Below are 56,468 nucleotides of genomic sequence, written 5' to 3' on the forward strand. Positions count from 1 at the left end.
CCCGGACGACCGGGGGCGCGCCGCTGTCGTACGAGGCGTGAGGTGGCTCAGGCCGTCGGCCCCGCGGGCGGGACGTCGTCGGCGCTGCCGCCCTTCTCCTTCTCGCGGCGCTCGATCTCGGCCTCCCGGCGGCGCAGATCGGCCTCGCGCCGCTCCAGTTCGGCCAGCGCGTCCGCGGTCTTCGCGGTGTTCGCGTGGTCCGGGCGATCCGCGTGGTCCGCGGCCGGCGTCTCTTCCTTCTTCTCGCCGTCCTGAGCCGCCGCGTCCTTCGTGCCGTCCTTCTTGCCGTCCTTCTCAAGGGACTTGAGGAAGTCGGGGTTGTCGTCCGGCGCGACCCAGCCGCCCCGGCGGCCGCCCGCCGAGCCGATGCCGGCCGTGGGCTTCTTGCCCGCGATCAGCCAGGCGATCGAGCCGACCAGCGGGAAGAGCAGCACCAGAATGGCCCAGATGGGCTTGGGGATATGGCGGATGTCCTTCTCGTCGGTGGTGATGCAGTCGATGAAGGCATAGATGCTGAGAGCCAGCGGCACCAGAATCATCAGCACCCGAAGCATGGCGCCCCCTGGGAATGGAGATCGATTACGGGGCGGTGGCCCCGGTTACAGGTCCAGGGTAGCGAGTAGCAGATACTGGACGGCATGGCTTACGACGATCTTCGCTCTCTGCTCCGGGCGCTGGAGCGCGACGGCGACCTCAAGCGCATCAAGGCGGAGGTCGATCCGTATCTGGAAGTCGGCGAGATCGTCGACCGGGTGAACAAGGCCGGCGGGCCCGCGCTTCTCTTCGAGAACGTCAAGGGCTCCGACATGCCCCTGGCGATGAACGTGTACGGGACGGACCGCCGGCTCCTCAAGGCGCTCGGCCTCAAGTCGTACACGGACATCAGCGACAAGATCGGCGGGCTGCTCAAGCCCGAACTGCCGCAGGGTTTCGTGGGGGTGCGCGAGGCGTTCGGGAAGCTCGGCACCATGACGCATGTGCCGCCGAAGAAGGTGAAGCCCGGCAGCGCGCCCGTGCAGGAGGTCGTCCTCACCGGTGACGACGTGGATCTGGACCGGCTGCCCGCGCTGTTCACCTGGCCCGAGGACGGCGGATCCTTCTTCAACCTCGGTCTGACACACACCAAGCACCCGGAGACCGGCGTCCGTAACCTCGGGCTCTACCGGCTCCAGCGCCACGACAAGCGCACCATCGGCATGCACTGGCAGATCCACAAGGACAGCGCGAACCACTACCAGGTCGCCGCCAGGCGCGGTGAGCGGCTGCCCGTCGCGATCGCGTTCGGCTGTCCGCCCGCCGTGACGTACGCCTCCACCGCCCCGCTGCCCGGTGACATCGACGAGTACCTCTTCGCCGGCTTCGTACAGGGCAAGCGGATCGAGATGGTCGACTGCCGTACGGTGCCGCTCCAGGTGCCGGCCAACGCCGAGGTCGTCATCGAGGGCTGGCTGGAGCCGGGGGAGATGCTGCCGGAAGGGCCGTTCGGCGACCACACCGGCTTCTACACGCCGCAGGAGCCGTTCCCCGCGCTGACCATCGACTGCGTGACGATGCGCAAGCGCCCGCTGCTCCAGTCGATCGTGGTCGGCCGGCCGCCGACGGAGGACGGGCCGCTGGGGCGCGCGACGGAACGGTTCTTCCTGCCGCTGCTCAAGATCATCGTGCCCGACATCGTGAACTACCACCTGCCGGAGTCCGGCGGCTTCCACAACTGCGCCATCGTCTCGATCGACAAGAAGTACCCGAAGCACGCGCAGAAGGTGATGCACGCCATCTGGGGCGCCCACATGATGTCGCTCACCAAGCTGATCGTCGTCGTGGACGCCGACTGCGACGTCCACAATCTGCACGAGGTGTCCTGGCGGGCGCTGGGGAACACCGACTACTCGCGGGACCTGACGGTCGTGGAGGGCCCGGTCGACCACCTCGACCACTCCTCGTACCAGCAGTTCTGGGGTGGCAAGGCCGGTATCGACGCGACGCGCAAACTCCCCGAGGAGGGGTACACGCGGGACGGCGGCTGGCCGGAGATGGTCGAGTCCGACCCGGAGACCGCGGACCGGGTGACGAAGCGCTGGAGGGAGTACGGCCTGTGACCAGTGCCGCCGAGGGAGCCGACGGACTCGTCGGGCAGGGACGACAGGGGCGGCCGGGCCGCTCAGGGCCCGGACCCGCGCCGTCCGGCAGCAGGACGCGGGCGTTCCTGCGGCTCGTGATGATCGAGCACTCGGTCTTCGCGCTGCCGTTCGCGTACATCGCCGCGCTGACGGCCATGTTCCAGCTCGACAAGAACATCCACTGGGGCCGGCTGCTGCTCGTCACCATCGCCATGGTCGGCCTGCGGACCTTCGCGATGGCCTGCAACCGGATCATCGACCGCGAGATCGACGCCCGTAACCCCCGTACCGCGAACCGCGAGTTGGTGACCGGCGCGGTGTCGGTGCGCTCCGCGTGGACGGGCGCGCTCGTCGCCCTCGTGGTGTTCCTGGGCGCCGCCGCCCTGCTCAATCCGCTCTGTCTGGCGCTCGCTCCCGTCGCCGTGGTCCCGATGGTCGTCTATCCGTACGGGAAGCGCTTCACGAACTTCCCGCACGCCATCCTCGGCCTCGCCCAGGCCATGGGCCCGGTCGGCGCCTGGATCGCCGTCACCGGCGAGTGGTCGTGGGACGCCGTCATCCTCGGTCTGGCCGTCGGCATCTGGATCGGCGGCTTCGACCTGATCTTCGGCAGCCAGGACGTCGAGGCGGACCGCGCGCACGGTGTGAAGTCCGTCCCGGCGCGCTTCGGCATCCCGGCCGCGCTGTACGGCGCACGGGTCGCGCACGTCGTGACCACGGCCCTGCTGGTCTGGTACGCGCTGGCCACCGACGCCGGTCTGTTCTTCTGGGTCGGTCTGCTGATCGTCGCCGCCGCGTTCCTCTACGAGCACCAGGTCGTGAAGCCGAACGATCTGTCCCGTCTCAACCGGGCCTTCTTCACCGTGAACGGTTTCATCGGGATGGCGCTCTTCATCTGCGCGCTGCTCGACCTGCTCGTACGCGGCCTGACCGTCTGACGGACCGGAACGGTGGGCGCGGTCAGGATATGAGCGCGCCCGCCGGGACCCGGCGCTTGGGGCGGCGGAACATGAACGCCGCCAGCACCCCGCCGATCAGCCCGAAGAGATGCCCCTGCCAGCTCACCGACGGATTCGTCGGCAGGACGCCCCACAGCGCCGATCCGTACATCACCAGGACCAGCACGCCCACCACGATGTCCACCATGCTGCGGTTCGCGAAGCCGCGGACCAGCAGATAGCCGAGCAGCCCGAAGACCACGCCGGACGCCCCCGCCGTGACGGAGTTGTCCGCGGCGGTGAGCCAGACGCCCAGGCCGCCGACCACCATGATCGTGAGGACCACGCGCAGGAAGTGGCCTATGCCGCTGAGCGCCGCGAGGAAGCCGAGCACGAGCAACGGCAGGGCGTTGGACGCCAGATGGTCGAATCCGTGGTGCAGGAACGCCATCGGGATGACATCGCGCAGCTCGCCCAGATCGCGTGGGCTCAGCCCGTACGTCTCCAGCGCGCCCGTCGAGGTGTCCACGGCCTCCAGGATCCAGAGCAGCGCCAGCCAGCCCAGCATCAGCGCGGCCGCCGCCTTGATACGGCGCACCGCGTTCCTGTCGATGGATGAATCCGGCATGTCGCCCCCCAAGGGTTGTCGCGCTCCCATCCCTGGAACGCGCGAGGTACCGTCCCCGGTTCCTGCTTCCGTACGCCGGATAGGGTCGGACGCGTGAAACCCGGATCGGACCTCGATGACCAGCGGCACACCGAGCGGCCCACGGCGGGGCCCCGGCGGCCGTGGGTCGTCGGAGTCTCCGGCGCGTCGGGGACCCCGTACGCGGCGGCGGTGCTGCGCGGGCTGCTCGACGCCGACGAGAGCGTCGACCTGATCGTCAGCCGCGCCTCGCGCCTCACGCTGCTCGACGAGACGGGGATCTCCTTCCGTGACGCGCACTGGCGGGACGATCTGCGCACCTGGCTGGCCCGGGGCGCCGACGGGAAGCCGGACACCTTCGCCCCCGACGTGTCGGACGTACGGCACTGGGCCGCCGGTGATCTGGCGGCCGGGCCGTCCTCGGGGTCGTACCCGGTCAAGGGGATGCTGATCGTCCCCGCCTCCACGGCCTGCGTGGCGGGTGTCGCGCTCGGGCTGTCGAAGGACCTGCTGCAACGCGCGGCGAGCGTCACGCTCAAGGAGCGCCGCACACTGGTGGTCGCCGTCCGGGAGACCCCGTTGGGCGGCGGGACCCTCAAGCATCTGGTGAGCCTGGACGAGGCGGGCGCCGTCGTGCTGCCCGCGTCCCCGGGCTTCTACGCGGGGGCGACGCACATCCAGGACCTGGTGGACTTCGTCGCCGGGCGGGTGCTGGACGCGGCGAGGGTGCCGCACCGGTTGTACCGCCGCTGGGAGGGGGAGCTGGGCGGCGGCTCCCGTACGGGGCCGGATCCGGACCCCGAAGGACACCAGCCCCGCTAGTCCCGCGCGGAACCGGCTCATCGCCACACCGCCTCAGATCGCACACTGCCTTAGATTGCATACATCAACTTGCGAGATTGCTGAACAATGGAAGGCTTCAGGCATATGGACGCCGTGGATAGGCAGCTCATCCAGGCCCTCAGGGAGAACGGCAGAGCCTCGTACGCCGAGCTCGGCCGGCTCGTCGGGCTCTCCGGGCCCAGCGTCACCGACCGCATCAACCGGCTGGAGGCCGCAGGCGTCATCATCGGCTACCGCGCCACCGTCGACTCGGCCTCGCTCGGTCTCGGTGTCACCGCGCTGATCGGCATCTCGCTCTCCGACGCCGCCGACCACGAGGACGTCGCGCACCGATTGCGCGGTCTGAGCGAGATCGAGGACTGCTGGTTCATCGCCGGCGACGACTCGTACATGCTCAAGGTCCGCGCGGGCGACGTCGACGGTCTGGAGAAGACGATCCGCCGCCTCGGCAGTACGAAGGGCGTCTCGCGGACCCGTACGACCATCGTGCTCTCCACGAAGTGGGAGAACCGGGTCGGCGAACTTCCCGACGAAACGTAGGCGTACGGTTGGTGGAGCCTGATAACCGGGCGTCCGGCGGACAAATGGCACACACAGTGGGAGGCGCCGCATGACTGCATCTGTCATGGATGTGGGGCTCAAGCGCGAGCTGGAGGAGAAGGTCAGGGCCGGTGAGCGGCTGACCCGTGAGGACGGCATCGCCCTCTACGAGTCGGACGACCTGGCCTGGCTGGGCGGTCTCGCGCACGAGGTGCGGACGCGCAAGAACGGTGACGTCGTCCACTTCAACGTCAACCGTCACCTCAACATGACGAACGTGTGCACCGCGTCGTGCGCCTACTGCTCGTTCCAGCGCAAGCCGGGCGAGAAGGACGCGTACACGATGCGCATCGAGGAGGCCGTCCGCCTCGCGAACGCGATGCGCGGCGAGAGCCTCACCGAGCTGCACATCGTCAACGGGCTCCACCCGACGCTCCCTTGGCGTTACTACCCGCGCTCGCTCAAGGCGCTCAAAGAGGCGCTGCCGGAGGTCTCGCTCAAGGCGTTCACGGCCACCGAGATCCACCACTTCGAGACGATCTCCGGACTGACGGCCAGTGAGATCCTCGACGAGCTGATCGACGCCGGGCTCGAATCGCTGACGGGCGGTGGCGCCGAGATCTTCGACTGGGAGGTCAGGCAGCACATCGTCGACCACCGCACGCACTGGGAAGACTGGTCGCGCATCCACCGGCTCGCGCACGAGAAGGGTCTCAAGACCCCGTGCACGATGCTGTACGGCCACATCGAGGAGCCCAGGCACCGGGTCGACCACGTCCTGCGGCTGCGTGAACTCCAGGACGAGACCGGCGGGTTCCAGGTCTTCATCCCGCTGCGCTACCAGCACGACTTCGTCGACATGCAGGACGGCAAGGTCCGTAACCGCCTCCAGGCGCGTACGACGATGGCCACCGGCGCCGAGGCGCTGAAGACCTTCGCCGTCTCCCGGCTGCTGTTCGACAACGTCCCGCATGTGAAGGTCTTCTGGGTGATGCACGGTGTGCAGACCGCCCAACTCGCGCTCCAGCACGGCGCGGACGACATGGACGGCTCGGTCGTCGAGTACAAGATCACGCACGACGCCGACAACTACGGCACGCCGAACAAGCTCGGCCGTGAGGATCTGCTCGACCTGATCCGCGACGCCGGTTTCCGGCCCGTCGAACGCAACACGCGCTACGAGATCATCAAGGAGTACCCGGGCCCCGACGCGGACCGGCGCGAGACGCCGCAGCCGATGCGGCTCTGATCCTCCGGTACGTTCCCGTTGAGTGGCCCCAGCTCGCCGAGCTGGGGCTTCTCGCGTTCTGGACCGGGGTTGAGCGCATGGGCGAGTAATGGTTACCGTTGCGAAATGCCGCTTACGTTCATCCTGGACCCGCCCGTCGACCCGGCGCTGCGCGACGGCGTCGTCACGCTCTGGACGGACGTCTCCGACGCGGGCGGCGCCGTCGGCTTCGTACCCCCGGCGAATCCGGACGACGTACGCGCCGAGCTGGTCAAGCACCTGGTGGCGATGGCCGAGGGGCGGACCCGGCTGCTCGTCGGGTACGACGAGGAGGGCGCCGTGGCCGCCACGGCCTTCCTCACGTTCAACACCCACCGGCTGATGCGGCACTGGCTCTGGCTGTACACGGTGATGGTCCACCCGCGGCACCAGGGCAGGGGATACGGCCGCGACCTGATGGCCGCGACGGCCGACGCCGCCCGCGGCATCGACGGCATCGAGGCGATACGGCTCACCTGCCGGGGCGGCACGGGGGTGGACCGCTTCTACGAGTCGTGCGGCTACAAGGAGGTCGGCCGGGTGCCGGACGCGATACGGGTGGCACCCGGCGACGACCGCGACGACATCACGATGCTGCTGCCGCTGCACCGGGTCCCTTGAACCGAGTGCCGTGAGCCGAGTGCCTTGAACCGAGTGCCCTGAGCGGTAACCCCCTTATATGGGACGCCGGACGGCGTGCTTCACTGGATGCCGTACGCCGGACGCGTACGGCACCACGAGGAGCACGAGGAGAGAGGGCCGCTGTGACCGCCGCCAGAACGAGCGCCACGATTCGCTACACCGCGATGCGCCTGGGCATCTTCGTCGGGTCCTTCGTCGTCGTCGCCGCCCTGGTCCAGTTCGGCGCGCTGCCCAAGGGGCTCGGCGACTCCAACTTCATCTGGGTGCTGCTGCTCGCGCTGGTCGTCTCCGCGCCGCTCAGCTTCATCCTGCTGCGCAAGCAGCGCGACGAGATGTCCGCGCAGCTCGTCGGCAAGGTCGACTCCGCGAAGGCCAGGCTGGAGGCGAACCGTACGCAGGAGGACGGCGCGACCCAGTAGGACGCGCCCCTGTCCCCTATGGGCGCCATAAGCACCGCGTAAGTTTCGTCACACCCGTACGCCGGCCCGTACCCCGGTCCGTCCCGCCCCAGCCGCTCACGCGCTGGGGCGTCGGTGTTCCAGGGGCAGTTGGCGGCTCTCCGCGCGGCCCTCCGTGTGGCGATACCTCAAAGCAGACCTTTGAGTATCCCAAAGTCCCGGTGTTAATGTACTGGGCATGAAGACATCAGTGCGCCCTCTTGCCGTGAGCGTCCCGCTCGTGGCGCGCCTGCATGTCGATCTCTGCCGCTGCATGTCCGCGGTCTGTTGCGGCTCTCGCTGATCCGAGCCCGCTTCATGCGGCGGCGCCCCTTCTGACGCACGGGCGCCGCACCCCCCAGTTCCACCCCCTCGTCCCCGTACCTCCGTATGCCCAACTGGAGTGTGTCCGTGTCCGCGAATTCCGAGCCCGCCACCACCGGCAAGGCCGACCAGGCCGACAAGCCGGCCGGTTCAGGCCCAGGTCTCTCCATACCCAAGGTCCCGTTCTGGGCCCAGATCGTCGCCGGTCTCGTACTCGGCGTCCTGCTCGGCTGGCTCGCCCGCAGCCAGGACATCAACTGGCTCTACACCACGCTCGACAAGATCGGCAGCATCTTCGTCCAACTGCTGAAGCTGGCCGTCGCCCCGCTGGTCTTCTTCGCGATCCTGGTGTCGATCACCAACCTCCGCAAGGTCAACAACGCCGCCAAACTGGCCTCGCGCACGCTGCTCTGGTTCCTGATCACCTCGCTGATCGCCGTCGTCATCGGCATCGTGATCGGCCTGATCACCAACCCGGGGTCCGGCACCGGCCTCACCCCGAAGGACGGCCAGAAGCCCGAGGGTTCGGGCTCCTGGATCGACTTCCTGACCGGCATCGTGCCGACGGACGTCATCACCCCGTTCACCGAACTCAACGTCCTCCAGATCGTCTTCATGGCCGCCGTCGCCGGTATCGCCGCGCTCAAGCTCGGTGACCGTGCCGCGCCGATCCTGGCGCTCAGCGAGTCCGTGCTCGAACTGCTCCAGAAGGCCCTGTGGTGGGTCATCCGGCTCGCCCCGATCGGCACCGTCGGCCTCATCGGCTACGCCATCGCGGACTACGGCTGGGACCTGATCGGCGACTACGCGACCTTCACCGCCGACGTGTACATCGGCTGCGCCCTGGTCCTCTTCGGCGTCTACCCGCTGCTGCTCGCGACGGTCGCCAAGGTCAGCCCGATCCAGTTCTTCAAGGGCGCCTGGCCCGCGATCCAGCTGGCCTTCGTCTCCCGCTCCTCGGTCGGCACGATGCCCGTCACCCAGCGGGTGACCGAGCGCCTCGGCGTGCCGAAGGAGTACACGAGCTTCGCCGTCCCGTTCGGCGCCACCACCAAGATGGACGGCTGCGCGGCGATCTACCCGTCGCTGGCGGCGATCTTCATCGCGGAGATCTTCGACGTCCAACTCGGCATCCAGGACTACCTGTTGATCGCCTTCGTCTCGGTGGTCGGTTCGGCGGCCACGGCCGGTCTCACCGGTGCGACGGTCATGCTGACCCTGACCCTCTCCACGCTGGGTCTGCCGCTGGAGGGTGTGGGTCTGCTGATGGCGATCGACCCGATCCTGGACATGATGCGTACGGCGACGAACGTCGCGGGCCAGGCCCTGGTCCCGGTCATCGTCGCGGCCCGGGAGAAGATCCTGGACCACGACAAGTACAACTCGGCGTCGGCGAACCCGATCGACGAGCCGGACCCGGAGCCCGAGCCCAGCGACCGCAAGACCGGGGTCCCGGTCGCCGCGTGACGCGGTGACGGACCACGAGTTACGCCCTGGCGGCGCCCCCGGCCCTTTCGGCCGGGGGCGCCGCCGCGTCTTCCCCGCTGACCGTAGGCTTACCCGGGTTCGGGGGGACGTGGGGTGGGAGGACGACCAGGTGGGTTCCGCAGGCGTGGGGAAGATCAAACGGATGCCGCGCGAGGTGCGTGAGCGGCAGATGATGGACGCCGCGGTGGCGACCTTCGGGCGGCGGGGATACCGGGCGGCCTCGATGGACGAGATCGCCGAACTGGCCGGTGTCTCCAAGCCGTTGGTCTATCTGTATCTGAACTCCAAGGAGGACCTGTTCACCGCGTGCATCCGCCGCGAGGCCGGCGCGCTCCTCGCGGCCGTACGCGCCGGTGTCGTGGAGCCGGGCCTCGCGCCGGACGAGCAACTGTGGGCCGGGCTCACCGCGTTCTTCGCGCATACGGCGGAGCACCCCGACGCCTGGTCGGTGCTGCACCGGCAGGCCCGTACGCACGGGGAGTCGTTCGCCGCCGAAGTGGGCTCGATGCGGGAGGAGTTGATCGCCCTGGTGACCGGTCTGCTGAGGGACGCGGGCCGCGCGTCGCCCGCCTCGCCGGATCTGGCCGACCTCGGTGACCGGGACGTCGTCGGGGTCGCGCAGGCGCTCGTCGGCGCCGCCGAGGCGCTGGCCGGCTGGGCGAACGAGACGCCGGACGTCTCGGCCAAGGAGGCCGCGTCGACGCTGATGAACTTCGCGTGGACGGGGCTGGGGAGGCTGCTGGACGGCGAACGTTGGCCGGCGGGCAACTCGGCCGCCATGCGGCGGTAGTCGGCCGGGGGAGGCGGTGGCGGCGTCGCCGCCTTGATTTCGCGGGCCGCTCCGGATTTACTCTGGCCGGGCCGGAGCCTCCCGCTCCGTGCAGAGATGAGGGAACAGCGCGTGTCCGGAGACGTACCCGCCGATGGCGCCGGGTCCCAGCCATGGCAGGTGCCCGCGCCGCCGCCCGCGCGGACGCCGCCCACCGAGACCGCGCCGGAGCCGCCGTCCGCGCCGGAGCCACCGCCCGAGCGGGAGCCGTCGCGCACGACCGTGCCGCCGGGGCCGCTGTCCGCGCCGCCGGGTCTCGCGCAGGTCGAGCCCGAGAAGCTGTGGGTGGACGGAGTCGTACGACAGGTCTCCGTACCGCCCCTCGTGCCGCCCGCCCCGGACGGCTCCCTCGCCGACATCCCCTTCGACAACGCGCGGGACGCCCCGGACGAGGCCGTCCTCAGCCGTAAAGAGGCCGACGGGCGCTGGCGGGACGTCACCGCCGCCGCGTTCGCCGACGAGGTCCGCTCCGTCGCCAAGGGGCTGATCGCCGAGGGGCTGCGGCCCGGTGACCGGCTCGCGATCATGGCCCGTACGACCTACGAGTGGACGCTCCTGGACTTCGCGGCCTGGGCCGCCGGCCTGGTCACCGTCCCCGTCTACCCCACCTCCTCCGCCTTCCAGACGCGCTGGATCCTCCAGGACTCCGGCGCCGTCGCCTGCGCGGTCGAGAGCAGGGAACAGGCCCGGCTGATCAGCCACGAGCGCAGGCAACTGCCGGACCTGGCCCACCTCTGGACCTTCGACACCGGCGCCGTCGACGCGCTGCGCGCGGCCGGCGCCGAGGTCCCCGACGCGGAGCTGGAGGCGCGGCGCGCCGCGCTCTCGCCCGCGTCCCTCGCGACGCTCGTCTACACCTCCGGCACCACGGGAAGCCCGAAGGGCTGCGTCCTCACGCACGCCAACTTCTTCGCGGAGGTGGACAATTGCATCGAACTGCTCCACCCCGTCTTCAAGTCGGTGAGCAAGGAGCCCGCGTCCACGCTGCTCTTCCTGCCGCTCTCCCATGTCTTCGGACGCATGGTCGCGGTGGGCTGTCTGCGCGCGCGGGTACGGCTCGGGCACGCGCCGTCGCTGCGCACCGACGACCTCATAGCCGATCTCGCCGGCTTCCGGCCGACCTTCCTGCTGGCCATCCCGTACGTCCTGGAGAAGGTCTTCAACACCGGCCGCGCCACCGCCGAGAAGATGGGCCGCGCCGCCTCCTTCGACCGCGCCGCGAGGATCGCCCGCCGGTACGGGCTGGCCGTCGAGGCCGCCACCGCCGGTACGGGCCCCGGCCCCGGGCTGCCCCTCAGGGCCGCCCGCGCGCTCTACGACCCGCTGGTCTACCGGCGCATCCGCGCCGCCCTCGGCGGCAAGGTCGTGCAGGCCATCTGCGGCGGCTCCCCGCTGGGGCGCCCCCTCGCCGCCTTCTACGCGGGCGCGGGAATCACGATCTTCGAGGGGTACGGCCTGACGGAGACCACGGCCGCCGCCACGGTGACGCCCCCGCTCAAACCCCGGCTGGGCACGGTCGGCTGGCCGCTGCCCGGCACCTCCGTACGGATCGCCGACGACGGCGAGGTGCTGCTGCGCGGCGGCCAAGTGTTCACCGGGTACTGGGACATGGAGCGCGGCGAGCCCGTACCGGCCCTGGACGAGGGCTGGTTCGCGACCGGGGACCTCGGCGCGCTGGACGACGACGGCTATCTCACCATCACCGGCCGCAAGAAGGACATCATCATCACCTCGGCCGGCAAGAACGTCGCCCCGGCCCCGCTGGAGGACTGGCTGCGCGCCCACCCGCTGATCGGCCAGTGCCTGGTGCTCGGCGACAACCGCCCGTACGTCACGGCCCTGATCACCCTGGAGCCGGAAGGGCTCGCGCACTGGCGCCAGATGAGGAAGAAGGAGCACCTGACGCGGGACGAGCTGGTCACGGACGAGGACCTGCTCTCCGCGCTGCAACGGGCGGTCGACGAGGCCAACCGGCTGGTGTCCAGGGCCGAGTCGATCCGCCGCTTCCGCGTGCTGCCCGTCTCCTTCACGGAGGCGAGCGGGCAGCTGACACCGTCGCTCAAGGTGCGACGGACGGCGGTCGTGGCGGACTTCGCGGCGGAGATCGACGAGTTGTACAGCTGACTGACGACTCCCGGCTTCAGCCCTTTCGGCGCGGCGCCAGCAACTGCTCGCGCAGCGCCGTCAGTTGATGGGACGACTCGACCGCGCGCGTCTCGTCCAGCGTGGTGAGCGCCAGCAGCAGCACGTCCGCCACCACCAGCCCCGTCAGGGACTCCGCCGTGATGCCGGTCGGTGTGTGCGGCGCGGTGAGGACCGACTCCACCCGGCTCGCGAAGGTCTCGCCCAACTCGTCCGTCACCAGGACGACTTTGGCCCCGACCGCTCTGGCCCGCTCCACCAGGACCGTCAGCTCTATCAGTTCGCGCCCCGGCTGGAAGATCACCACCGCGTCCCCCTGGCCCACCGCCAGCAGCGCGTCCGCCAGGGCGAAGCCCGTCTCGCCGACGAAGCGGGCCCGGCGGCCGATCCGGCCCAGTGCCAACGCCAGGTGCCGGGCCGCCAGTTCGGAGGCGGCGACGCCGTAGCAGAACACCTCGCGCGCCGGGGCGAGCGCGGCCACCGCGCGGCGCAGCGCGGCCGGTTCGGTGAGTCGGCCGCCATGGTCGACACGGTCCCGGGCCTCGGCGAAGACATCGCGCCAGATGGTGTCCAGGTCCCCGCCGACATGGTCGATGCGCTGCTTGAGCCGTACCTCCGGGGCGACCGTCGCCGTGAAGTCGGCGGCCAGCTCGCGCTTGAGGGCGGGCAGTCCCGCGTAGCCGAGGCGCTGGAGGGCCCGGACGACGGTCGCGTTGCTCGTGCCGCTCGCGGTGCCCAGCTCCTGGGCGCCGGCGAAGAGCAACTGCTCGACCGGGGCGCTGGCCAGATACTGCGCGACCGCCCGCTCGGACGCCGACAGCTCCTCCCACTGGTCGCGCACGGCGGCCCGCAGCCGGGTCACGCCGGCGCCCGAGGGCCCCGGCTCCGGGCCCGCCGGCTGTCCAGATTCTGGAATCTCCATTACACCCATTGACTTCCCTGTCTCCGCCGTTACTCTCCTGGGCAACGCATTCCAAGAGGAACGTTCCCTGAAATCGACGTTACAGGATCGTTCCGTCGCGAGGAGAACAATGGCACCCCGCTCCCTTCCGGTCATCGAGATCTCCGGCTCACCGCGCGAGCGCGGCCAGCAGTACGGCGAGGCCGTACGTCCCCAACTGCACGCCGCGCTCGGCTACTACGCGGAAGCCTTCGGCCAGTCCGCCGGTCTCACCTGGGACCGCGTCACCGCACGCGCCGAGCGCTGGCTCGACCCCGTCGACGCCTACGCCCCCGACCTCGTCGAGGAGATGCGCGGCATCGCCGACGGCGCGGGCGTGAGCCTGCTCGACGTCCTCGCGCTCAACGCCCGCGGCGAGGTCATCTACGACAAGTCGTTCGCCTCGATGAGCGACGGAAGCCCGGCCGCGGACGAGACCCCCGACGAGGCACCCGACGGCTGCACGTCCTTCGCCGCGTACGGCGCCGCCAGCGGCGACGGGCACGTCTACGCCGGTCAGAACTGGGACTGGCGCGCGGGCGTCGCCGACACCGTCGTCATGCTGCGGATCGTCCAGCCGCCCAAACCCACCCTGATCATGCAGGTCGAGGCCGGACAGGTCGGCCGCCAGGGCGCCAACTCGGCCGGGATCGCGCTCAACGCGAACGGACTCGGCGGCCGGTTCGACGACACGGTGGGGCTGCTCCAGACCGTCGTACGCCGCTCCGTGCTCGACCAGCCCACCATCACCGACGCCCTCGAAGTCCTCTGCGGCACCCGCGCCCACATCGCCAGCAACGCGCTGCTCACCTGCCGCGAGGGCTTCGCCATCGACCTGGAGACCACGCCCGGCGGGCACGGCTGGCTCTACCCCACCGACGGGCTGCTCGTGCACGGCAACCACTACCAGGCGGGCGTCCCCGCCGCCCTCGCCGCGGGCTACCGCCCCATGTCGTCCGACTCCCTCGTCCGCGTCCCGCGCGCCGAGGAAGGGCTGCGCCGGCTGCGCGGCTCCACCGGGCCCGACGAGTCCCGCAAGCTGATCAAACAGGCGATGTCCGACCACCTCGGACTCCCCGAATCCCTGTGCACGCACCCCGACCCCAGGCAGCCGCGGCTCAAGCACTGGGCCACCCTCGTCTCCTCCTGCGTCGACCTGACCAGCGGTGACTACCACGTCACCGCCGGTACTCCCTGCGACCGGGACTACCAGCACATGCCCTGGAACGTGTACGACGGTCCGTATGGCGACCGCCCGTACGACCCCGCGCACGCGACCGGCGACGGCAAGACCGGCGACGGCGGGAACGACTTTCCGCACCACGCGATGTCCACCACAGGAGCCCAGCGATGAGAAGCACGCGCACCACCGTCGTCACGGCCGGCCTGGCCGTCGCGACCCTGCTCGCCGCCGGCTGTAGCGGCGCGGACCAGACCAGCACCGGCGGCGAGACCGCCGACGCCGCCTCCCTCACGCTGTCGGCGACCACCCCCGCCGCGAAGGGCGGCCTCACCGAGGCCAACTGGCTCCTGGAGGACGAGCCCGACTCCCTCGACCTCGACACCCAGGGCACCAGCGCGGGCCGGGTCGTCCTCACCAACGTCTGCGAACGGCTCTACCAGCTCCAGCCCGACATGTCGGTGAAGCCGCTGCTCGCCGAGAAGGCCGCGACCCCCGACGACCGCACGCTCGTCCTCACCCTCCGCGACGGCGTCACCTTCCACGACGGCACGACCATGACCGCCGACGACGTCCTGTACAGCCTGAAGCGGCACGCCGACCCGGACATGGAGCAGAGCGACGAGTTCGGCAACGTCAAGGCCATGACCAAGAGCGGCGACCGCGAGATCACCGTCACCTTCAAGCAGCCCGACGCCCTCTTCACCAAGGCACTCGCCGGTGACGCGGGCCTCGTCTGGAACAAGAAGCAGGTGGAGAAGTCCGGCGAGGACTTCGGTACGCCGGGTCAGCCCGACGCCTGCTCGGGGCCGTACGAACTCGCGAGCTGGAGCTCCGGCGACTCGATCATCATCCACAGCTACGACGACTACTGGGGCAAGAAGGCGCTCACCGACAAGGTCGTCTTCCGCTGGGCCTCCGACAGCGCGCTCGTCAACGCCGTGACGACCGGCGCCGCCGACGGCGCGTACACCGAGTCGCCCAACACCGCCTCCGCCCTGCGCGGCAAGAAGGGCATCGACCAGTACTACGGCCCCTCCACCGCCTCGCTCGTACTCATCCCGACCGAGCGCGGCGGCCTGAAGAACGAGGCCGTCCGCCAGGCACTCTCCCTCGCGATCGACCGCGCCGGCATCGCCAAGTCCGGTTACGGCGGCCTCGTCCAGCCCTGGGCGACGCCCGTCGGCGCCGGCGCCTGGGGGTACGAGAAGCCCGCCTTCGAAGCCGCCCAGAAGGAGATCACGAACGCGCCCGGGAGCCCGTCCGCCGACGACCTGACCCGCGCCAAGAAGCTGGTCGACGAGTCGGGCGTGAACAAGGCCGAGCCGATCGTCATCGGCACCGACGCCAGCCAGGGCCGTACGGTCGTCGCCAACGCGACCCGCTCCGCGCTCCAGCGGATCGGCCTCAAGGGGCAGATCAAGACCGTGCCGACGGCGCAGTTCGAGCAGTTCTACAGCGACCCGCAGATCCGCTCGGAGATCGACGTCCTCGTCGGTGACTGGTACATCTCCAAGTCCGACCCGATGGGCTTCTACGACAACGGGCTCTCCGACTCCTCCAACAACTGGGTCGGCTTCAAGGACGCGACGTACGACACGCAGGTGAAGAAGGCCCTCGGCACGCTGGACGACGCCGAACGCGCCGAACTGGCCATAGAAGTGCAGCGGAGGTTCACCGACGCCGCCGTCTGGATCTCCGTCGCGCAGGTCCCGTCCGTGCTGGTGCTGGGCGACAAACTGACCGGGCCCCCCGCCTCCATGGCGTACCTCTACTACCCGTGGGCCGCCGAACTGGGCACCAAGAGCGCCGACAGCGCGGCCGGCACCGGTACGACCGACGGCACCGGCACCGGGAAGGGCTGACCGCCATGCTCGCCCGAATATCCCGGCGCCTCGCGGGCCTCCTCGCCACCCTCTTCGCCGCCTCGTTCGTGATCTTCGCCGCCGTGTACGCGGCCCCCGGCGACCCGGCCGTCTTCCTGGCCGGCGGCCGCGACAAACTGACCCCGGAGAAGCTCGAACTGGTCCGGCAGCAGTACCACTTGGACGAGCCGCTGGCCGAGCAGTACGGCCGCTGGCTCTGGGACGGCGTCCATCTCGACCTCGGCCGGTCCTTCAAATACAGCGACCAGGTGGCCGACCTGCTGGCCGCCCGGCTCCCCACCACCCTCGCGCTGGTGGCGTACGCGACCGTCCTCTTCGTCGTCATCGGCGTCGGGGCCGGTGTGCTCGCCGCCGTCCGGCGCGGCAGCTGGGTCGACTCGACGGTCGTCGGCGGTACGACGCTCGCCGCGTCCGTCCCGTCCTTCGTCTCCGCCATCGCGCTCGTGGCGCTGTTCGGCGTCCAGCTCGGCTGGTTCCCCGTCACCGGCGGCGGCGAGGGCTTCGGCGGGACGCTGCACCATCTGACCCTGCCCGCCGTCTCCCTGGCACTCGGCGCGCTCGCGCTGATCAGCCGGGTCACCCGGCAGGCGATGGTCGACGCGGGCACCGCCGACCATGTGGAGGTGGCGCGCGCGTCGGGGCTGCCCGAACGCGACATCGTCCGCGGACACGTCCTGCGCAACGCGCTCGGCCCCATCGTCACCATGTGCGGCCTCGTCATGGCGGGCATGCTCGCCGGCACCGTCGTCGTGGAGACGGCCTTCGGCATCAGCGGCATCGGCTCGCTGCTCGTCGGCGCCATCAACACCCACGACTTCCCGGTCGCCCAGGCAGTCCTGCTGCTGATGGTCACCGGCTACATCGTGGTCACCACCCTGGTCGACCTCGTCCATCCGCTGCTCGACCCACGAGTGAAGGAGCGTGCGGCATGACGGCGCCGGCCCTCGCCCCCGTCGGCGGGACCCGGTCCCGCGGCTCCCTCGGTGCACGCGTCGCGGGCGGGTTCCTCGTCCTCGTCGTCCTGGCCGCCGTCCTGGCGCCGCTCATCGCGCCGTACGCCCCCGACGCCATCGACCTCTCCGCGTCACTGGTCGGCACCTCCGGCGACCATCTGCTCGGCACCGACTCCTCGGGCCAGGACCTGCTCTCACGGGTGCTGCACGGGGCGCGTACGAGCCTGATCGCGCCGGTCCTGCTGCTGGCCATCGCGGCACTGCTCGGCGTCACCCTCGGCACGCTCGCCGCCTGGCGCGGCGGCTGGGTGGACACGCTCGTCTCCCGGATCACGGACGTCATGTACGCGTTCCCCGGCCTGCTGTTCACCGTCCTGATCATCGCCGTCTTCGGCGCCGGGATGACCACGTCCGTGCTGGCGCTGGGCCTCGCCTACACACCCACCGTCGCCAAATACACCCGGTCCGTGGCGCTCGCGGAGCGCCGTAAGCCCTACATCGACGCCTACCGGGTGCAGGGCATGGGCGGCGCGCGGATCTGCGCGCTGCACCTCGTACCCAATCTGGGGCGCTCCATCGTCGGGTATCTCGTCGTCCTCTTCGGCGAGGCCCTGATGTCCCTGGCGACCCTGTCCTACCTCGGCTTCGGGGCCCAACCGCCCAGCTCCGACTGGGGGTTGATGGTCCAGGAGGGCCAGGCCGCCGTCGTCCAGGGCGCGCTGCTCCCGGCGCTCGTGCCGGGCCTGGCCATCGCCCTCGTCGTGGTCTCCTTCAACGTCGTCGGGGTGCGGGCCGCCGACCGACTCGGCAGCGGGAGGTAACCGCATGCTCCTCGACATCGACCGACTCACCGTCCGACTCCCCGGCACCGCCCGGCCCGTACTCACCGACGTCACCCTGCGGGTGGCGAGCGGCGAAGTCGTCGGCCTGGTCGGCGAATCGGGCTCCGGCAAGTCCACCACCGCCAACGCGGCCCTGCGCCTGCTGCCGGGCGACGCCACCGCCACCGGCCGGATCACCGTCGACGGGACGGACGTCCTGTCCCTCACCGGCGAGGCACTGCGCGCCCACCGCTCCCGTACGGTCGCGATGGTCCACCAGGACCCGCGCTCGGCCCTCAACCCGGTGCGCCGCATCGGTGACTTCCTCACCGAGCGGCTGCGCGGAACGGGACTCGACCAGCGCGCGGCCCGCGCCCGCGCGGTCGAACTCCTCGCCGCCGTCGGCCTGTCCGACCCGGAACGCCGGGTGCGGCAGCGCCCGCACGAACTGTCCGGCGGCATGCTCCAGCGCGTCGTCATCGCGGGCGCGCTCGCCGTCGAACCGCGCCTGCTGCTCGCCGACGAGGCGACCAGCGCGCTGGACGTCACCACCCAGGCGGAGATCCTGGCGCTGCTGAGGTCCCTGCGGACGTCCGGCGGGAGCAGGGCGCCGGGGATGCTCTTCATCACCCACGACCTGCAACTGGCCGCCGCCTACTGCGATCGCGTGTACGTCATGTACGCGGGCCGGGTCGTCGAGGAGCGGTCCGCCGGTGACCTGTTCGCCCGGCCCCGGCACCCGTACACCCGCGGGCTGCTCGACTGCTCGCCGACGCTGGACACCGGCGCGGCCGAGATCCGCCCCATCCCCGGGCGGCCGCCCTCGCTCGCCGACGCCTTCACCGGCTGCGAGTTCGCCTCGCGCTGCCCGGAGGCGGAGGCCGCGTGCGAGACCTGGCGGCCGGAGCCGGTCGCGCTGGACGGCGGCGGTACGGCGGCCTGCCGCAGGCTGCCGGTCACGGCCACGGAAGGGAGCGTCCGATGAAGGACGGCGGACAGGAGTACGCGCTGGCGGTGGAGGGGCTGCGCAAGGAGTACCCGATGCCCGGCGGCGGCCGGCTCACCGCGGCGGACGCGGTCGGCTTCACCGTCCCCGCGGGCGGCTCGCTCGGCATCGTGGGGGAGTCCGGCTCGGGCAAGACGACGGTGGCGCGGATGCTGGTGGGTCTCGTACGGCCCGACGCCGGCACCGTACGGGTGGCGGGCCGCGTCCGCGAGACCCGTACGCCACGCGGCAGAGCGGCCAGGCTGGGCAGGGCCAGGGAGATCCAGATGGTCTTCCAGGACCCGTACGTCTCGCTCGACCCTCGGCTGACGTCCCGTCAATGCCTCACCACCGCACTGCGGTTGCACGGCCGCGCCGACTCACTGGCCGACGGGCTGCTCGACCGGGTGGGACTCGGCGCCCGCGAGGCCGGGGCGCGTCCGCACGGGATGTCCGGCGGTCAGCGGCAGCGGCTCGCGATCGCGCGGGCGCTGGCCGTCGACCCGCAGGTGCTGGTGCTCGACGAGGCGGTGGCCGCGCTGGACGTGTCCATCCAGGCGCAGATCCTCCAACTGCTCGGCGAGATACGCCGGGACACCGGTGTGGCGCTGGTCTTCGTGAGCCACGACCTGGCCGTGGTGCGGCACATCACCGACGAGGTGCTGGTCATGCGGCGCGGCGTGGTGGTCGAACAGGGCCCGACGGACGGGGTGTTGGCGTCCCCGGACCACCCGTACACCCGGCGCCTGCTGGCGTCCGTGCCCCGGCCGGGCTGGGACCCGGCGACGGTGGGCGCCTCGTAACCCCACCCAAAGGCAGGAGCCCTGCTCCCCGCACTGGACATGCGGGGACAGGGCTCCTTGATACTGCTATTTTCCGTGCGCGATCTTCCGACCCGGGCAACTAGGCCCTGTCTGACGAATCCCGCCTGGCGCGCGACCCCCGGCACGCACACTCGCCGCGTTGTCGGAGTCACCCAAGTACGTCCAGTACGAGGGCGATCCTCCGCCTTGCGATCGCACGCACCGGACGCCGCGCGCCCCGCCCTCCGGGCGGACGGCGTTATTCGACAGCCAGGTCCTAGGCCGGGGTTACGTTCTCCGCCTGCGGGCCCTTCGGGCCCTGGGTGACGTCGAAGTTCACGACCTGGTTCTCCTCGAGGGAGCGGAACCCGGACGCGTTGATCGCGGAGTAATGGACGAAGACATCCGGGCCGCCGCCGTCCTGGGCGATGAAGCCGAAGCCCTTTTCAGCGTTGAACCACTTGACGGTTCCGGTAGCCATAAGCCCTCCTTGGGCCAAAGGGTTGCCCTGCTCCAGAACCTGCAAACAAGTCTGAAAACTACAAAAGCCTGCGGGTCACATGCTCCGCAGGCTCTGTACTGCAAGGGAAACCAAACTGCAACTTGCGGCGAGCCTAGCACGCGTCTCACGGGCAGCGGTAGGGGGAAAGATCACCCAAAGATCGGCTCACCCGGACGTTTGAAGAGGGCTCCGGCGGGGTGCCGCGGCGAGGGTCCTGACGTGCGAGGGAGACCCGCCCGAGGCGCCCGCCCGGCACCCCCTGCCCGCCCCACCCGTCTCACAGGTCTAGCCTCGCGGTGTGGACAGCTCCTCTGAAAACACAGCAGGCCCCGACGCGGGCGGAAGCGATCACCCCCACGTCCGGCCGCGCGTCGGTCACATCCAGTTCCTGAACTGCCTCCCCCTTTACTGGGGCCTCGGCAGAACAGGAGCCCTCTTCGATCTTGAGCTGACGAAGGACACCCCGGAGAAGCTCAGCGAGAGCCTCGTGCGCGGAGATCTCGATATCGGCCCCGTCACCGTGGTCGAATTCCTCCGTAATGCCGAGAACCTCGTCGCATTCCCCGATCTGGCCGTCGGCTGCGACGGCCCCGTCATGTCCTGCCTGATCATTTCGCAGGTGCCGCTCGACGAGCTCGACGGGGCGCGGGTGGCCCTCGGCTCGACCTCGCGGACCGCCGTACGGCTCGCGCAGCTCCTCCTCGCCGAGAAGTACGAGGTCACGCCCGACTACTACACGTGCCCGCCCGACCTCGGCCTGATGATGCAGGAGGCGGACGCGGCCGTACTGATCGGCGACGCCGCCCTGCGCGCCTCGCTGCACGACGCGCCGCGCCTCGGCCTCCAGGTCCACGACCTCGGACAGATGTGGAAGGACTGGACGGGGCTCCCGTTCGTCTTCGCGGTGTGGGCGGCGCGCAAGGACTACCTGGCCCGCGAGCCCGAGACCGTACGCCTGGTGCACCAGGCGTTCCTCGCCTCCCGCGACGTGTCGCTGGAGGAGGTCACCAAGGTCGCCGAGCAGGCCGCGCGCTGGGAGAGCTTCGACGCGGAGCTGCTGGAGCGCTACTTCACGACGCTCGACTTCCGCTTCGGGCCCGAGCAGCTCGCGGGCGTACGGGAGTTCGCCCGGCTCACCGGACCCACGACCGGCTATCCCGCCGACCCCGGCGTCGAGTTGCTCCCGTCCTGAGAAGGTAGGAGCGACACACGCGGGACGGGGAACGGGGAGGGGACGGGTATGCAGCCGCTCGACGCGGACGGGCCTCGCACCATCGGCGCGTACCGGCTGCTGGGCCGACTCGGCGCCGGCGGCATGGGCCGGGTCTATCTGGCCAGGTCGGAGGGCGGCCGGACGGTCGCCGTCAAGGTCATCCATCCGCACTTCGCGCTGGACGAGGAGTTCCGGGCCCGCTTCCGCCGCGAGGTGGCCGCGGCCCGCCGGGTCGGCGGCGCCTGGACGGCGCCGGTGCTCGACGCCGACCCGGAGGCGGCCACACCCTGGGTCGCCACCGGCTATGTGGTCGGCCCCTCGCTGACCCAGGCCGTCGCGACGTACGGCCCGTTGCCCGAGCGGACGGTACGGGCGCTGGGAGCCGGACTCGCCGAGGCGCTGGGCGCGGTCCATCAACTGGGCCTGGTCCACCGCGACGTCAAACCGTCGAACGTCCTGCTCGCCCTCGACGGCCCCCGGCTCATCGACTTCGGGATAGCCCGCGCCACCGACGGCACCGCCTCGCTCACCTCCACCGGCGTCTCCGTCGGCTCACCCGGCTACATGTCGCCCGAGCAGATACTCGGCAAGGGCGTCACCGGCGCGGCCGACGTCTTCTCGCTGGGCGCGGTGCTCGCGTACGCCACGGCCGGGGTCAGCCCGTTCCCCGGCGACTCGTCCGCCGCGCTCCTCTACAAGGTCGTCCACGAGGAGCCCGAACTGGGCCCGCTGGAAGGCGACTTGAAGGACCTGGTCGCCCACTGCCTCGCCAAGGACCCGGCCGCGCGCCCCGCGCCGGCGGAGATAGCCGCGCGGCTCGCGCCCGGATCGGGCGGGGCGGTCGCGCTGGTCGACGCGGGCTGGCTGCCGGACCCCCTGGTACGGGAGGTCAGCCGGGCCGCCGTACACCTCCTGGACCTGGAGACGGCGCAGCCCGTACGGAGCGCCCCCGGGCAGCCGGTGCACTGGCCCACGCCTCCGGAGCCGACCGGACACCCGTCCCTGTCGGCGCCCCCGCTCGGCGAGTTCGGGCCGCCGACGGAGCCGGACGTGAAGGCGCACCCGACGGGCCCGCCCCATGGCGGCCAGGACACCGACGACCCCCGGATGTCCCTCTCGGTCACCGCAGGCCGGGCCGGGCCGCGCCGCCGCAGGGTGAGCTGCACCGTCGCCCTCGCCGTGGCGGGAGCGCTGGCGGCGGTCACGCTGGGCGGGACGCTGCTCCTGGACCAGTTCTCGGACAACAAGTCGTCGGACTCGGCCGACCACGGTTCGGCGGGCGCGAGCCCCAAGCAGTCGGCCACGCCGCCCGATGCCGCCACGGACAGTCCCACGGACAGTCCCACGGGCACTCCCACCGAGGGCCCCACCGACGGCCCCACCGGCGCGGTCCGGGCCGTGCCCGAGCAGTTCGTCGGTACCTGGAAGGGGCCGACGACCGAGGACTCCGGCGCGCCGCACGGCGACTACACCGTCGAGATCACCGAGGGCGGTAAGGGCGAGAAGGTGTTCCGCTCGACCAGCCTTCTCTCGCTGCTCGGCGTGGAGGTCGAGTGCCACGGCGTGGGCACGCTCGTGTCCGCCACCGCCAAGGAGATCCGGATCGAGGAGTCGACCGATCCCGAGCGGCCCGGCAGGGCGGGGCTGTGCACGACCACGGCGGCCGCCGCGCTGACGTTCACGCTCACCGACAGCGGTGATCTGAGCTTCGTCTCGAAGGAGGAGGCGGCGGGCAACCCGACGGGGACGCTGAAGAAGCAGTAGCGACCGCGGGGACCCCGCGAGGCCCGGCGGGGACCCCGCGAGCCCGGCAGCCGGTCGGCCCGTACCCCTGGCGTACGCTGGATCGGTCCGTAGATCCACTGATACACCGCCGAAAGGTGACGCCCCGGTGACCGAGAAGGCCGACCAGCAGTCTGTCCTCGACCGCGCTGCCGAGGGTGGCCGGATCACCCCCGAAGAGGCGCTCGACCTCTACCGCTCGGCCCCTCTCCACGCGCTCGGCTCCGCCGCCGACCGCGCGCGCCGCCGCCGGTACGCCGGCACGGAGCACATCGCGACGTACATCATCGAGCGGAACATCAACTACACGAACGTCTGCGTGACGGCGTGCAAGTTCTGCGCCTTCTACGCGGCGCCCAAGGACACCGACAAGGGCTGGACCCGCGACCTCGACGACATCCTGCGCCGCTGCGCGGAGACCGTCGAACTCGGCGGCACCCAGATCATGTTCCAGGGCGGCCACCACCCCGACTACGGCGTGGAGTACTACGAGAAGCACTTCGGCGCCATCAAGGCCGCGTTCCCGCAACTGGTCATCCACTCCCTCGGCGCGTCCGAGGTCGAGCACATGGCCCGGCTCTCGGACGTCTCCGTGGAGGAGGCGATCCGCCGGATCCACGCGGCGGGCCTCGACTCGTTCGCGGGCGCCGGCGCCGAACTGCTGCCGGCCCGGCCGCGTACGGCGATCGCGCCGCTCAAGGAGTCCGGCGAGCGGTGGCTGGAGATCATGGAGACCGCGCACGGTCTCGGTGTCGAGTCGACGTCCACGATGCTCATGGGCACCGGCGAGACGAACGCCGAGCGGATCGAGCACCTGCGGATGATCCGCGACGTACAGGACCGGACGGGCGGCTTCCGGGCGTTCATCCCGTACACCTACCAGCCGGAGAACAACAAGCTGAAGGGACAGACGCAGGCCACGCTCTTCGAGTACCTGCGGCTGATCGCCATCGCCCGCCTCTTCCTCGACAACGTCGCGCACATCCAGGGCTCCTGGCTGACCACGGGCAAGGAGGTCGGCCAACTGTCCCTGCACTACGGCGCGGACGACCTCGGCTCGATCATGCTGGAGGAGAACGTCGTCTCGTCGGCGGGCGCCAAGCACCGCTCGAACCGGCTGGAGATCATCGACCTGATCCGCAAGTCGGGCCGGGTGCCGGCGCAGCGCACCACGACGTACGAGCACATCGTCGTGCACGACGACCCGGGAGACGACCCGGTCGACGAGCGCGTCGTCTCGCACATCTCGTCCACGGCGATCGCGGGCGGCACGGCGCACCCGGAACTCAAGCTGCTCGACGCCAACTGACCGGGTGGCACTGACGATTCACCGGGCGGACCTGCTGCTGCCCGGTGCCGGACGCGCGCCCGTACCGGGCGGCGCGGTCCTGGTCGCGGGGGACGCGATCGAGGCCGTCGGCCCGTACGAGGAGCTGGCGGCCGCGCATCCCGCCGCCCGGGTCAGACGGTGGCCGGGCGTCCTCACACCGGGGCTGTGCAATTCGTACGGTCCCGAACTGCTGGAGCGGACCTACCACCCCGACCCGCGCGAGGCCGACGAGCTGGGGACGGAACCGCTGACCGGCGCCGCGCTCGCCGCGCTGGAGATGACCGACACCCGCTGGGGCGCGAGCGCGCGGCGCGGTGTCCGCCGGATGCTGGCGCACGGCACGGTCGCGATCGCCGGGCCCCTGCGGCGGGCCACGGTGGCGGACGCGGTCACGCGCTCGGGCCTGGCCGTCGAGCGGCGCCTCACCGAACCACCGGGCCCACCCGACCTGGACCCCCTCGCCGGCCGCCCGGCCGAGGAGGCGTTCGTACTGCCACCGCTGGGCTTCGAAGGCCGCCAGGCCGACTTCGCGGTGTTCGCCGTCCCGCCCACCGACGACCCGTACACCGCGCTGACGCGCGCGGGCGCGACGAGCTGCGTGGCGACGGTCCTCGACGGCCGCCTGGTCCACCGACGCGCCTGAGGCTGCGGCCGGTTCGTGTCGATCGCCGGACGGTCCCCGAGCCGACGCCGGAGGCGGGCGAGCGGGTGGACCGACGCGTGCGAGGCAGGCGCGCGGCGCCGTGGCCCGCCTGCGAGAATGGCGCCGTACCGCGGTGTACCGCGGTGGATCGCGCAGAGACAACCGAGACAAGTCAGGCGGAACGCCAGTGACCCGGGCCTCCCTGGACAAGCAGCCGCACGAAGTCGCCTCGATGTTCGACGACGTGGCGGCGAAGTACGACCTCACCAACGACGTGCTCTCCCTCGGCCAGGCGCGGCTCTGGCGCAAGGAGGTCGCGAAGGCGGTGAACGCCCGCCCCGCGCAGAAGGTCCTCGACCTCGCCGCGGGCACCGCCACCTCCTCCATGCCCTTCGCCGCCACCGGCGCCTACGTCGTGCCGTGCGACTTCTCGCTCGGCATGCTCCGCGAGGGCAAGAAGCGCCACCCCTGGCTGCCGCTGACGGCCGGCGACGCGACCAAACTGCCTTTCCGCGACGACGTCTTCGACACCGTCACGATCTCCTTCGGCCTGCGCAACGTCCAGGACACGGACGGCGCGCTGCGTGAGCTGTACCGGGTGACCAAGCCCGGCGGGCAGGTCGTGATCTGTGAGTTCTCCCAGCCGACCTGGGAGCCCTTCCGGACCGTCTACACGGAGTACCTGATGCGCGCGCTGCCGCCGACGGCGCGCGCCGTGTCCTCGAACCCGGACGCGTACGTGTACCTCGCCGAGTCCATCCGCGCCTGGCCCGACCAGCCGGGCCTCGCCGGTCTGCTCCAGAAGGCCGGCTGGTCGAAGGTCGCGTGGCGGAATCTGACCGGCGGGGTCGTGGCACTGCACCGCGGCATCAAGCCGTCCGAAGCCTGAGCACGGTCCAGGCCTGAGCACGGCCGAAGCCCGAGCACGGCCGAAGCCCGAGCGGGGTCAGGGCCGCCGGTCGAGCCTGAGCCGGAAGCGGTACGCCTTCCGCTGCCCCACCGGCGTCACGAACGTCTCCTCCAGCTCCATGCCCAGGCGCCGCGCCACCGCGACCGAGCGGTCGTTGCGGGCGTCGACCATCGCCACGACGGTGGGGACGCCCGCCGCCCGTACCCGCTCCAGCGTCGCGTGCGCGGCGGCTGCCACGTACCCCTTGCCCCAGTACGCACGGCCGAGGCGCCAGCCGATCTCGATCTCGCCGACTGGGCCGAACGACGTGTGCGGCCACGGCTGCGCGCCGGTGAAGCCGATCACCCGGTCCTCGGAGTCGAGCATCGTCCAGAGGCAGAAGCCGTGTTCGGCGGCGTGCCCGCGCTGGCGGGCGGTGAGCTCCTCGTACTCCGAGAGCGGCGCCGGGCCGCCGTGGAACTCCATGACGTCCGGATCGTCGAAGAGCCGGTGCCACTCCCGCGAGTCCTCCTCGGTGGGAACGCGCAGCCGCACGACGGGGACCGGTCGGGTGATGTCGTTCACGAGGGCAGCCCTTCAACTTGTGGATCAATAGGCACCCATAGACTGCACCTGTCCAGTGCCGAACATGTCCACAGCCGTCGGTACGCCATGATGGGACCCGCCAGCCGAGTCCCACGAGTCTTCGGGAGATCCCGCTGTGACCGAGCCCCTCTCCGAACACACCGCAGATGTGATCGTCGTCGGTGCGGGCCCGGCCGGCTCCACCACGGCGTACCACCTCGCCAAGTCGGGCCTGGACGTCCTGCTGCTGGAGAAGACCGCGTTCCCGCGCGAGAAGGTGTGCGGCGACGGTCTCACCCCGCGCGCCACCAAGCAGCTGGTGGGCATGGGCATCGACATCTCCGAGGAGGCCGGCTGGCTCCGTAACAAGGGCCTGCGGATCATCGGCGGCGGTGTACGGCTCCAGCTCGACTGGCCGGATCTCGCCAGCTACCCGGACTACGGACTCGTCCGCAAGCGCGACGACTTCGACGAGCAACTGGCCCGGCAGGCGCAGAAGGCCGGGGCGCGGCTGCACGAGCGCTGCAACGTCGGCGCGCCGATCATCGACCCGCGCACCGGCCGGATCACCGGCGTCAACGCCAAGATGGGCGAGGAGAAGACGCCCGTCACCTTCCACGCCCCGCTCGTCGTCGCCGCCGACGGCAACTCCACGCGGCTGTCGCTCGCGATGGGGCTGCACCGCCGCGAGGACCGGCCGATGGGCGTCGCCGTCCGTACGTACTTCACCTCGCCCCGGCACGACGACGACTACCTGGAGTCGTGGCTGGAGCTGTGGGACCGGCGCGGTCCGCAGGACCGGCTGCTGCCCGGCTACGGCTGGATCTTCGGCATGGGCGACGGCACCTCCAACGTCGGCCTGGGCATCCTCAATTCGTCGTCCGCCTTCAAGGAACTGGACTGGCGCGAGGTGCTGAAGGCGTGGTGCGCGTCGATGCCGGAGGACTGGGGTTACACGCCCGACAACATGACGATGCCGATCCGCGGCGCCGCGCTGCCGATGGCCTTCAACCGGCAGCCGCACTACACCAAGGGCCTGCTGCTGGTCGGTGACGCGGGCGGTCTGGTCAACCCGTTCAACGGCGAGGGCATCGCGTACGCCATGGAGTCCGGCCAGATCGCGGCGGACGTCATCGTGCAGGCACAGTCCCGGCAGACGCCCGGACAGCGCGAGATGGCCCTCCAGCGCTATCCGCGGGTGCTCAAGGAGACCTACGGCGGCTACTACACGCTGGGCCGCGCCTTCGTGAAGCTGATCGGCAACCCGAAGGTCATGAAGATCGCGACGCAGAGGGGGCTCACGCACCCGCTGCTGATGAAGTTCACGCTGAAGATGCTGGCGAATCTGACCGACCCGTCGGGCGGCGACGCGATGGACCGCATCATCAACGGTCTCAGCAAGGTCGCGCCGAAGTCGTAGGACGGTACGGGGCGGCGCGGGGCGGGGCGGTGGGCCGGGTTACCCCTCGGCCCACTTCCGCAGGGCGGCGGCGTCCGCGAACCTGCCGACGTTCGTGTCGAGCGGCGTGTCCGTGTACTGGTGGAACTTCCACGCCGCCTTGATCCGGGGCTTGCCCGCCGTCACATAGTCCGCGATCCACAGGGCGTCGCCCGCCTCGCTCGTGGTGTCGCGGTTGAGCCAGAAGTCCCGGTTGCAGTAGAGCCCGACGCGGTGGTCCGCGCCCCGCAGCCGCCGGACCTCCGCCAGGAAGGCGTCCTTGGACGCGCAACTGACGTCCGCGTCCTCCCAGTCGGCGAACAGCGGGTCGCCCGCGCGTTCGGCGGCCTTGCCGACGAAGTACTCCGCCTGCGCCTTCATGCTGCCGGGCCGCAGGAAGTGGTAGAAGCCGACGACGAGTCCGGCCTCCCGCGCGTGTGAAGCCTGGGCCTTCATACGGGGGTTGAGGTACGAGGTGCCCTCGGTGGCTTTGACGATGGCGAAGTGCAGGCCCTGCGTGGAGAACGACGAGCTCTGGTAGGACGAAACGTCGACGCCGTTGACGGTCATCGGTGGTGCCTCCTGCGCTGTGCGTGGTGTGGGGGGAGAGGTTCCCTGCCAGTCCGATGCCCCCGATGGCGTCGGGCCACTCTCGAACAGGCGCGTCCGCGAGGCCCGTCGAGGGGTACGCCGGGGCACGCGGCACGGCGAAGGGCCGCCGCTCCCCGGGGCGGGGGAGTGGCGGCCCTTTGGTCATGAGGGTGGTGCGGAGGCGCGCTTCGTGGCGGGGCGCGCTTCGTGCGGAGGTGCCGGTGGGTCGGAGGGGACGGTGCGTCAGAGGAGACGGACCGCGCCGCTCGGCGGGTCCCAGTCCAGCGTCTTCTCGACGACACCCGTACCGGAGTTCTGCGCGCCGATGAACTTGCCGCCGCCGGAGTAGATCCCCACGTGGTACGCGCTGCCCGCGCCGCCCCAGTAGAGGATGTCGCCGGGCTGGAGGTTGTCCAGGGAGACCTGGGTGCCGGCCGTCGACTGCGGCTGCGAGGTGCGCGGCAGGTCGACACCGGCCTGGCGGTACGCGGCCTGGACGAGGCTGGAGCAGTCCCACGAGTTCGGGCCGGTGGAGCCGAGGACGTACGCGTCGCCGACCTGGGCGCGCGCGAAGGCCAGGACGGCGGCGGCGGAACCGGACGCCTGCGTGGTGCCGTACGAGGCCGGGGTGGAGGAGCCGGCGGAGGAAGCGGCGAGCGTCGTCCGCTCCTCGGAGCGTGAGGCGCGCTCCTCGGCGGCCTTGGCGCGGGCGGCGGCCGCGGCCTTCTCCTTCGCCTCGGCCTTGCGGTCGGCCTCGGCCTTGGCCTTCTTGGCGACCTTCGCGGCGTGGGTCGCCGCGGCGTCCTGCTGGGCCCTCAGTTCGAGGTCGACCGCGACCTGCTGGGTGGCGGCGGCGGACTGCGCGACGCTGCCGGCGAGGCCGGAGGTGAGCGTGGGCATCTCGATGGTCTCGGTCACCGGCTCGGCGTTGGCCGGAGCGGCGGCACCAGCCAGCGCGATGGTGCTGAGGACGCCACCGGCAACTCCGGACCGGATCGCGGTTTTCGACGCGTTTCGGCGGGGCTTCCGGTGGCTGGGTATGTGAGCGGTGTGGGACATGAGGACAATCGCTATCAGGGCTTTCGGGTTCCCTTCAAGCAAAGTGTGTTGCGCCACAGTTACGTTCGGAATGGGTCAATCCGCTTACTGGAGACCTTTATTGACGCCGTAACGGGCATAACGGACACTCGTGATCATGGCTGTGATCAGAGGGTTTCGGTGAATCGCCCGGATTGCCCGCCACCTACCATCCGTTCGCTCTGATGGCCAAGCCCCACTTTTAGGACGGTTGAGCGGAGTGGCGCAGGTCACAGAATGGTGAACGCCGGTGCTCCCGGGCGCTCGTGAACGCGTGCACGTGATCCGCGTTCGTCCGCCTCCGCCCGCCCCCGTCCACCTCTGTCCCGTGACCTCCCCCGCGTGGGTGGCGCGCACCTCTATCACCCGTGCGCGTCCATCTCCAATTTGCTGCTCTCCGCATTGTCTTGATAGGGCCGCACGCCTCCGACCAGCGGTAACTCTCCGCATTGTTACCTCAGGTGATCGACCGACCGCTGCCCGTTCGAAGATCCAACGGCCCTCCGACACATGATCGATCGTCAGGTGGTGGAGATCACAAACTCGTTGTTGCACCCCGTGTCGCACGTCACAGAGTGGGAGGCATAGGATGCGGGGCAGTCCGGCTTGTGAACTGCCTCACATACGCGTGATCTTCGCGGGGGTGGCGAGACAGAAGCTCGGTTGAGGACCAACGGTCAGGGACGACTGGAAGGAGCGAGGAGCGTGAATGCCTACGCGCCAATCCTCGTGCTCGGCGCTCTCGGTGCCGCGTTTGCGATCTTCTCCGTGGTATCGGCCACGCTTATCGGCCCGAAAAGGTACAACCGGGCAAAACTCGAAGCGTACGAGTGCGGCATCGAGCCCACTCCCACGCCGGCCGGAGGTGGCCGCTTTCCCATCAAGTACTACCTGACGGCGATGCTCTTCATCATTTTCGACATCGAGGTCGTCTTCCTTTACCCCTGGGCCGTCACCTTCGACGCGCTCGGGCTTTTCGGGCTCGTGGAGATGTTGCTCTTCGTGCTCACCGTCTTCGTCGCCTACGCGTATGTGTGGCGGCGCGGCGGTCTGGAATGGGACTAAAGGCGCGGAGGGGCAACCAATGGGACTCGAAGAGAAGCTGCCGAGCGGATTTCTGCTGACCACCGTCGAGCAGGCCGCGGGCTGGGTGCGGAAGTCGTCCGTCTTTCCGGCGACCTTCGGCCTCGCCTGCTGTGCCATCGAGATGATGACGACGGGCGCCGGCCGGTACGACCTGGCCCGGTTCGGCATGGAGGTCTTCCGCGGCTCGCCGCGCCAGGCCGACCTGATGATCGTGGCAGGACGGGTGAGCCAGAAGATGGCGCCCGTCCTGAGGCAGGTCTACGACCAGATGCCGAATCCCAAGTGGGTCATCTCCATGGGGGTTTGCGCGTCGTCCGGCGGGATGTTCAACAACTACGCGATTGTCCAGGGCGTCGACCACGTCGTCCCTGTCGACATCTACCTGCCGGGCTGCCCGCCGCGTCCGGAAATGCTGATGGACGCCATCCTCAAACTCCACCAGAAGATCCAGGGCGGAAAGCTCGGGGTCAACGCGGAGGAGGCCGCCCGCGAGGCGGAGGAGGCGGCGCTCAAGGCGCTCCCGACGATCGAGATGAAGGGGCTGCTGCGGTGAGCGACGAGCAGCGATCCGGAAGTTCCCCGGACAACGAGCCGACCGACGCCCGGCCGGGCGACGAGGCCGGCAGCAGTGTGCCGTCCGCGCGTGACCGGGCCGCCGAGGTCATCGGCGTACGCAAGGGCATGTTCGGCACCGACACCGGCGGCGGTGACACCAGCGGCTACGGCGGCCTCGTCAGGACCGTGAGCCTGCCGGGCGCCGCGAGCCGCCCGTACGGCGGCCGCGACGGTGTCTTCGACGAGATCGCCGACGAACTCGAAGGCGCGCTGGAGGAGCAGGGACTGCTCCCGTCCAACGCCATCGAGAAGACGGTCGTCGACCGCGGTGAACTCACCTTCCACATCGCACGCGAGCACCTGGTCCAGGTCGCCCGGACCCTGCGCGACGACCCGGCGCTCCGCTTCGAGCTGTGTACGGGTGTGTCCGGCGTCCACTTCCTGGGCGACAAGGGCCGCGAGCTGCACGCCGTCTACCACCTGCGCTCACTGACGCACGGCCGGCTGATCCGCCTCGAAGTGTCCGCACCGGACGCCGACCCGCACGTGCCGTCCCTGGTCGAGGTCTATCCGACCAACGACTGGCACGAGCGCGAGACGTACGACTTCTTCGGCCTGATCTTCGACGGCCACCCCGCCCTCACCCGGATCATGATGCCGGACGACTGGCAGGGCTTCCCGCAGCGCAAGGACTACCCCCTCGGCGGCATCGCCGTCGAGTACAAGGGCGCCCAGATCCCGTCTCCGGACCAGCGGAGGTCGTACTCATGACCACCCCACACGCCACTCCCCGTGCCACCACCGAGGGCACCGTCTACACCGTCACCGGTGGTGACTGGGACGAGGTCGTCGAGACCGCGGCCAAGTCGGACGACGAGCGCATCATCGTCAACATGGGTCCCCAGCACCCGTCGACGCACGGTGTGCTCCGGCTGATCCTGGAGATCGAGGGCGAGACCGTCACCGAGGCCCGCTGCGGCATCGGCTATCTGCACACCGGTATCGAGAAGAACCTCGAATTCCGCAACTGGACGCAGGGCACCACCTTCGTCACGCGCATGGACTACCTGACGTCGTTCTTCAACGAGACGGCGTACTGCCGGGCCGTGGAGACGCTGCTGGGCATCGAGGACGACATCCCGGACCGGGCGAACATCATCCGCGTCCTGCTGATGGAGCTGAACCGGCTCTCGTCGCACCTCGTCTGTATCGCCACCGGCGGTATGGAGCTGGGCGCGACCACGATCATGATCTACGGATTCCGCGATCGTGAACTGATTCTCGACGCCTACGAGTTGATCACCGGCCTGCGGATGAACCACGCGTTCATCCGGCCCGGCGGCCTCGCCCAGGACCTTCCCCCGGGCGCCGTCGACCATCTGCGCGAACTGCTGAAGACCCTGCGCAAGAACCTGCCGGAGTACGACGCGCTCGCCACCGGCAACCCGATCTTCAAGGCCCGTATGCAGGACGTCGGCTATCTCGACCTGGCCGGCTGCATGGCGCTCGGCGCCACCGGACCGATCCTGCGCTCGGCCGGGCTGCCGCACGACCTGCGCAAGACCGACCCGTACTGCGGTTACGAGACGTACGACTTCGACATCCCGACCGCCGAGACCTGCGACGCCTACGGGCGCTTCCTCATCCGGCTGGAAGAGATGCGCCAGTCGCTGCGGATCGTCGAACAGTGCCTGGACCGCCTGGAGCCGGGCCCGGTCATGGTCGGCGACAAGAAGATCGCCTGGCCCGCGCAGCTCGCGCTCGGCCCGGACGGACTCGGCAACTCGCTCGACCACATCAAGAACATCATGGGCACGTCCATGGAGGCTCTGATCCATCACTTCAAGCTGGTGACGGAGGGCTTCCGGGTCCCGCCCGGCCAGGCGTACGCCGCCGTCGAGTCGCCCAAGGGCGAACTCGGCGTGCACGTCGTCTCCGACGGGGGCACGCGCCCCTACCGGGTCCACTTCCGCGACCCGTCGTTCACCAATCTCCAGTCCATGGCGGCCATGTGTGAGGGCGGCCAGGTCGCCGACGTCATCGTCGCCGTCGCGTCCATCGACCCCGTGATGGGAGGCGTCGACCGGTGACCACCACACCGAATTCCGAGGTCAGCCTCGGAATGCCCCAACTCCCCGCCCCCGACTACCCGGCCGATGTACGCGCCCGGCTGGAGACGGACGCGAAGGAGGTGATCGCCCGCTACCCCGACAGCCGCTCGGCCCTGCTGCCGCTGCTGCACCTCACCCAGTCCGAGGAGGGGTACGTCACCCGTACCGGCGTCCGGTTCTGCGCCGAGATGCTGGGGCTGACCACCGCCGAGGTGACCGCGGTCTCCACCTTCTACTCGATGTACCGGCGCAAGCCGTCCGGCGACTACCAGGTCGGCGTCTGCACCAACACGCTGTGCGCGGTGATGGGCGGCGACGCCATCTTCGACGAGCTGAAGCAGCACCTGGGCGTCGGCAACAACGAGACCACCGAGGACGGCAAGGTCACGCTGGAGCACATCGAGTGCAACGCGGCCTGCGACTTCGCGCCGGTGGTGATGGTCAACTGGGAGTTCTTCGACAACCAGACCGTCGAGTCGGCGAAGCAGCTCGTGGACGACCTCATGGCCGGCGAGCAGGTCACCCCGACCCGCGGCGCGCCCCTGTGCACGTACAAGGAGACCGCGCGGATCCTCGCGGGCTTCCCCGACGAGCGCCCCGGCGCCGTCGGCGCCACCGGTGGCGCGGGCCCCGCCTCGCTGATCGGCCTCAGGCTCGCCAAGGGCGAGGCCGTCCCGGGCCGTACACCCGGCCCGCGCGACGCGGCCCCGCGGGACACCCCGCCCCAGCCCGGTTCCGAGCACCTGAGCTCGCACGACGCGCCGCAGAAGACCGCGGCGTCCGACCCCGCGAACCCCACGGGCCCGGTAGCCGAGGAGGGGAAGTGATGACCACAGCACCCGAGATGAGCGACACCGGCCCGGAGAAGCTTCTCTCTCCGGTCCTGTCCGCGTTCTGGGACCAGCCCGACGCGTGGACGCTGGAGACGTACAAGCGTCACGAGGGGTACGAGGGGCTGCGCAAGGCGCTCGCCATGACGCCCGACGACCTCATCGCGTACGTGAAGGACTCCGGTCTGCGCGGCAGGGGCGGCGCGGGCTTCCCCACCGGTATGAAGTGGCAGTTCATTCCGCAGGGCGACGGCAAACCGCACTATCTCGTCGTCAACGCCGACGAGTCGGAGCCCGGCACCTGCAAGGACATCCCCCTTCTCTTCGCCAACCCGCACTCCCTCATCGAGGGAATGATCATCGCGTGCTACGCGATCCGCTCGCAGCACGCCTTCATCTATCTGCGCGGCGAGGTCGTGCCCGTACTGCGCAGGCTGCACGAGGCCGTACGTGAGGCCTACGAGGCGGGCTACCTCGGCAAGGACATCCTCGGCAGCGGGATCGACCTCGACATCACCGTGCACGCGGGGGCCGGCGCGTACATCTGCGGCGAGGAGACCGCGCTGCTGGACTCGCTGGAGGGACGGCGCGGACAGCCCCGTCTCCGCCCGCCGTTCCCGGCGGTCGCGGGTCTCTACGCGTGCCCCACTGTCGTGAACAACGTCGAATCCATCGCCTCGGTTCCCGCGATCCTCAACCGCGGCAAGGACTGGTTCAAGTCGATGGGCAGCGAGAAGTCCGCGGGCTTCACGCTCTACTCGCTCAGCGGGCACGTCACCAGCCCCGGCCAGTACGAGGCCCCGCTCGGCATCACCCTGCGCCAACTGCTCGACATGGGCGGCGGCATGCGCGAGGGCCACCGGCTCAAGTTCTGGACGCCGGGCGGCTCCTCCACCCCGATGTTCACCGACGAGCACCTGGACGTGCCCCTCGACTACGAGGGCGTCGGCGCCGCCGGATCCATGCTCGGCACCAAGGCGCTCCAGTGCTTCGACGAGACCACCTGCGTGGTGCGCGCCGTCACCCGCTGGACCGAGTTCTACGCCCACGAGTCCTGCGGCAAGTGCACCCCCTGCCGTGAAGGCACCTACTGGCTGGTCCAGTTGCTGCGCGACATCGAAGCCGGCAAGGGCGTCCCCTCGGACCTCGACAAGCTCAACGACATCGCCGACAACATCAACGGCAAGTCGTTCTGCGCCCTCGGGGACGGCGCCGCGGCACCGATCTTCTCCTCGCTCAAGTACTTCCGCGAGGAGTACGAGCAGCACATCACCGGCAAGGGCTGCCCCTTCGACCCGGCGAAGTCCACCCTGTGGGCCGACCGACACACGCACCTGGAGGTGAACGCATGACAGTCACCACGTCTGCCCCCTCCGGCGGCGGCGAGGCGGCGGTCCCGCCCGAAGATCTCGTCTCGCTGACGATCGACGGCATCGAGATCTCGGTCCCCAAGGGGACCTTGGTGATCCGCGCGGCCGAACTCCTCGGCATCGAGATCCCCCGCTTCTGCGACCACCCGCTCCTCGACCCGGCCGGCGCCTGCCGGCAGTGCATCGTCGAGGTCGAGGGCCAGCGCAAGCCGATGGCCTCCTGCACCATCACCTGCACCGACGGCATGGTCGTCAAGTCGCAGATCACCTCGCCGGTCGCCGAGAAGGCCCAGCGCGGTGTGATGGAGCTGCTGCTCATCAACCACCCGCTGGACTGCCCGGTCTGCGACAAGGGCGGTGAGTGTCCGCTGCAGAACCAGGCGATGAGCACCGGCCAGGCCGACACCCGGTTCGAGGGCAAGAAGCGGACCTTCGAGAAGCCCGTACCGATCTCCACCCAGGTGCTGCTCGACCGCGAGCGGTGCGTGCTCTGCGCGCGCTGCACCCGCTTCTCCAACCAGGTCGCGGGCGACCCGGTGATCGAGTTCCTGGAGCGCGGCGCGCTCCAGCAGGTCGGCATCGGCGTGGGCGACCCCTTCGAGTCGTACTTCTCCGGCAACACCATCCAGATCTGCCCGGTCGGCGCGCTGACCTCGGCGGCGTACCGCTTCCGCTCCCGCCCGTTCGACCTGGTCTCCTCGCCGAGCGTGTGCGAGCACTGCTCGGGCGGCTGCGCCACCCGCACCGACCACCGGCGCGGCAAGGTCATGCGGCGCATGGCCGCCGACGACCCCGAGGTCAACGAGGAGTGGATCTGCGACAAGGGGCGGTTCGGCTTCCGCTACGCGCAGCGGCCCGACCGGCTCACCACGCCTCTCGTACGGGGCGCGGACGGCGAGCTGGCACCGGCGAGCTGGCCGGAGGCGCTTGAGGCCGCCGCGAACGGTCTCGCCGCCGCGCGCGGCCGGGCCGCCGTCCTGGCCGGCGGCCGGCTGACGGTCGAGGACTCCTACGCGTACGCCAAGTTCGCCCGCGTCGCGCTCGACACCAACGACATCGACTTCCGCGCGCGCGTGCACAGCGCCGAGGAGGCCGAGTTCCTCGCCGCCCATGTCGCCGGCCACGGCCTCGACCTGGACGGCAAGGGGATCACCAACACGACGCTGGAGAAGGCTCCAGCCGTCCTGCTCGTCGGGTTCGAGTCCGAGGAGGAGGCGCCCGGCGTCTTCCTGAGGATGCGCAAGGCCCACCGCAAGCACGGCCAGCGCAGCTTCTCCCTCGCCACGCACGCCACCCCCGGTCTGACGAAGGCGGGCGGCACACTGCTGCCCGCCGCGCCCGGCACCGAGACCGAATGGCTCGACGCGCTCGCCTCGCGGACCGGCCTCGAAGGCGCGGGCACCCGCGCCGCCGACGCCCTGCGCGAGAGCGGCGCGGTGATCGTCGTCGGCGAACGGCTCGCCGCCGTTCCCGGCGGGCTCACCGCCGCCGCCAGGGCCGCCACCGCGACCGGCGCGAAGCTTGTCTGGGTCCCGCGCAGGGCCGGCGAGCGCGGCGCGATCGAGGCCGGCGCGCTGGCGACACTGCTGCCCGGCGGCCGGCCCGCCACGGACCTGCGGGCCCGTGAGGAGACCGCCGAGGTCTGGCGCGTACGCGAACTGCCGCACCGCCGAGGCCGGGACACCGGCGAGATCGTCGAGGCCGCCGCGACCGGCGAACTCGGCGCGCTGGTCGTCGCGGGCGTCGAGGTCGCCGACCTGCCGGACCCGGCACGCGCGCGTGAGGCGCTCGCGGCCGTCGGCTTCCTGGTCTCGCTGGAGCTGCGCCCCAGCGAGGTCACCGACCACGCCGACGTCGTCTTCCCGGTCGCCGCCGTCGCCGAGAAGGCCGGCACCTTCCTCAACTGGGAGGGCAGGGCCCGTATGTTCGACGCGGCGCTCAAGCCCGAGCAGATGACGCGCAGGCTGGCCACGGACGACGCGCGGGTGCTGCACATGCTCGCCGACGCCATGGACGTACCGCTGGCGCTGCCCGACCTGAAGTCCGTACGCCGCGAACTGGACCGGTTCGGCAACTGGGACGGCGCTCGCGCCGTACCGCCCGTCGAGTCCTCGCGTCCGCTGCCCCGTCCGGGCGCGGGCGAGGCGGTCCTCGCCGGTCACCGGCTGCTGCTCGACCAGGGCCGGCTCCAGGACGGCGACGAGGCCCTGGCGGGCACCCGCCACGCGGCCGTCGCCCGGCTCTCCGCCACCACGGCGGCCGAGACCGGCGTCAAGGACGGCGACGTCCTGGCCGTCACCGGGCCCGCCGGCACGGTCGAACTGCCGCTCAGCGTCACCGAGATGCCCGACAAGGTCGTCTGGCTGCCGCTGAACTCGACCGGCGGCGGTGTCCTCGCGGACACCGGCTCCCGGCCGGGCACGCTGGTCCGGATCGGCCCCGCCGAGGCGCACGCCCCGGCCGGCGCCCCGGAGTCCGACGCACCGGAGGTGCGCGCATGACCGCCCTCGACCGACTCGGCGCGGCTCCCGCGCAGAGCGTCCTCGCCGCCGAGGACCTCTCGATGTTCGGCACCGACCCCTGGTGGCTGGTGGCCTTCAAGGCCGTCTTCTGCTTCGCGTTCCTGATGGTGACCGTGCTGGTCGCCATCGTCTGGGAGCGCAAGGTCGTCGCCTGGATGCAGCTGCGCATCGGCCCCAACCGGCACGGCCCCTGGGGCATGCTCCAGTCGCTCGCCGACGGCATCAAGCTGATGCTGAAGGAAGACGTCGTCGTCAAGCGGGCCGACAAGGTCGTCTACATCCTGGCGCCGATCATCGCGGCGGTGCCCGCCTTCATGGCGATCGCCGTGATCCCCTTCGGCCCGGCCGGCAACGAGGTCTCGATCTTCGGCCACCGCACCACGATGCAGCTGACCGACCTGCCGATCGCGATGCTCTACATCCTCGCGGTCGCCTCGGTCGGCATCTACGGCATCGTCCTCGCCGGCTGGTCGTCCGGATCGACGTACCCGCTGCTCGGCGGTCTGCGCTCGTGCGCGCAGATGATCTCGTACGAGATCGCCATGGGCGCCGCCTTCGCCTCGGTGTTCCTCTACTCCGGGTCGATGTCGACCTCGGCGATCGTCGAGGCGCAGGCCGACCGGTGGTACATCATCCTGCTGCCGGTCTCCTTCATCATCTACATCGTCACGATGGTCGGCGAGACCAACCGCGCGCCGTTCGACATGCCCGAGTCCGAGGGCGACCTGGTCGGCGGCTTCAACACCGAGTACTCGTCGATCAAGTTCGCGCTGTTCATGCTGGCCGAGTACGTCAACATGGTGACCGTCTCCGCCGTGGCCACCACGCTCTTCCTGGGCGGCTGGCGGGCCCCGTGGCCCATCTCCACGTTCTGGGAGGGCGCGAACCACGGCTGGTGGCCGATGCTCTGGTTCATCGTCAAGGTCCAGCTGCTGCTGTTCTTCTTCATCTGGCTGCGCGGCACGCTCCCACGCGTGCGCTACGACCAGTTGATGAAGCTCGGCTGGAAGGTCCTGATCCCGGTCTCGGTCGTCTGGCTGATGCTGGTGGCGACCGTGCGCGCCCTGCGGAACGAGAACTACGACTTCCAGGACATCGTCCTGTACGTCGCCGGGGCCGTCATCGCGATCCTGCTGCTCTCCTTCGTCGCCGACATCTTCCGCGACAAGAAGGACAAGGCCGCGGCCGCGGCCGAACCACCACCGCCGCCGTTCGACCCGATGGCCGGTGGCTACCCGGTGCCTCCGCTGCCGGGGCAGACCCTGCCGCCCGTACCGCGCCGACGCTCACGCGGTGAGCGCGAACTGGTTGTCAGTGGCGGAGTCAATACTGAGAGTGACGCGAGTGACGGAAAGGAGGCTGACGGTGCCTGACAACGCTTCCAAAGGTTCGAAGGGGGACGACCCCGGCGCGCGCCGGCTGAATCCGGTCGCCGGCTTCGGCGTGACCTTCAAGGCCATGTTCAAGAAGCGGCTGACCGAGCAGTATCCGGAGACGGAGAAGGTGACGGCGCCGCGCTTCCACGGCCGCCATCAGCTGAACCGTCATCCGGACGGCCTGGAGAAGTGCATCGGCTGCGAGCTGTGCGCCTGGGCCTGCCCGGCGGACGCGATCTATGTCGAGGGCGCGGACAACACCGAGGAGGAGCGCTACTCCCCGGGCGAGCGTTACGGCCGCGTCTACCAGATCAACTACGCCCGCTGCATCCTGTGCGGACTGTGCATCGAGGCGTGCCCCACGCGGGCGCTCACGATGACCAACGAGTTCGAGCTGGCCGACAGTTCGCGCGAGAGCCTCATCTACACCAAGGAGCAGCTCCTCGCCGGCCTGCAGGAGGGCATGGTCGAGTCCCCGCACTCGATCTTCCCCGGCACGGACGAACAGGACTACTACCGGGGCCTGGTGACCGAGGCCGCTCCCGGCACGGTCAAGCAGGTCGCGTACACCAAGGGCGAGGTTCCGCAGGAGAGCGCCTCCACCTTCGGCGAGGACGAACCGGCCTCGAAGAAGGTGATCGGCGGATGAACACGCTCGCCGCTTCCCTCACCTCGACCGGCGAGGCCGTCCAGTTCTGGATTCTCGGCACGATCGCCGTGATCGGCGCGCTCTGCACGATCCTGATGAGGCGGGCCGTGCACAGCGCGCTCTGCCTCGCCGGGACCATGATCATCCTGGCGGTCTTCTACCTGGCCAACGGGGCGTACTTCCTGGGCATCGTGCAGATCGTCGTCTACACCGGCGCGATCATGATGCTGTTCCTCTTCGTGGTCATGCTCGTCGGCGTCACCGCCGCCGACTCCCTCACGGAGACGATCAAGGGCCAGCGCTGGTGGGCCGCCGCCTGCGGGCTCGGCTTCGGTGTCCTGCTGATCGCCGGCATCGGCAACGCGTCGCTGACGACCTTCACCGGACTCGGTGTCGCCAACGCCGGAGGCAACGTCGAGGGCCTGGCCGCCCTGATCTTCACCAAGTACGTGTTCGCCTTCGAGATCACCGGCGCCCTGCTGATCACGGCCTCGGTCGGCGCGATGGTGCTCACGCACCGCGAGCGCACCGAAAGGGCCCTGACCCAGCGGGAGATGTCCGAGCAGCGCATCCGCAGCAAGCACCTGCCGCCGCTGCCCGCGCCCGGCGTCTACGCCCGGCACAACGCGGTGGACATCGCCGGTCTGCTGCCCGACGGCACCGCCTCGGAGCTGACGGTCAACAAGACGCTGAAGGACCGAGGCCAGATCCGGGACGTCTCCGGTGAGGCCATCGCCGACCTGAAGGCGCTGGAACAGCGCTCGTCGGAGCGCCTCGGCCGCGACGAGCGCCGGGACCGCGAGGACCGCGAGGAGGGCGTCACCAAATGAATCCGGTCAACTACCTCTATCTCGCCGCCCTGTTGTTCACCATCGGTGCGGCCGGAGTGCTGATCCGGCGCAATGCGATCGTCGTCTTCATGTGCGTCGAGCTGATGCTCAACGCGTGCAACCTCGCGTTCGTCGCCTTCTCCCGGATGCACGGCAATCTGGACGGCCAGATCATCGCCTTCTTCACGATGGTCGTGGCAGCGGCGGAAGTCGTCGTCGGGCTCGCGATCATCGTGTCGCTGTTCCGTTCGCGCCACTCGGCCTCGGTCGACGACGCCAGCCTGATGAAGCTCTGAGGGGTCGCTGAATCGTGGAGAATCTGATTGCGCTGCTCATCGCGGCGCCCCTGCTCGGAGCAGGTCTTCTGCTGTGCGGCGGGCGGCGTTTCGACCGGGTGGGCCACATCCTCGGCACGCTGCTGGCGGCTGCCTCCTTCGTGATCGGCGTCGTGCTGTTCGCGGACATGCTGGGCAAGGGCGGCGAGGAACGCGCCCTGCACCAGCACCTGTTCAGCTGGGTTCCCGTCGAGAGCTTCCAGGCGGACATCGCCTTCCAGCTCGACCAGCTGTCCATGACGTTCGTGCTGCTGATCACCGGCGTCGGCACCCTGATCCACATCTACTCCATCGGGTACATGGAGCACGACGAGCGGCGCCGCCGCTTCTTCGGCTATCTGAACCTGTTCCTCGCCGCGATGCTGCTGCTGGTCCTCGCGGACAACTACCTCCTGCTGTACTTCGGCTGGGAGGGCGTCGGCCTCGCGTCGTACCTGCTCATCGGCTTCTGGCAGCACAAGCCCAGCGCGGCCACGGCGGCCAAGAAGGCGTTCCTGGTCAACCGCGTCGGCGACATGGGTCTGTCGATCGCGATCATGCTGATGTTCACCACCTTCGGCACGTTCGCCTTCGGGCCCGTCCTGGAGTCCACCGGTGAGGCGAGCGGCGGCACGATCACCGGCATCGGCCTGATGCTGCTGCTCGCCGCTTGCGGCAAGTCGGCGCAGGTGCCGCTCCAGTCCTGGCTCGGCGACGCGATGGAGGGCCCGACCCCGGTCTCGGCCCTGATCCACGCGGCGACGATGGTGACGGCGGGCGTGTATCTGATCACCCGGTCCGGCGCGATCTTCAACGCCTCGCCGGACGCCCAGCTGGTGGTCGTGATCGTCGGAGCGGTCACGCTCCTCTTCGGTGCGATCGTCGGTTGCGCGAAGGACGACATCAAGAAGGCCCTCGCGGGCTCGACGATGTCCCAGATCGGCTACATGATCCTGGCCGCGGGCCTCGGCCCCATCGGCTACGTCTTCGCGATCATGCACCTGGTGACGCACGGCTTCTTCAAGGCGGGGCTGTTCCTCGGCGCCGGCTCGGTCATGCACGGCATGAACGACGAGGTGGACATGCGGAAGTACGGGGGCCTGCGCAAGTACATGCCGGTCACCTTCGTCACCTTCGGACTCGGCTATCTCGCGATCATCGGCTTCCCGGGTCTCTCCGGCTTCTGGTCGAAGGACAAGATCATCGAGGCGGCGTTCGCCAAGGGAGGCACCGAGGGCTGGATCCTCGGCGCCGTCACCCTGCTGGGCGCGGCCCTCACGGCGTACTACATGACGCGCGTGATGCTGATGACCTTCTTCGGCGAGAAGCGCTGGCAGCCGGACGCGGCCGGCAACGAGCCGAAGCCGCACGAGTCGCCCAAGTCGATGACGATCCCGATGATCGTCCTCGCCTTCGGCTCGGTCTTCGCGGGCGGTCTCTTCTCGATCGACGAGTCGTTCGTGAAGTGGCTGGAGCCGGTCACCCAGTTCGAGCACGGCCACCCGCCGATCAGCGCGGCGGCCGTCACCACCTGCACGGTCGTGGTGCTGCTCATCGGCGTCGGTGTCGCGTATCTCCAGTACGGCCGCAAGCCGGTGCCGGTCACCGCGCCGCGCGGTTCGCTGGTCACCCGCGCCGCCCGCCGCGACCTTCTCCAGGACGACTTCAACCATGTGGTCCTGGTCCGCGGCGGCGAGCACCTCACCCGCTCGCTCGTGTACGTCGACCACACCCTGGTCGACGGTGTCGTCAACGGCACCGCGGCGTCGTTCGGCGGGCTCTCCGGCCGACTGCGCAAGCTGCAGAACGGCTACGCCCGCTCCTACGCGGTCTCGATGTTCGGAGGTACGGCAGTGCTCATCGCCGCGACCCTGCTGATGAGGGCGGTGTAATCAGATGTCGTTCCCCCTTCTGACGGCGACGGCGGCCGTCCCGGCGATCGGCGCGATCGTCACGGCGGCCGTCCCGGCCGCCCGGCGCACGGCGGCCAAGTGGATCGCGCTGGCCTTCTCGCTCGCCACGCTCGTACTGGCGGCGATCGCGCTGGTCCGCTTCGAACCCGGTGGCGACCGCTACCAGCTGACGGAGTCCCACGCCTGGATCTCCGACTTCGGGGTCAGATACGAACTGGGCGTGGACGGCATCGGTGTGGCGCTGATGGCGCTCACCGCCCTGCTGATCCCCTTCGTCATCGCCGCGGGCTGGCACGACGCCGACCCGGTCGAGACGAAGAGCTCCCGCTGGCGGCCGACGCAGGGCTTCTTCGCCCTGATCCTGATGGTCGAGGCGATGGTGATCCTCTCCTTCGAGGCCACCGACGTCTTCCTCTTCTACATCCTGTTCGAAGCCATGCTCATCCCGGTGTACTTCCTCATCGGCGGCTTCGGGGACCGGGCCCACGCGGGCGGCGACGAGGCCGGAGCCACCCAGCGGTCGTACGCGGCCGTGAAGTTCCTCCTCTACAACCTGGCCGGCGGCCTGATCATGCTGGCCGCCGTCATCGGTCTGTTCACGCAGACGGGGACGTTCTCGCTGGCCGAGATCGCCGAGGCCAGGGCCAACGGCACGCTGGACATGTCGACGGGCATGGAGAGGTGGCTCTTCCTGGGCTTCTTCCTCGCCTTCGCCATCAAGGCGCCGCTGTGGCCGGTGCACACCTGGCTGCCCAACGCCATGGGCGAGGCCACCGCGCCCGTCGCCGTCCTGATCACCGCGGTGGTCGACAAGGTCGGCACGTTCGCGATGCTGCGCTTCTGCCTCCAGCTCTTCCCGGAGGCGTCCAAGTGGGCCACCCCCGTGGTGCTGGTGCTGGCGCTGATCAGCATCATCTACGGGGCGCTGCTCGCGGTCGGCCAGCGTGACATCAAGCGGCTCATCGCCTACGCGTCGATCTCGCACTTCGGCTTCATCATCATGGGCATCTTCGCGATGACCAGCCAGGGCCAGTCGGGCGCGACGCTCTACATGATCAACCACGGAATCTCGACGGCGGCGCTGCTGCTGGTCGCGGGCTTCCTGATCTCGCGGCGCGGTTCGCGGCTCATCTCGGACTACGGCGGGGTGCAGAAGGTCGCGCCGGTCCTGGCCGGCACCTTCCTGATCGGTGGTCTGGCGACCCTCTCGCTACCGGGGCTCGCCCCGTTCGTGAGTGAATTCCTGGTCCTGGTCGGCACGTTCAGCCGATATCCGGTGATCGGTATCATCGCCACCATCGGTATCGTGCTCGCCGCGCTCTACGTCCTGGTCCTCTACCAGCGCACGATGACGGGCCCGGTGAACGAGTCGGTCCGCCACATGCCGGACCTGAAGCTCCGTGAGCTGGCGGTCGTCACCCCGCTGATCGCGCTCCTTCTCTTCCTGGGCGTCTACCCGAAGCCGCTGACCGACATCGTGAACCCGGCGGTGGAGCACACCATGAGCGACGTCCACAAGACCGATCCCAAGCCCGAGGTGGAGGCAGCCCCGTGAGTGCGACAGCTGTCCACAGCCTGTGGACAACGACGGCGGCCCAGGGGATCGACAAGATCCAGGCCCCCAAGATCGAATACGCGCAACTGGCTCCGGTGCTGATCGTGCTGGGCGCCGCGGTCGTCGGCATCCTCCTTGAGGCCTTCGTCCCCCGGAAGGGGCGCTACTACGCGCAGCTCTTCCTCTCGGTCGTCGCCCTGGCCGCCGCGTTCGCCGCGGTGGTCGCCCTGGCGGCGGGCGGCTACGGCAGCACCAAGGCACACCTCGCGGCCATGGGCGCGATCGCGGTGGACGGCCCCGCGCTGTTCCTCCAGGGCGTCATCCTCCTGACGTCGGTCGTCGCCGTGTTCACCTTCGCCGAGCGCAGGCTCGACCCGGAGAGCCACGGCACCCGCATCGACTCGTTCGCCGCCCAGGGCGCCTCGGTGCCCGGCAGCGAGAGCGAGAAGGCGGCCGTCAAGGCCGGGTTCACCACCACCGAGGTCTTCCCGATCATGCTGTTCGCGGTGGCGGGCATGCTCGTCTTCCCCGCCGCCAACGACCTGCTGACGCTCTTCATCGCGCTGGAGGTCTTCTCCCTCCCGCTCTACCTCCTCTGCGCCCTGGCCCGCCGCAAGCGGCTCATGTCGCAGGAGGCCGCGGTGAAGTACTTCCTCCTCGGCGCCTTCTCGTCCGCGTTCCTGCTCTTCGGCATCGCGCTGCTGTACGGCTACGCGGGCTCGGTGACGTACGCGCGCATCGCCGCCGTCGTCGACGGCTCGGTCGCCACCGTGGACCCGGTCCTCGCGGACACCATGGGCAACGACGCGCTGCTGCTCATCGGCGCCGCGATGATCCTCATGGGCCTGCTCTTCAAGGTCGGCGCGGTGCCGTTCCACATGTGGACCCCGGACGTCTACCAGGGCGCGCCCACACCGGTCACCGGCTTCATGGCCGCCGCGACGAAGGTGGCCGCGTTCGGCGCGCTGCTGCGGCTGCTCTACGTCGTCCTGCCGGGCCTGCGCTGGGACTACCGGCCGGTGATGTTCGGTGTCGCGATCGTCACGATGCTGTTCGGCGCGATCGTCGCCATCACCCAGACGGACATCAAGCGCCTCCTGGCGTACTCGTCGATCGCGCACGCGGGCTTCATCCTGGCCGGTGTCATCGCGATGAACGACGAGGGCATCTCCTCCGTCCTCTTCTATCTGGCGGCGTACTCCTTCGTCACGGTCGGCGCGTTCGCCGTCGTCACGCTGGTGCGCGACGCGGGCGGCGAGGCCACGCACCTGTCCAAGTGGGCGGGACTCGGCCGGCGTTCGCCCCTGGTGGCCGCGGTCTTCGCGGTCTTCCTGCTCGCCTTCGCCGGCATTCCGCTGACGTCGGGCTTCTCCGGCAAGTTCGCCGTCTTCAAGGCGGCGGCGGACGGCGGGGCCGGGGCGCTGGTCGTGGTCGGTGTGATCTCGTCGGCGATCGCCGCGTTCTTCTACATCCGGGTCATCGTGCTGATGTTCTTCAGCGAGCCGAAGGCGGACGGCCCCACGGTCGCCGTGCCCTCGCCGCTGACGATGGCCACGATCGGGGTGGGCGTCGCGGTCACGCTGGTACTGGGCCTCGCGCCCCAGTACTTCCTGGACCTGGCGAGCCAGGCGGGCGTCTTCGTCCGGTAGCCCGTACACCCGAACGCTCCGCGTAGGGCCCCACCGACGCCGGTGGGGCCCCTGCGGCGTTCGCGGCCGTGTGCTCAGGAGTCCGGGAGCGCCTGGTCCGGAGGTGCCTTCGGGAGGCCGAGTGCGCCGTCCACACAGCCGGCCATCCAGACGTCATTCGTCTCCACGCCGTCCGTCTCCGCGTGCTCCCCGCACTCGGACTGGGCGGCCCCCGTGTCGGAGGCGTCGGCGCCGCCCAGATGGCCGCGCGGGCCCTCGTCCCGGCCGAAGGCGTAACCCTCCGCGTAGCCGGGCCGCTCGCCGCGGCCCCGGAGGGCGAGGGCCGTCAGCACGACGAGCAGCAGTACGCCCAGCAGGAGGAGCGGTCGCCGGAGCGGTCGCGCCGTGCTCATCCCGCGACGATCCGGCCGGTCACCTCGCCGAGTCCGACGCGGGTGCCGTCCGGGCCCGGCGCCCAGGCTGTCAGGGTGATCTCGTCGCCGTCCTCCAGGAACGTCCGCTTGCCGTCGGGCAGTTCGAGGGGCTCCGTGCCGTTCCAGGTGAGTTCGAGGAGGGAGCCGCGCTCCTCGCGCCGGCTGCCGCTGACCGTGCCCGAGCCGTACAGGTCGCCCGTACGGAGCGAGGCGCCGTTGACCGTCATATGGGTCAGCTGCTGCGCCGCCGTCCAGTACATCGTGGAGAACGGCGGTTCGGAGATCACCTGTCCGTTGAGGGACACGGAGATCCGCAGGTCGAAACCGCCCGGCTCCTCGTCGTCCGCGTCGTCCAGATAGGGGAGCAGGCCGTCGGTACGGGTCGGGGGCGCCACGCGGGCCGCGTCCAGGGCCTCCAGCGGGGTCACCCAGGCGGCGACGGAGGTGGCGAAGGACTTGCCGAGGAACGGGCCGAGCGGAACGTACTCCCACGCCTGGATGTCCCGCGCCGACCAGTCGTTGAGCAGGGAGAGGCCGAAGACATGGTCACGGAAGGACGCCAGCTCCACCGGGCTGCCCTGCCGCGAGGGCGTGCCGACGACGAAGCCGACCTCCGCCTCGATGTCGAGCTTGACGGAGGGCCCGAAGACGGGCGCCGGGTCGGCGGGCCCCTTGCGCTGCCCGGACGGGCGCGTCACGTCCGTACCCGAGACCACGACCGTGCCCGCCCTGCCGTGGTAACCGATCGGCAGATGCTTCCAGTTCGGGGTCAGCGCGTCACCGTCGGGGCGGAAGATCCGGCCCACGTTGGTGGCGTGGTGCTCGCTCGCGTAGAAGTCGACATAGTCGGCGACCTCGTACGGCAGATGCATCGTGACCGAGCCGAGCGGGTGCAGCAGGGGCTCTATGTCCGGGCGGTGGGCGGGCACCGTGACCCAGGCGGTGAGCGCCCGGCGGACATCGCGCCAGGCCGTGCGCCCCGCGGCCATCAGCGGGTTGAGCGTGGGCCGGTCCAGCAGCACCGCGTACGGGGAGCCCAGCGCGTGCGCGGCGGCTCCCGCGTCGAGCACATGGCCGCCGACACGGACCCCGAGCCGACGGCGCTCGGGCTCGTCGGCCGTGGTGAAGACGCCGTACGGGAGGTTGTGCGGACCGAAGGGGTCACCCTCGGCCAGTTCGAGCGGGCTCTGCTCGGGCATCGGTGCTGCCTCGCTTTCCGGATCGATGCTGGACACGTTACGTCGGTGTTGCCCAGCCGCGGCAGTGGTGAAAAGCGCGCAATGACCGAAAGGGCCTGAGTGTGGTGGGGTGTTGGGGCACCGTACCGGCGGTAGCCCGAACGGGCAGGGGGTGCGGACAAATGGGTTCAGTTCGGGTCGTATTTACTGATCACGAACATACGGGTGGAGCCGGGAAGGCGCCCATGGTGATCGAAACTCGACCGGATACGCTGACTTGAATGACAGCAGCGACACATCGACAATCCATGTGATCGTCAGCAGACAGGAGTACCCCTCGTGACCGTCGTCGGGCCGTTCGGGCTGAGCGTGCGGGACCCGGCTCTTGAAGCCGATGTCCTGGCGGGATTGTCGGCCGTGGAGGCGGGTCTCCTCGAAGCCACCAAGAGCGAGGTCCCTTTCATCACGGAAGCGGCGCAGCACCTGGTGCGCGCCGGTGGCAAGCGGTTCCGGCCGCTGGTCGTGATGCTGGCGGCCCAGTTCGGTGACCCGTACGCCCCGGGGATCGTCCCGGCGGCCGTGGTCGTCGAGCTGACCCACCTGGCGACGCTCTACCACGACGACGTGATGGACGAGGCGGACGTACGCCGGGGCGTGGACAGCGCCAACAGCCGCTGGGGCAACTCCGTCGCGGTCCTCACCGGCGACTTCCTCTTCGCGCGGGCCTCGCACATCCTGGCGGACCTCGGCCCCGAGGCCGTACGGATCCAGGCCGAGGCGTTCGAGCGGCTGGTGACGGGTCAGATCCTGGAGACGGCCGGACCGCGCGACGGGCGCGACCCGGTCGGCCACTACCTCGACGTGCTCGCCGGCAAGACCGGCGCGCTGTTCGCCGTCTCCGGCCGCTTCGGCGCGCTGACGTCCGGCGCGGACGAGACGGTCATCGACATCCTCACGCAGTACGGCGAGCGGCTCGGCGTGGCCTTCCAGCTCGCCGACGACGTCCTGGACATCGCCAGCGACTCCCACGAGTCCGGCAAGACCCCCGGCACCGACCTCCGCGAGGGCATCCCCACGCTGCCGGTGCTGCTGCTGCGCGCCCAGGCGCAGGCGCACGGCCGCCCGGAGGACATCGAGCTGGTCGAGCTGCTGGACGGCGACCTGACGGACGACGCCCGGCACGGGGAGGCGCTGCGCAGGCTGCGCGCCCACCCGGCGCTGGAGCAGGCGCGGCGGGACACCGTCCGGTACGCCGAGGAGGCACGGGCGGCGCTGTCGCCGCTGCCGGAGTGCTACGCGAAGTCCGCGCTGCTGGAGCTGTGCGACGCGGTGGTCCACCGGGCGGGCTGAGTCCGCCCGTTGAGGTCCTGTCACGGTCCTGTCGACGTCCCGTCGATGGCCCGTCGGCGTCCCCTCGTTGACCCGTCGATGCTCCGTCCACGTTCCGTCGACGCGCTGTCGCCGCCCGGCCGACGCCCGTTCGCGCCCTGCCACGTCGTCCCCGACACCGGATTCCCCCGTCCCCTACTGGATGGGGGAGTTGGCGGCGGTGGCTGTCATCCCAGAGCAGTACGCGAGGTTGCCTCTGCGGGTTGACGCTTCCGATTAGCCGATTTGGTCTTATGGAGAGCACCACCCCGGACCAATTCGAGTGAGAATGGCGGCAAGGGGTGGACGAGTGCAAGGGACGGAAGCCGCCGACCACGGAGGTAGGGCACACATGGCACCGAACGACAGCGCACAGATCACCGGCGAGACCGGCGAGACCGGGGATGTTCCGGCGGGCCGTCGCAGAGCGGCGCGCTATGTCGTCCCGGTCGCGGTCGCCGGAATCGCGGCGGCCACCATCGGCCTCGTCCCGGCGCTCGCCGCGTCGGGTGATCCGGACCTGCCGAAGATCAGCGCGGAACAGCTGATCGAGAAGATCGCCGCGTCCGACACCGAACAGCTGTCCGGCACGGTCAAGATCACCACGGACCTGGGCATCCCGTCGCTGGGGAGCCTCGGCGGTCTCGGTGGCTCCGCCGCCGGAGCGCTCGCGCCGAAGGGCGGAGCCGACGGCGGCGGTTCGGCCGCGGAGCCGACCGGCCGGCTGATGGAGCTGGCCACCGGCGAGCACACGCTGCGCGTCGCCGCCGACGGACCCGACAAGCAGCGCGTGTCGATCCTCGACAGCGCCGCCGAGTACAGCCTGATCCGCAACGGCGACGAGGTGTGGGCGTACGACAGCGCCTCCAACGAGGCGTACCACGCCACGTCTCCGGCCGACGCCGCCAAGGGTTCTGACAAGGGCTCGGAGAAGGGCTCGGAGAACGGCGAGAAGGGCAAGGACCAGGCCGCGCCGAAGGGCCTGCCCGCCACGCCCCAGGACTTCGCCGAGGAGGCACTGAAGGCCGCGGGCGACACCACCTCGGTGACCGTCGACGGCACGGCGCGGATCGCGGGCCGTGACGCCTACCAGCTGCTCATCAAGCCCAAGCAGGACGGCTCGACGATCGGCTCAATCAAGGTGGCGGTCGACTCCGAGACCGGTACGCCGCTGAAGTTCACGCTCCAGCCGAGCGGCGGCGGCAAGGCCGCGATCGATGTCGGCTTCACCAAGGTCGACTTCTCGAAGCCGTCCGCGTCCACCTTCGACTTCTCGCCCCCCAAGGGCGCGAAGGTGACGGAGGCCGACGAGTCGAAGGCCGCGGGCAAGGACCAGGCCCACAAGGCGCCCAAGGACGCCAAGGACCTCGGGACGGAGCCGAACGTCATCGGCGAGGGCTGGACCACCGTGGTCCAGCTCGACACCGGCGGCAAGGGACCGGGCGCCGTGTCGAAGGACATGCCGGCCCAGGCGGAGGAGTTCATGAACGCCCTGGGCGACAAGGTCGACGGGAAGTTCGGTTCGGGCACGGTCTTCAAGACGCGCCTGGTGAACGCCCTGATGACGGACGACGGCAAGGTCTTCGTCGGCGCGGTCACCAAGGACGCGCTGGTGAAGGCGGCCAACGAGGCGAAGTAGCGCGAAGCACCACGCACAGGTGGCCCGCCCCGTCGTACGCTCCGTACGGCGGGGCGGACCGCTGTCCGCCGTCCGCTGTTCACTGTTCGCGGCTGAGCACCTGGGGCACGGGGCGGGAGAAGGGATGGGCGCGGGATGACCGTCGTCATAGAGACACGCGGGCTCACCAAGCGCTACCGGGGCGGGCAGCTCGCGGTCGACCGTCTCGACCTCGCCGTACCGGCCGGCAGCGTCTTCGGCTTCCTCGGCCCCAACGGCTCCGGCAAGACCACCACCATCCGCATGCTGATGGGCCTCATAGAACCGACCGCGGGCACCGCGTCGGTCCTCGGCCGCGCCATGCCGCGCGCCGCCGGAGCCGTACTGCCGCAGGTGGGCGCGCTGATCGAAGGCCCGGCGCTGTACGGGTACTTGAACGGCCGCGACAATCTCCTGCGGTACGACTCCGCCGACCCGACCGCCGATCCGCGCACCCGGCGGGCCCGGGTGGCCCAGGCGCTGGAGCGCGTCGGGCTCACGGCGGCGGGCGGCAAGAAGGCGAAGGCGTACTCGCTCGGTATGAAGCAGCGGCTCGCGCTCGCCGCCGCGCTGCTCCAGCCGCGAAAGCTCCTGGTGCTCGACGAGCCGACGAACGGCCTCGACCCGCAGGGCATGCGCGAGATCAGGGCGCTCGTGCGCGAGCTGGCGCGGGAGGGCACGACGGTCTTCCTCTCCTCGCATCTGCTGGACGAGATCGAGCAGGTCTGCACGCACGCCGCCGTGATGGCGCGCGGGCGGCTGCTGACCCAGGGCACGGTCCCCGAGCTGGCGGCGGGCACCCGGGGGCGGCTGGCGGTCACGACGCCCGATCCGGGGGACGCGGCGCGGGTGCTGAAGGAGTTGGGGGTCACCGATGTGACGGTGGCCGGGGACCGGGTGAGCGGGGAGCTGCCGGTGTCCGGCGAGGGGGCGCCGGCCGAGCCTGCCGACATCAACGCGGGGCTCGTACGGGCGGGGGTGCGCGTGCGGGCCTTCGGGGTCGAACGGGCTTCGCTGGAGGACGCGTTCGTGGCGCTGACCGGGGAGGGATTCGATGTCGCGGGCTGAGGACGTGGGCGTTGACGACGTGACGGCTGAGGACGTGAAGGCTGAGGACGTGAGCACGGAGGCGGGTACGGCTCCGGGCGGCGCCGGTGCCCGTCCCGTATCGCCGCTCTGGACGTTCGGGCTCCTCCGCTCCGAGCTGGTCACGACCTTCCGCCGCTGGCGCACCCTCGCGCTGCTGGGTGTGCTGGCCGCCGTACCGGTCCTGATCGGTATCGCCATCAAGATAGAGACGAGCGACGGCGGCTCGGTCGGGCCCGGCGGGGGAGGCGGCGGCCCGGCCTTCCTGACGCAGATCACCAACAACGGGCTGTTCCTGGTCTTCGCCGCGCTCGCCGCGACGCTGCCGGTCTTTCTCCCGATGGCGGTCGGCGTCATCGCGGGCGACGCGGTCGCGGGCGAGGCGAACGCCGGCACCCTGCGCTATCTGCTGGTCGCACCGGCGGGCCGGACCCGGCTGCTGCTGGCCAAGTACGCGGCGACGCTGGTGTTCTGCCTGGCCGCGACCCTGGCGGTGGCGGTCTCCGCGCTGGTCGTGGGGGCGCTGCTCTTCCCGCTCGGCGAGGTCACGACCATCTCCGGCACGCGCATCTCGTTCGGCGAGGGGCTGGTCCGGGCGGTGCTGATCGCGCTGGTCGTCGCCGCCTCGCTGATCGGGCTCGCGGCGCTCGGCCTGTTCGTCTCGACCCTCACCAACAGCGGTATCGCGGCCATGGCGACGACGGTCGGGCTGGTGATCACGGTGCAGATCCTGGACACGATCCCGCAGCTGCACGGGATCCACCCGTATCTCTTCCCGCACTACTGGCTGTCCTTCGCCGATCTGCTCCGCGAGCCGTTCTACTGGGACGAGGTGCTGCGGAATCTCGGCCTGCAGGGCGTGTACGCGGCCGTGTTCGGCTCGGCGGCCTGGGCGCGTTTCACGGCGAAGGACATCAGTGCGTGAGGTCGTGCGGTCGTGCCGTCGTGAGGCCGTGCGGTCGTGAGGTCAGCGGCTTCGGCAGATTCAGCGGCTTCAGCGGCTTCGGCGGCTGAGGACGATGCTACGAGGGGTCAGGTCCCCAGCTCCCAGATCGCGTAGGCGACGGCATCGCTGTTGCGGTTCAGCGCCGTGTCGTTGATGCTCGCCGTCGTGTCGCACGACGAGTGGTAGCAGCGGTCGAAGGCCTGTCCGGCCGTGCCGCCCCACTTCTGGACCTGGGCGCTCGTCTTCGTACGCCCGGCGCCGGTGAACAGGCCGCCGACCGGTACGCCGATGCTCATGAACGAGGCGTGGTCCGAGCGGCCGTCGCCCTCGGTCTCGATCTCCGTCGGGACGCCGAGTCCGGCGAAGTAGGTCTTGAAGGTCTGCTCGATGGTGGGGTCGTCGTCGTAGACGAAGTAACCGGCGTTCGACGAGCCGATCATGTCGAAGTTGAGATAGCCGTCGAGCTTCGCGCGCTCGGCGGTCGGCAGGTTGTTCGCGTAGTAGCGGGAGCCGACCAGGCCCAGCTCCTCCGCGCCCCACCAGCCGAACCGCAGATGCTTCGTCGGCTGCAGCCCGGCCCTGGACACCGCGAGCGCGGTCTCCAGCACGGCGGCCGAGCCGGACCCGTTGTCGTTGATCCCGGCGCCCGAGGTCACCGAGTCGAGGTGGGCTCCGGCCATCACGACCTGGTTGGGGTCGCCGCCGGGCCAGTCGGCTATCAGGTTGTAGCCGACGCGCCCACCGGAGGTGAACTGCTGTACGGAGGTGGTGAACCCGGCCGCGTCCAGCTTGCCCTTCACGTAGTTGACCGACGCCAGATAGCCGGGGCGGCCGTGGGCGCGGTTGCCGCCGTTGGCGGCGGCTATCGAGGAGAACTGGGTGAGGTGCGCCTTGACGTTGGCGAGGGATATGTCGGGGGCGGCGAGCGCCTTCGACGTCGTCGCCGTGGTGGCGGGGGCCGGTGACGCCGTCGCGGCGGGAGCGACGGACGCGAGCAGCCCGCCGATCGCGAGCGCGCTGACGAGGACGGTACGGGCGGGAACGGAGAGCGATCTGAGCTTCATGGGTGGGGGCTCCGGATTCCGTATGGGGACTGACGGAAGGTGGTGCGCATGATGCGTGCTGATGGTCAATGCACGCTTGACTCAGCGTCAAGGGCGGGAATCGGACACGCGTGTTCGACTTCCGGATACTTATGCTGCTGACATGCGACCCACGTTGTTCACCGTCGACCTGCCCGGCCCGGGACGTCTGAGCACCATGGCCAAACCTCGGGGAGCCGACTGGCTGGAGGACGAGATGCGGGGCCTGCGCGACGCGGGCGTCGATGTCCTGGTCTGCGCGCTCACAGCCGCCGAACGCGACGAGCTGGGTCTGTCCGCCGAGGAACGCGCGGCCGGGGCGGCCGGCCTGCGCTTCGTCTCCGTCCCGATCCCCGACCGCACGGCCCCACCCGACCTGGCGGCGGTCCTCCCGACGCTGCGCGAACTGGCCGCCCGACTCGCGGACGGCGCGCATGTGGTCACCCACTGCCGGGCCGGCATAGGCCGCGCTTCACTCTTGGCCGCCGCCCTGCTGATCCTGGGCGGCACCGACCAGGACACCGCGTGGGCCGCCCTTGAGCGGGCCCGCGGCCTCGCGGTCCCGGACACCCCCGAACAGCGGGAGTGGACGCTGCGCCTGCCGGCGCCGGACGCGGCCTGAGGTACCCGGGACCGGGCGTACCTACTGCACGCAGAACTCGTTGCCCTCCGGGTCCGTCATCGTCACCCACACACCCCCGGGCTCGTTCGCCTCGTACAGAGCCGTCGCGCCCAGCCCCTCCAGCCTGGCCACCTCCGCCGCGCGCCGTCCCTCCGGCGCGTGGACGTCGAGGTGGACGCGGTTCTTGCCGGCCTTCGTCTCCGGTACGCGCTGGAAGAGGATGCGTCGGCCGGCGCCCTCGCCCGTGTCCGGGTCGAACGGGTCGTCCGGATGGCGGACGGCGGTGAGATCGAGCCAGGCCCGGCGGCCGTGCGAATCGACCGTCTGCTCGATCGGTACGGCTCCGATGCCCAGCAGCCGCTCGATCAGCGGGCTGTTGTCCTCGACCTCGTAACCCAGGGCCCCGGCCCAGAAGTCGGCCTGGCTGTGCGGATCGGTCGTATCGATGACGAGTTTCCAGTGCAGGGTCATGCGACCAGTCGTAGCGCCCACCCCTCATCACGCGCGGCGAACACGCCGGTCACATCGACCACGCCGATCGCGCCGATCGCGCCGATCGGTCAGAGCGCTTCCGCCGCCTCCGCCGCGCGCCGGTCGTACTCCTCGCGAGCCGCCGCGATCTGGTTCTGGTGCTCCTCGGTCCAGACCACCAGCGCGTTGATCGTCGTGTGCAACGTCCGCCCCATCGGCGTCAGCTGATACTCCACGCGCGGCGGCACCACGGGATGCACCGTGCGTTTCACGAGGCCGTCGCGCTCCAACTGCCGCAGCGTCACCGTCAGCATGCGCTGGCTGATGCCGTCGATCTCCCGGCGCAGCTCGGTGAAGCGCAGCGTGTTCAGGTCGAGCAGGGCGATGACCAGCAGGGACCACTTGTCGCCGATCCGGTCGAGGATCTGCCGTACCTCGCAGTCCTCGCGGGTGTCCCACTGGAAGGGGTCCGCGTCTCCGTAGTCGCAGCGGGAGGCGCCGGCCGCGACGGCGAGGGAAACGGCGGCTGCGGACAACGCGGTGGCGGGCACCGCGGGGGCGGTCACGGTACCCGCGGAGTGCCTCGGTGACTTCGAAGTGCCTTCTTCCATGACACCTGATCGTGCCGCAGGATCGGGACGGTTACAAGAGGGAACTGACCCTCAGGTAAGTAACCCATCCGAGGAGACACCCATGCCATCCGCCATCCCAGCCATGTCCGCACGGGCCTGGGCGCTGCTGCTGGTCCTCTGCGGGACGATCTTCCTCGAAGGGATCGACGTGGCCATGCTGGCCGTCGCCATCCCCTCGATCCGGGCCGATCTGGACCTGTCGACCGGCACCGCCGCCTGGGTGATGAGCGCGTACATCCTCGGCTACGCCGGATTCACCCTGCTCGGCGGGCGCGCCGCCGACCTCCTCGGCCGGCGCCGGATGTTCCTGATCTGGCTGACGGTGTTCATGGTCTTCTCCAGCCTCGGCGGCTTCGCGACCGAGGGCTGGATGCTGATCGTCGCCCGCTTCATCACCGGCGTATCGGCGGCCTTCATGACTC

Annotated in this window: 53 protein-coding genes and 1 pseudogene (1 of these 54 running past the window's edge); 42 read left to right on the forward strand and 12 right to left on the reverse strand. The window is 70.2% G+C overall.

The window, feature by feature from the left end:
* Positions 1-47: 47 nt before the first annotated feature.
* Positions 48-554: a PLD nuclease N-terminal domain-containing protein gene (locus ACFUN8_RS10690; RefSeq protein WP_383634356.1), complete on the reverse strand. Its 507-nt coding sequence runs from the start codon at positions 552-554 to the stop codon at positions 48-50.
* Positions 555-638: 84 nt separating this feature from the next.
* On the opposite strand from ACFUN8_RS10690, the gene ACFUN8_RS10695 reads away from it, so the two are divergent.
* Together ACFUN8_RS10695 and mqnP are read left to right on the forward strand one after the other, a co-directional pair.
* Positions 639-2,096, forward strand: coding sequence for a menaquinone biosynthesis decarboxylase (locus ACFUN8_RS10695; protein ID WP_383634358.1), 1,458 nt, complete (start codon positions 639-641; stop codon positions 2,094-2,096).
* Positions 2,093-3,055 carry a menaquinone biosynthesis prenyltransferase MqnP gene (mqnP, locus tag ACFUN8_RS10700; protein ID WP_383634360.1) on the forward strand — a complete coding sequence of 321 codons (963 nt, stop codon included), beginning with the start codon at positions 2,093-2,095 and terminating at the stop codon, positions 3,053-3,055. Before ACFUN8_RS10695 ends, mqnP begins: the two co-directional genes overlap by 4 nt.
* A gap of 22 nt (positions 3,056-3,077) precedes the next feature.
* Here the strand turns inward: mqnP and ACFUN8_RS10705 are convergent, their stop codons facing one another.
* Positions 3,078-3,683, reverse strand: a complete 606-nt coding sequence (locus ACFUN8_RS10705; protein ID WP_383634362.1) for a rhomboid family intramembrane serine protease — start codon at positions 3,681-3,683, stop codon at positions 3,078-3,080.
* A gap of 93 nt (positions 3,684-3,776) precedes the next feature.
* On the opposite strand from ACFUN8_RS10705, the gene ACFUN8_RS10710 reads away from it, so the two are divergent.
* From ACFUN8_RS10710 to ACFUN8_RS10745, 8 genes are all read left to right on the forward strand, one after another.
* Positions 3,777-4,523, forward strand: a complete 747-nt coding sequence (locus tag ACFUN8_RS10710) for a UbiX family flavin prenyltransferase (protein ID WP_383634364.1) — start codon at positions 3,777-3,779, stop codon at positions 4,521-4,523.
* A 105-nt stretch (positions 4,524-4,628) separates the two neighbouring features.
* Positions 4,629-5,084 (forward strand): Lrp/AsnC family transcriptional regulator, encoded by a 456-nt coding sequence (locus tag ACFUN8_RS10715; RefSeq protein ID WP_023539462.1) that lies wholly within the window; start codon positions 4,629-4,631, stop codon positions 5,082-5,084.
* Between the two features lie 85 nt (positions 5,085-5,169).
* A complete protein-coding gene (gene mqnE, locus ACFUN8_RS10720) occupies positions 5,170-6,333 on the forward strand; it encodes an aminofutalosine synthase MqnE (protein ID WP_383634476.1) in 1,164 nt (387 codons plus the stop codon).
* A gap of 105 nt (positions 6,334-6,438) precedes the next feature.
* A complete protein-coding gene (locus ACFUN8_RS10725; protein WP_383634367.1) occupies positions 6,439-6,972 on the forward strand; it encodes a GNAT family N-acetyltransferase in 534 nt (177 codons plus the stop codon).
* A gap of 143 nt (positions 6,973-7,115) precedes the next feature.
* Positions 7,116-7,412 (forward strand): DUF4229 domain-containing protein, encoded by a 297-nt coding sequence (locus tag ACFUN8_RS10730; protein WP_383634369.1) that lies wholly within the window; start codon positions 7,116-7,118, stop codon positions 7,410-7,412.
* A 429-nt stretch (positions 7,413-7,841) separates the two neighbouring features.
* Positions 7,842-9,221: a dicarboxylate/amino acid:cation symporter gene (locus ACFUN8_RS10735; RefSeq protein ID WP_383634371.1), complete on the forward strand. Its 1,380-nt coding sequence runs from the start codon at positions 7,842-7,844 to the stop codon at positions 9,219-9,221.
* 163 nt (positions 9,222-9,384) lie between these two features.
* Positions 9,385-10,032 (forward strand): TetR/AcrR family transcriptional regulator, encoded by a 648-nt coding sequence (locus ACFUN8_RS10740; RefSeq protein WP_383634478.1) that lies wholly within the window; start codon positions 9,385-9,387, stop codon positions 10,030-10,032.
* Between the two features lie 261 nt (positions 10,033-10,293).
* Positions 10,294-12,195 carry an AMP-dependent synthetase/ligase gene (locus tag ACFUN8_RS10745; RefSeq protein WP_383634480.1) on the forward strand — a complete coding sequence of 634 codons (1,902 nt, stop codon included), beginning with the start codon at positions 10,294-10,296 and terminating at the stop codon, positions 12,193-12,195.
* Positions 12,196-12,211: 16 nt separating this feature from the next.
* Here the strand turns inward: ACFUN8_RS10745 and ACFUN8_RS10750 are convergent, their stop codons facing one another.
* A complete protein-coding gene (locus ACFUN8_RS10750; protein ID WP_383634373.1) occupies positions 12,212-13,135 on the reverse strand; it encodes a MurR/RpiR family transcriptional regulator in 924 nt (307 codons plus the stop codon).
* A gap of 109 nt (positions 13,136-13,244) precedes the next feature.
* Between ACFUN8_RS10750 and ACFUN8_RS10755 the strand changes: the two genes are divergently transcribed.
* From ACFUN8_RS10755 to ACFUN8_RS10780, 6 genes are read left to right on the forward strand one after another with little or no spacing between them, the layout of a single operon-like run.
* Entirely contained in the window at positions 13,245-14,507 is a 1,263-nt protein-coding gene (locus ACFUN8_RS10755; protein WP_383634375.1) for a C45 family autoproteolytic acyltransferase/hydolase, read from the forward strand.
* On the forward strand, positions 14,504-16,198 hold the full coding sequence (locus tag ACFUN8_RS10760; protein ID WP_383634377.1) for an ABC transporter substrate-binding protein: 1,695 nt from the start codon (positions 14,504-14,506) through the stop codon (positions 16,196-16,198). The genes ACFUN8_RS10755 and ACFUN8_RS10760 overlap by 4 nt, the downstream gene beginning before the upstream one ends.
* A gap of 5 nt (positions 16,199-16,203) precedes the next feature.
* A complete protein-coding gene (locus ACFUN8_RS10765; RefSeq protein WP_383634379.1) occupies positions 16,204-17,151 on the forward strand; it encodes an ABC transporter permease in 948 nt (315 codons plus the stop codon).
* Entirely contained in the window at positions 17,148-17,993 is an 846-nt protein-coding gene (locus tag ACFUN8_RS10770) for an ABC transporter permease (RefSeq protein ID WP_383634381.1), read from the forward strand. Before ACFUN8_RS10765 ends, ACFUN8_RS10770 begins: the two co-directional genes overlap by 4 nt.
* A 4-nt stretch (positions 17,994-17,997) precedes the next feature.
* The gene (locus ACFUN8_RS10775) at positions 17,998-18,978 is read left to right on the forward strand and encodes an ABC transporter ATP-binding protein (RefSeq protein WP_383634383.1); all 981 of its coding nucleotides are present in this window, start codon (positions 17,998-18,000) and stop codon (positions 18,976-18,978) included.
* Entirely contained in the window at positions 18,975-19,781 is an 807-nt protein-coding gene (locus ACFUN8_RS10780; RefSeq protein ID WP_383634385.1) for an ABC transporter ATP-binding protein, read from the forward strand. The genes ACFUN8_RS10775 and ACFUN8_RS10780 overlap by 4 nt, the downstream gene beginning before the upstream one ends.
* Before the next feature lie 277 nt (positions 19,782-20,058).
* On the opposite strand, the gene ACFUN8_RS10785 is transcribed toward ACFUN8_RS10780, so the two are convergent.
* Positions 20,059-20,262, reverse strand: coding sequence for a cold-shock protein (locus ACFUN8_RS10785; protein ID WP_003967102.1), 204 nt, complete (start codon positions 20,260-20,262; stop codon positions 20,059-20,061).
* Positions 20,263-20,581: 319 nt separating this feature from the next.
* On the opposite strand from ACFUN8_RS10785, the gene ACFUN8_RS10790 reads away from it, so the two are divergent.
* The 5 genes from ACFUN8_RS10790 to ACFUN8_RS10810 all read left to right on the forward strand — a co-directional run bounded on the left by ACFUN8_RS10790 (position 20,582) and on the right by ACFUN8_RS10810 (position 26,140).
* Positions 20,582-21,475: a menaquinone biosynthetic enzyme MqnA/MqnD family protein gene (locus tag ACFUN8_RS10790; protein WP_383634387.1), complete on the forward strand. Its 894-nt coding sequence runs from the start codon at positions 20,582-20,584 to the stop codon at positions 21,473-21,475.
* Between the two features lie 48 nt (positions 21,476-21,523).
* Positions 21,524-23,260, forward strand: a complete 1,737-nt coding sequence (locus ACFUN8_RS10795) for a serine/threonine-protein kinase (protein ID WP_383634389.1) — start codon at positions 21,524-21,526, stop codon at positions 23,258-23,260.
* A 127-nt stretch (positions 23,261-23,387) separates the two neighbouring features.
* Positions 23,388-24,587 carry a cyclic dehypoxanthinyl futalosine synthase gene (mqnC, locus tag ACFUN8_RS10800; protein WP_383634391.1) on the forward strand — a complete coding sequence of 400 codons (1,200 nt, stop codon included), beginning with the start codon at positions 23,388-23,390 and terminating at the stop codon, positions 24,585-24,587.
* A gap of 10 nt (positions 24,588-24,597) precedes the next feature.
* Positions 24,598-25,251, forward strand: a complete 654-nt coding sequence (locus ACFUN8_RS10805; RefSeq protein ID WP_383634482.1) for a hypothetical protein — start codon at positions 24,598-24,600, stop codon at positions 25,249-25,251.
* Positions 25,252-25,438: 187 nt separating this feature from the next.
* Positions 25,439-26,140 carry a demethylmenaquinone methyltransferase gene (locus ACFUN8_RS10810; protein WP_382561909.1) on the forward strand — a complete coding sequence of 234 codons (702 nt, stop codon included), beginning with the start codon at positions 25,439-25,441 and terminating at the stop codon, positions 26,138-26,140.
* A gap of 57 nt (positions 26,141-26,197) precedes the next feature.
* On the opposite strand, the gene ACFUN8_RS10815 is transcribed toward ACFUN8_RS10810, so the two are convergent.
* The gene (locus ACFUN8_RS10815; RefSeq protein WP_383634484.1) at positions 26,198-26,716 is read right to left on the reverse strand and encodes a GNAT family N-acetyltransferase; all 519 of its coding nucleotides are present in this window, start codon (positions 26,714-26,716) and stop codon (positions 26,198-26,200) included.
* A gap of 145 nt (positions 26,717-26,861) precedes the next feature.
* Between ACFUN8_RS10815 and ACFUN8_RS10820 the strand changes: the two genes are divergently transcribed.
* Positions 26,862-28,145 carry a geranylgeranyl reductase family protein gene (locus tag ACFUN8_RS10820; RefSeq protein WP_382561907.1) on the forward strand — a complete coding sequence of 428 codons (1,284 nt, stop codon included), beginning with the start codon at positions 26,862-26,864 and terminating at the stop codon, positions 28,143-28,145.
* 39 nt (positions 28,146-28,184) lie between these two features.
* Here ACFUN8_RS10820 and ACFUN8_RS10825 read toward each other — a convergent pair whose 3' ends face one another.
* Together ACFUN8_RS10825 and ACFUN8_RS10830 are read right to left on the reverse strand one after the other, a co-directional pair.
* Positions 28,185-28,733 carry a glycoside hydrolase family 25 protein gene (locus ACFUN8_RS10825; protein WP_383634394.1) on the reverse strand — a complete coding sequence of 183 codons (549 nt, stop codon included), beginning with the start codon at positions 28,731-28,733 and terminating at the stop codon, positions 28,185-28,187.
* Positions 28,734-28,997: 264 nt separating this feature from the next.
* Positions 28,998-29,813 (reverse strand): C40 family peptidase, encoded by an 816-nt coding sequence (locus tag ACFUN8_RS10830; protein ID WP_383634396.1) that lies wholly within the window; start codon positions 29,811-29,813, stop codon positions 28,998-29,000.
* A gap of 723 nt (positions 29,814-30,536) precedes the next feature.
* Here ACFUN8_RS10830 and ACFUN8_RS10835 point away from each other — a divergent pair.
* Genes ACFUN8_RS10835 through nuoN form a run of 14 tightly spaced genes read left to right on the forward strand, consistent with a single transcriptional unit; the run spans position 30,537 to position 46,591 of the window.
* Complete coding sequence (locus ACFUN8_RS10835; RefSeq protein WP_354607312.1) at positions 30,537-30,896, forward strand: NADH-quinone oxidoreductase subunit A; 360 nt, start codon at positions 30,537-30,539, stop codon at positions 30,894-30,896.
* A 19-nt stretch (positions 30,897-30,915) separates the two neighbouring features.
* On the forward strand, positions 30,916-31,470 hold the full coding sequence (locus ACFUN8_RS10840) for an NADH-quinone oxidoreductase subunit B family protein (RefSeq protein ID WP_127911059.1): 555 nt from the start codon (positions 30,916-30,918) through the stop codon (positions 31,468-31,470).
* The gene (locus ACFUN8_RS10845) at positions 31,467-32,243 is read left to right on the forward strand and encodes an NADH-quinone oxidoreductase subunit C (protein WP_383634398.1); all 777 of its coding nucleotides are present in this window, start codon (positions 31,467-31,469) and stop codon (positions 32,241-32,243) included. Before ACFUN8_RS10840 ends, ACFUN8_RS10845 begins: the two co-directional genes overlap by 4 nt.
* On the forward strand, positions 32,240-33,562 hold the full coding sequence (locus ACFUN8_RS10850) for an NADH-quinone oxidoreductase subunit D (protein ID WP_382561900.1): 1,323 nt from the start codon (positions 32,240-32,242) through the stop codon (positions 33,560-33,562). The genes ACFUN8_RS10845 and ACFUN8_RS10850 overlap by 4 nt, the downstream gene beginning before the upstream one ends.
* Before the next feature lie 32 nt (positions 33,563-33,594).
* The gene (nuoE, locus tag ACFUN8_RS10855) at positions 33,595-34,410 is read left to right on the forward strand and encodes an NADH-quinone oxidoreductase subunit NuoE (RefSeq protein ID WP_383634486.1); all 816 of its coding nucleotides are present in this window, start codon (positions 33,595-33,597) and stop codon (positions 34,408-34,410) included.
* Entirely contained in the window at positions 34,410-35,765 is a 1,356-nt protein-coding gene (nuoF, locus tag ACFUN8_RS10860; RefSeq protein ID WP_383634400.1) for an NADH-quinone oxidoreductase subunit NuoF, read from the forward strand. The genes nuoE and nuoF overlap by 1 nt, the downstream gene beginning before the upstream one ends.
* Complete coding sequence (locus tag ACFUN8_RS10865; RefSeq protein WP_383634402.1) at positions 35,762-38,284, forward strand: NADH-quinone oxidoreductase subunit G; 2,523 nt, start codon at positions 35,762-35,764, stop codon at positions 38,282-38,284. The genes nuoF and ACFUN8_RS10865 overlap by 4 nt, the downstream gene beginning before the upstream one ends.
* Positions 38,281-39,678: an NADH-quinone oxidoreductase subunit NuoH gene (gene nuoH, locus ACFUN8_RS10870; RefSeq protein WP_383634404.1), complete on the forward strand. Its 1,398-nt coding sequence runs from the start codon at positions 38,281-38,283 to the stop codon at positions 39,676-39,678. The genes ACFUN8_RS10865 and nuoH overlap by 4 nt, the downstream gene beginning before the upstream one ends.
* Positions 39,671-40,330, forward strand: a complete 660-nt coding sequence (gene nuoI / locus ACFUN8_RS10875) for an NADH-quinone oxidoreductase subunit NuoI (protein ID WP_383634406.1) — start codon at positions 39,671-39,673, stop codon at positions 40,328-40,330. The genes nuoH and nuoI overlap by 8 nt, the downstream gene beginning before the upstream one ends.
* Positions 40,327-41,160, forward strand: a complete 834-nt coding sequence (locus ACFUN8_RS10880) for an NADH-quinone oxidoreductase subunit J (protein WP_383634408.1) — start codon at positions 40,327-40,329, stop codon at positions 41,158-41,160. The genes nuoI and ACFUN8_RS10880 overlap by 4 nt, the downstream gene beginning before the upstream one ends.
* Positions 41,157-41,456, forward strand: coding sequence for an NADH-quinone oxidoreductase subunit NuoK (gene nuoK / locus ACFUN8_RS10885; protein WP_069927518.1), 300 nt, complete (start codon positions 41,157-41,159; stop codon positions 41,454-41,456). The genes ACFUN8_RS10880 and nuoK overlap by 4 nt, the downstream gene beginning before the upstream one ends.
* Before the next feature lie 14 nt (positions 41,457-41,470).
* Positions 41,471-43,366 (forward strand): NADH-quinone oxidoreductase subunit L, encoded by a 1,896-nt coding sequence (gene nuoL, locus ACFUN8_RS10890; RefSeq protein WP_383634411.1) that lies wholly within the window; start codon positions 41,471-41,473, stop codon positions 43,364-43,366.
* A 4-nt stretch (positions 43,367-43,370) separates the two neighbouring features.
* The gene (locus ACFUN8_RS10895; protein WP_383634413.1) at positions 43,371-44,942 is read left to right on the forward strand and encodes an NADH-quinone oxidoreductase subunit M; all 1,572 of its coding nucleotides are present in this window, start codon (positions 43,371-43,373) and stop codon (positions 44,940-44,942) included.
* Positions 44,939-46,591, forward strand: coding sequence for an NADH-quinone oxidoreductase subunit NuoN (gene nuoN / locus ACFUN8_RS10900; protein WP_383634415.1), 1,653 nt, complete (start codon positions 44,939-44,941; stop codon positions 46,589-46,591). Before ACFUN8_RS10895 ends, nuoN begins: the two co-directional genes overlap by 4 nt.
* 74 nt (positions 46,592-46,665) lie before the next feature.
* On the opposite strand, the gene ACFUN8_RS10905 is transcribed toward nuoN, so the two are convergent.
* Positions 46,666-46,983, reverse strand: coding sequence for a hypothetical protein (locus ACFUN8_RS10905; protein WP_383634417.1), 318 nt, complete (start codon positions 46,981-46,983; stop codon positions 46,666-46,668).
* Positions 46,980-48,203 (reverse strand): fumarylacetoacetase, encoded by a 1,224-nt coding sequence (gene fahA / locus ACFUN8_RS10910; RefSeq protein WP_383634419.1) that lies wholly within the window; start codon positions 48,201-48,203, stop codon positions 46,980-46,982. Before fahA ends, ACFUN8_RS10905 begins: the two co-directional genes overlap by 4 nt.
* A 318-nt stretch (positions 48,204-48,521) precedes the next feature.
* On the opposite strand from fahA, the gene ACFUN8_RS10915 reads away from it, so the two are divergent.
* The 4 genes from ACFUN8_RS10915 to ACFUN8_RS10930 all read left to right on the forward strand — a co-directional run bounded on the left by ACFUN8_RS10915 (position 48,522) and on the right by ACFUN8_RS10930 (position 53,218).
* The gene (locus ACFUN8_RS10915) at positions 48,522-49,532 is read left to right on the forward strand and encodes a polyprenyl synthetase family protein (RefSeq protein WP_383634421.1); all 1,011 of its coding nucleotides are present in this window, start codon (positions 48,522-48,524) and stop codon (positions 49,530-49,532) included.
* A 370-nt stretch (positions 49,533-49,902) separates the two neighbouring features.
* On the forward strand, positions 49,903-51,189 hold the full coding sequence (locus tag ACFUN8_RS10920; protein WP_383634423.1) for an outer membrane lipoprotein carrier protein LolA: 1,287 nt from the start codon (positions 49,903-49,905) through the stop codon (positions 51,187-51,189).
* A 135-nt stretch (positions 51,190-51,324) separates the two neighbouring features.
* Positions 51,325-52,275 carry an ATP-binding cassette domain-containing protein gene (locus ACFUN8_RS10925; RefSeq protein WP_383634425.1) on the forward strand — a complete coding sequence of 317 codons (951 nt, stop codon included), beginning with the start codon at positions 51,325-51,327 and terminating at the stop codon, positions 52,273-52,275.
* Positions 52,262-53,218 carry an ABC transporter permease gene (locus ACFUN8_RS10930; RefSeq protein ID WP_383634427.1) on the forward strand — a complete coding sequence of 319 codons (957 nt, stop codon included), beginning with the start codon at positions 52,262-52,264 and terminating at the stop codon, positions 53,216-53,218. The genes ACFUN8_RS10925 and ACFUN8_RS10930 overlap by 14 nt, the downstream gene beginning before the upstream one ends.
* A 116-nt stretch (positions 53,219-53,334) precedes the next feature.
* On the opposite strand, the pseudogene ACFUN8_RS10935 reads toward ACFUN8_RS10930, so the two are convergent.
* A pseudogene (locus ACFUN8_RS10935) lies at positions 53,335-54,303 on the reverse strand (M28 family metallopeptidase); the annotation flags it as partial.
* 142 nt (positions 54,304-54,445) lie between these two features.
* Here ACFUN8_RS10935 and ACFUN8_RS10940 point away from each other — a divergent pair.
* Positions 54,446-54,943, forward strand: a complete 498-nt coding sequence (locus tag ACFUN8_RS10940; RefSeq protein ID WP_383634429.1) for a tyrosine protein phosphatase — start codon at positions 54,446-54,448, stop codon at positions 54,941-54,943.
* 21 nt (positions 54,944-54,964) lie between these two features.
* Here the strand turns inward: ACFUN8_RS10940 and ACFUN8_RS10945 are convergent, their stop codons facing one another.
* Positions 54,965-55,414, reverse strand: coding sequence for a VOC family protein (locus tag ACFUN8_RS10945; protein WP_383634431.1), 450 nt, complete (start codon positions 55,412-55,414; stop codon positions 54,965-54,967).
* An 89-nt stretch (positions 55,415-55,503) separates the two neighbouring features.
* The gene (locus tag ACFUN8_RS10950; RefSeq protein WP_383634433.1) at positions 55,504-56,025 is read right to left on the reverse strand and encodes a winged helix-turn-helix transcriptional regulator; all 522 of its coding nucleotides are present in this window, start codon (positions 56,023-56,025) and stop codon (positions 55,504-55,506) included.
* Positions 56,026-56,128: 103 nt separating this feature from the next.
* Between ACFUN8_RS10950 and ACFUN8_RS10955 the strand changes: the two genes are divergently transcribed.
* Positions 56,129-56,468 carry the 5' end (the start) of an MFS transporter gene (locus ACFUN8_RS10955; protein ID WP_383634488.1) on the forward strand. 1,115 nt of this gene lie beyond the right edge of the window, so 340 of the gene's 1,455 nt are visible here — the first part of the coding sequence; its start codon is at positions 56,129-56,131; its stop codon lies off the right edge, out of view.

It is taken from the genome of Streptomyces sp. NPDC057307 (genome assembly GCF_042667665.1).
In the GTDB taxonomy this organism is placed as follows: Bacteria; Actinomycetota; Actinomycetes; order Streptomycetales; family Streptomycetaceae; genus Streptomyces.

Coding starts and splice junctions, on each gene's coding strand:
- ACFUN8_RS10690 (WP_383634356.1), bottom strand. CDS start 554: ATGCTTCGGGTGCTGATGATTCTGGTGCCGCTGGCTCTCAGCATCTAT.
- ACFUN8_RS10695 (WP_383634358.1), top strand. CDS start 639: ATGGCTTACGACGATCTTCGCTCTCTGCTCCGGGCGCTGGAGCGCGAC.
- ACFUN8_RS10705 (WP_383634362.1), bottom strand. CDS start 3,683: ATGCCGGATTCATCCATCGACAGGAACGCGGTGCGCCGTATCAAGGCG.
- ACFUN8_RS10715 (WP_023539462.1), top strand. CDS start 4,629: ATGGACGCCGTGGATAGGCAGCTCATCCAGGCCCTCAGGGAGAACGGC.
- mqnE (WP_383634476.1), top strand. CDS start 5,170: ATGGATGTGGGGCTCAAGCGCGAGCTGGAGGAGAAGGTCAGGGCCGGT.
- ACFUN8_RS10725 (WP_383634367.1), top strand. CDS start 6,439: ATGCCGCTTACGTTCATCCTGGACCCGCCCGTCGACCCGGCGCTGCGC.
- ACFUN8_RS10740 (WP_383634478.1), top strand. CDS start 9,385: ATGCCGCGCGAGGTGCGTGAGCGGCAGATGATGGACGCCGCGGTGGCG.
- ACFUN8_RS10750 (WP_383634373.1), bottom strand. CDS start 13,135: ATGGAGATTCCAGAATCTGGACAGCCGGCGGGCCCGGAGCCGGGGCCC.
- ACFUN8_RS10755 (WP_383634375.1), top strand. CDS start 13,245: ATGGCACCCCGCTCCCTTCCGGTCATCGAGATCTCCGGCTCACCGCGC.
- ACFUN8_RS10760 (WP_383634377.1), top strand. CDS start 14,504: ATGAGAAGCACGCGCACCACCGTCGTCACGGCCGGCCTGGCCGTCGCG.
- ACFUN8_RS10765 (WP_383634379.1), top strand. CDS start 16,204: ATGCTCGCCCGAATATCCCGGCGCCTCGCGGGCCTCCTCGCCACCCTC.
- ACFUN8_RS10770 (WP_383634381.1), top strand. CDS start 17,148: ATGACGGCGCCGGCCCTCGCCCCCGTCGGCGGGACCCGGTCCCGCGGC.
- ACFUN8_RS10775 (WP_383634383.1), top strand. CDS start 17,998: ATGCTCCTCGACATCGACCGACTCACCGTCCGACTCCCCGGCACCGCC.
- ACFUN8_RS10780 (WP_383634385.1), top strand. CDS start 18,975: ATGAAGGACGGCGGACAGGAGTACGCGCTGGCGGTGGAGGGGCTGCGC.
- ACFUN8_RS10785 (WP_003967102.1), bottom strand. CDS start 20,262: ATGGCTACCGGAACCGTCAAGTGGTTCAACGCTGAAAAGGGCTTCGGC.
- ACFUN8_RS10795 (WP_383634389.1), top strand. CDS start 21,524: ATGCAGCCGCTCGACGCGGACGGGCCTCGCACCATCGGCGCGTACCGG.
- ACFUN8_RS10825 (WP_383634394.1), bottom strand. CDS start 28,733: ATGACCGTCAACGGCGTCGACGTTTCGTCCTACCAGAGCTCGTCGTTC.
- ACFUN8_RS10830 (WP_383634396.1), bottom strand. CDS start 29,813: ATGTCCCACACCGCTCACATACCCAGCCACCGGAAGCCCCGCCGAAAC.
- ACFUN8_RS10840 (WP_127911059.1), top strand. CDS start 30,916: ATGGGACTCGAAGAGAAGCTGCCGAGCGGATTTCTGCTGACCACCGTC.
- ACFUN8_RS10850 (WP_382561900.1), top strand. CDS start 32,240: ATGACCACCCCACACGCCACTCCCCGTGCCACCACCGAGGGCACCGTC.
- nuoE (WP_383634486.1), top strand. CDS start 33,595: ATGCCCCAACTCCCCGCCCCCGACTACCCGGCCGATGTACGCGCCCGG.
- nuoF (WP_383634400.1), top strand. CDS start 34,410: ATGACCACAGCACCCGAGATGAGCGACACCGGCCCGGAGAAGCTTCTC.
- ACFUN8_RS10865 (WP_383634402.1), top strand. CDS start 35,762: ATGACAGTCACCACGTCTGCCCCCTCCGGCGGCGGCGAGGCGGCGGTC.
- nuoH (WP_383634404.1), top strand. CDS start 38,281: ATGACCGCCCTCGACCGACTCGGCGCGGCTCCCGCGCAGAGCGTCCTC.
- ACFUN8_RS10880 (WP_383634408.1), top strand. CDS start 40,327: ATGAACACGCTCGCCGCTTCCCTCACCTCGACCGGCGAGGCCGTCCAG.
- nuoK (WP_069927518.1), top strand. CDS start 41,157: ATGAATCCGGTCAACTACCTCTATCTCGCCGCCCTGTTGTTCACCATC.
- ACFUN8_RS10895 (WP_383634413.1), top strand. CDS start 43,371: ATGTCGTTCCCCCTTCTGACGGCGACGGCGGCCGTCCCGGCGATCGGC.
- ACFUN8_RS10905 (WP_383634417.1), bottom strand. CDS start 46,983: ATGAGCACGGCGCGACCGCTCCGGCGACCGCTCCTCCTGCTGGGCGTA.
- fahA (WP_383634419.1), bottom strand. CDS start 48,203: ATGCCCGAGCAGAGCCCGCTCGAACTGGCCGAGGGTGACCCCTTCGGT.
- ACFUN8_RS10920 (WP_383634423.1), top strand. CDS start 49,903: ATGGCACCGAACGACAGCGCACAGATCACCGGCGAGACCGGCGAGACC.
- ACFUN8_RS10925 (WP_383634425.1), top strand. CDS start 51,325: ATGACCGTCGTCATAGAGACACGCGGGCTCACCAAGCGCTACCGGGGC.
- ACFUN8_RS10930 (WP_383634427.1), top strand. CDS start 52,262: ATGTCGCGGGCTGAGGACGTGGGCGTTGACGACGTGACGGCTGAGGAC.
- ACFUN8_RS10940 (WP_383634429.1), top strand. CDS start 54,446: ATGCGACCCACGTTGTTCACCGTCGACCTGCCCGGCCCGGGACGTCTG.
- ACFUN8_RS10945 (WP_383634431.1), bottom strand. CDS start 55,414: ATGACCCTGCACTGGAAACTCGTCATCGATACGACCGATCCGCACAGC.
- ACFUN8_RS10950 (WP_383634433.1), bottom strand. CDS start 56,025: ATGGAAGAAGGCACTTCGAAGTCACCGAGGCACTCCGCGGGTACCGTG.